This window comes from Citrobacter sp. MGH 55 (assembly GCF_016906145.1).
GTDB classification, from domain to species: domain Bacteria; phylum Pseudomonadota; class Gammaproteobacteria; order Enterobacterales; family Enterobacteriaceae; genus Citrobacter_A; species Citrobacter_A amalonaticus.
Genome location: NZ_CP070239.1, coordinates 1,563,217 through 1,606,176 on the forward strand (window position 1 = coordinate 1,563,217; position 42,960 = coordinate 1,606,176).

General features: G+C 53.8%; 33 protein-coding genes, 5 tRNA genes, 3 rRNA genes and 1 riboswitch. Of the genes, 27 read left to right on the forward strand and 14 right to left on the reverse strand.

Features of this window, described 5'->3' with window-relative positions; translation table 11 throughout:
- The first annotated feature begins 11 nt into the window (after nucleotides 1-11).
- The 3 genes from rrf to birA all read left to right on the forward strand — a co-directional run bounded on the left by rrf (nucleotide 12) and on the right by birA (nucleotide 2,269).
- Nucleotides 12-127: ribosomal RNA gene (gene rrf / locus JTI98_RS06360) — 5S ribosomal RNA — on the forward strand.
- 154 nt (nucleotides 128-281) lie between these two features.
- The gene (gene murB, locus JTI98_RS06365) at nucleotides 282-1,310 is read left to right on the forward strand and encodes a UDP-N-acetylmuramate dehydrogenase (RefSeq protein ID WP_216082051.1); all 1,029 of its coding nucleotides are present in this window, start codon (nucleotides 282-284) and stop codon (nucleotides 1,308-1,310) included.
- Nucleotides 1,307-2,269, forward strand: coding sequence for a bifunctional biotin--[acetyl-CoA-carboxylase] ligase/biotin operon repressor BirA (birA, locus tag JTI98_RS06370; protein ID WP_042998966.1), 963 nt, complete (start codon nucleotides 1,307-1,309; stop codon nucleotides 2,267-2,269). Before murB ends, birA begins: the two co-directional genes overlap by 4 nt.
- Nucleotides 2,270-2,299: 30 nt before the next feature.
- Here the strand turns inward: birA and coaA are convergent, their stop codons facing one another.
- The gene (gene coaA / locus JTI98_RS06375; RefSeq protein WP_061069505.1) at nucleotides 2,300-3,250 is read right to left on the reverse strand and encodes a type I pantothenate kinase; all 951 of its coding nucleotides are present in this window, start codon (nucleotides 3,248-3,250) and stop codon (nucleotides 2,300-2,302) included.
- A 401-nt stretch (nucleotides 3,251-3,651) separates the two neighbouring features.
- Here coaA and JTI98_RS06380 point away from each other — a divergent pair.
- The 13 genes from JTI98_RS06380 to rpoC all read left to right on the forward strand — a co-directional run bounded on the left by JTI98_RS06380 (nucleotide 3,652) and on the right by rpoC (nucleotide 17,770).
- Nucleotides 3,652-3,727, forward strand: a tRNA-Thr gene (locus tag JTI98_RS06380).
- An 8-nt stretch (nucleotides 3,728-3,735) separates the two neighbouring features.
- Nucleotides 3,736-3,820 (forward strand) — tRNA-Tyr (locus tag JTI98_RS06385).
- A gap of 114 nt (nucleotides 3,821-3,934) precedes the next feature.
- Nucleotides 3,935-4,009, forward strand: a tRNA-Gly gene (locus JTI98_RS06390).
- Nucleotides 4,010-4,014: 5 nt separating this feature from the next.
- Nucleotides 4,015-4,090: transfer RNA gene (locus tag JTI98_RS06395), tRNA-Thr, on the forward strand.
- A 117-nt stretch (nucleotides 4,091-4,207) separates the two neighbouring features.
- On the forward strand, nucleotides 4,208-5,392 hold the full coding sequence (tuf, locus tag JTI98_RS06400; protein WP_042998968.1) for an elongation factor Tu: 1,185 nt from the start codon (nucleotides 4,208-4,210) through the stop codon (nucleotides 5,390-5,392).
- 239 nt (nucleotides 5,393-5,631) lie between these two features.
- A complete protein-coding gene (gene secE / locus JTI98_RS06405; protein WP_012907759.1) occupies nucleotides 5,632-6,015 on the forward strand; it encodes a preprotein translocase subunit SecE in 384 nt (127 codons plus the stop codon).
- Nucleotide 6,016: 1 nt separating this feature from the next.
- Entirely contained in the window at nucleotides 6,017-6,562 is a 546-nt protein-coding gene (gene nusG / locus JTI98_RS06410; protein WP_003862341.1) for a transcription termination/antitermination protein NusG, read from the forward strand.
- A gap of 157 nt (nucleotides 6,563-6,719) precedes the next feature.
- Nucleotides 6,720-7,148, forward strand: coding sequence for a 50S ribosomal protein L11 (gene rplK / locus JTI98_RS06415; protein ID WP_012133815.1), 429 nt, complete (start codon nucleotides 6,720-6,722; stop codon nucleotides 7,146-7,148).
- 3 nt (nucleotides 7,149-7,151) lie between these two features.
- The gene (rplA, locus tag JTI98_RS06420) at nucleotides 7,152-7,856 is read left to right on the forward strand and encodes a 50S ribosomal protein L1 (RefSeq protein ID WP_042998969.1); all 705 of its coding nucleotides are present in this window, start codon (nucleotides 7,152-7,154) and stop codon (nucleotides 7,854-7,856) included.
- Nucleotides 7,857-8,192: 336 nt separating this feature from the next.
- A complete protein-coding gene (rplJ, locus tag JTI98_RS06425) occupies nucleotides 8,193-8,690 on the forward strand; it encodes a 50S ribosomal protein L10 (protein WP_042293041.1) in 498 nt (165 codons plus the stop codon).
- A 66-nt stretch (nucleotides 8,691-8,756) separates the two neighbouring features.
- Complete coding sequence (gene rplL / locus JTI98_RS06430) at nucleotides 8,757-9,122, forward strand: 50S ribosomal protein L7/L12 (RefSeq protein WP_012133812.1); 366 nt, start codon at nucleotides 8,757-8,759, stop codon at nucleotides 9,120-9,122.
- A 319-nt stretch (nucleotides 9,123-9,441) separates the two neighbouring features.
- On the forward strand, nucleotides 9,442-13,470 hold the full coding sequence (gene rpoB, locus JTI98_RS06435; RefSeq protein WP_042998970.1) for a DNA-directed RNA polymerase subunit beta: 4,029 nt from the start codon (nucleotides 9,442-9,444) through the stop codon (nucleotides 13,468-13,470).
- A 76-nt stretch (nucleotides 13,471-13,546) separates the two neighbouring features.
- Nucleotides 13,547-17,770 carry a DNA-directed RNA polymerase subunit beta' gene (gene rpoC, locus JTI98_RS06440; RefSeq protein WP_042998971.1) on the forward strand — a complete coding sequence of 1,408 codons (4,224 nt, stop codon included), beginning with the start codon at nucleotides 13,547-13,549 and terminating at the stop codon, nucleotides 17,768-17,770.
- Nucleotides 17,771-17,864: 94 nt separating this feature from the next.
- Here rpoC and JTI98_RS06445 read toward each other — a convergent pair whose 3' ends face one another.
- The 10 genes from JTI98_RS06445 to JTI98_RS06490 form a co-directional block, all read right to left on the reverse strand.
- Nucleotides 17,865-18,182 carry a PTS lactose/cellobiose transporter subunit IIA gene (locus tag JTI98_RS06445; RefSeq protein WP_042998972.1) on the reverse strand — a complete coding sequence of 106 codons (318 nt, stop codon included), beginning with the start codon at nucleotides 18,180-18,182 and terminating at the stop codon, nucleotides 17,865-17,867.
- A gap of 1 nt (nucleotide 18,183) precedes the next feature.
- Complete coding sequence (locus JTI98_RS06450; RefSeq protein ID WP_058587268.1) at nucleotides 18,184-18,492, reverse strand: PTS sugar transporter subunit IIB; 309 nt, start codon at nucleotides 18,490-18,492, stop codon at nucleotides 18,184-18,186.
- 181 nt (nucleotides 18,493-18,673) lie between these two features.
- A complete protein-coding gene (locus JTI98_RS06455; protein WP_058587267.1) occupies nucleotides 18,674-20,212 on the reverse strand; it encodes a sensor domain-containing diguanylate cyclase in 1,539 nt (512 codons plus the stop codon).
- Between the two features lie 343 nt (nucleotides 20,213-20,555).
- Nucleotides 20,556-21,689, reverse strand: a complete 1,134-nt coding sequence (gene thiH, locus JTI98_RS06460; protein ID WP_044256803.1) for a 2-iminoacetate synthase ThiH — start codon at nucleotides 21,687-21,689, stop codon at nucleotides 20,556-20,558.
- A complete protein-coding gene (gene thiG, locus JTI98_RS06465) occupies nucleotides 21,686-22,456 on the reverse strand; it encodes a thiazole synthase (RefSeq protein WP_216082052.1) in 771 nt (256 codons plus the stop codon). Before thiG ends, thiH begins: the two co-directional genes overlap by 4 nt.
- A gap of 1 nt (nucleotide 22,457) precedes the next feature.
- A complete protein-coding gene (gene thiS, locus JTI98_RS06470) occupies nucleotides 22,458-22,658 on the reverse strand; it encodes a sulfur carrier protein ThiS (protein WP_042998977.1) in 201 nt (66 codons plus the stop codon).
- A complete protein-coding gene (locus JTI98_RS06475; protein ID WP_216082053.1) occupies nucleotides 22,639-23,397 on the reverse strand; it encodes a HesA/MoeB/ThiF family protein in 759 nt (252 codons plus the stop codon). The genes thiS and JTI98_RS06475 overlap by 20 nt, the downstream gene beginning before the upstream one ends.
- Complete coding sequence (gene thiE, locus JTI98_RS06480) at nucleotides 23,390-24,025, reverse strand: thiamine phosphate synthase (RefSeq protein WP_216082054.1); 636 nt, start codon at nucleotides 24,023-24,025, stop codon at nucleotides 23,390-23,392. The genes JTI98_RS06475 and thiE overlap by 8 nt, the downstream gene beginning before the upstream one ends.
- A complete protein-coding gene (gene thiC / locus JTI98_RS06485; protein ID WP_042998980.1) occupies nucleotides 24,025-25,926 on the reverse strand; it encodes a phosphomethylpyrimidine synthase ThiC in 1,902 nt (633 codons plus the stop codon). The genes thiE and thiC overlap by 1 nt, the downstream gene beginning before the upstream one ends.
- 85 nt (nucleotides 25,927-26,011) lie before the next feature.
- Nucleotides 26,012-26,121: riboswitch (TPP riboswitch) on the reverse strand.
- A gap of 50 nt (nucleotides 26,122-26,171) precedes the next feature.
- Complete coding sequence (locus tag JTI98_RS06490) at nucleotides 26,172-26,660, reverse strand: Rsd/AlgQ family anti-sigma factor (RefSeq protein ID WP_042998981.1); 489 nt, start codon at nucleotides 26,658-26,660, stop codon at nucleotides 26,172-26,174.
- Between the two features lie 97 nt (nucleotides 26,661-26,757).
- On the opposite strand from JTI98_RS06490, the gene nudC reads away from it, so the two are divergent.
- The 6 genes from nudC (at nucleotide 26,758) to JTI98_RS06520 (ending at nucleotide 31,117) form a co-directional block, all read left to right on the forward strand.
- Nucleotides 26,758-27,531: an NAD(+) diphosphatase gene (gene nudC / locus JTI98_RS06495; protein ID WP_058587263.1), complete on the forward strand. Its 774-nt coding sequence runs from the start codon at nucleotides 26,758-26,760 to the stop codon at nucleotides 27,529-27,531.
- Between the two features lie 41 nt (nucleotides 27,532-27,572).
- Nucleotides 27,573-28,637 carry a uroporphyrinogen decarboxylase gene (gene hemE, locus JTI98_RS06500; RefSeq protein ID WP_216082055.1) on the forward strand — a complete coding sequence of 355 codons (1,065 nt, stop codon included), beginning with the start codon at nucleotides 27,573-27,575 and terminating at the stop codon, nucleotides 28,635-28,637.
- Between the two features lie 9 nt (nucleotides 28,638-28,646).
- Complete coding sequence (gene nfi, locus JTI98_RS06505; RefSeq protein WP_216082056.1) at nucleotides 28,647-29,318, forward strand: deoxyribonuclease V; 672 nt, start codon at nucleotides 28,647-28,649, stop codon at nucleotides 29,316-29,318.
- Nucleotides 29,319-29,359: 41 nt separating this feature from the next.
- Nucleotides 29,360-29,950, forward strand: a complete 591-nt coding sequence (locus JTI98_RS06510) for a YjaG family protein (protein ID WP_042998985.1) — start codon at nucleotides 29,360-29,362, stop codon at nucleotides 29,948-29,950.
- A gap of 186 nt (nucleotides 29,951-30,136) precedes the next feature.
- Nucleotides 30,137-30,409, forward strand: a complete 273-nt coding sequence (gene hupA, locus JTI98_RS06515; protein WP_001044509.1) for a nucleoid-associated protein HU-alpha — start codon at nucleotides 30,137-30,139, stop codon at nucleotides 30,407-30,409.
- A 12-nt stretch (nucleotides 30,410-30,421) separates the two neighbouring features.
- Entirely contained in the window at nucleotides 30,422-31,117 is a 696-nt protein-coding gene (locus tag JTI98_RS06520; protein ID WP_043001799.1) for a DUF1481 domain-containing protein, read from the forward strand.
- Between the two features lie 70 nt (nucleotides 31,118-31,187).
- On the opposite strand, the gene zraP is transcribed toward JTI98_RS06520, so the two are convergent.
- The gene (zraP, locus tag JTI98_RS06525) at nucleotides 31,188-31,622 is read right to left on the reverse strand and encodes a zinc resistance sensor/chaperone ZraP (RefSeq protein WP_044268712.1); all 435 of its coding nucleotides are present in this window, start codon (nucleotides 31,620-31,622) and stop codon (nucleotides 31,188-31,190) included.
- Between the two features lie 247 nt (nucleotides 31,623-31,869).
- Here zraP and zraS point away from each other — a divergent pair, with 247 nt between their 5' ends.
- Together zraS and zraR are read left to right on the forward strand one after the other, a co-directional pair.
- On the forward strand, nucleotides 31,870-33,276 hold the full coding sequence (gene zraS / locus JTI98_RS06530) for a two-component system sensor histidine kinase ZraS (protein WP_216082228.1): 1,407 nt from the start codon (nucleotides 31,870-31,872) through the stop codon (nucleotides 33,274-33,276).
- Entirely contained in the window at nucleotides 33,273-34,598 is a 1,326-nt protein-coding gene (zraR, locus tag JTI98_RS06535) for a sigma-54-dependent response regulator transcription factor ZraR (protein WP_058587261.1), read from the forward strand. The genes zraS and zraR overlap by 4 nt, the downstream gene beginning before the upstream one ends.
- Here zraR and purD read toward each other — a convergent pair.
- Both purD and purH read right to left on the reverse strand, forming a co-directional pair.
- Complete coding sequence (gene purD, locus JTI98_RS06540; RefSeq protein ID WP_044256815.1) at nucleotides 34,595-35,884, reverse strand: phosphoribosylamine--glycine ligase; 1,290 nt, start codon at nucleotides 35,882-35,884, stop codon at nucleotides 34,595-34,597. The genes zraR and purD overlap by 4 nt on opposite strands.
- 11 nt (nucleotides 35,885-35,895) lie before the next feature.
- The gene (purH, locus tag JTI98_RS06545) at nucleotides 35,896-37,485 is read right to left on the reverse strand and encodes a bifunctional phosphoribosylaminoimidazolecarboxamide formyltransferase/IMP cyclohydrolase (RefSeq protein WP_044326878.1); all 1,590 of its coding nucleotides are present in this window, start codon (nucleotides 37,483-37,485) and stop codon (nucleotides 35,896-35,898) included.
- A gap of 625 nt (nucleotides 37,486-38,110) precedes the next feature.
- Here purH and JTI98_RS06550 point away from each other — a divergent pair.
- The 3 genes from JTI98_RS06550 (at nucleotide 38,111) to JTI98_RS06560 (ending at nucleotide 42,916) form a co-directional block, all read left to right on the forward strand.
- A 16S ribosomal RNA gene (locus tag JTI98_RS06550) occupies nucleotides 38,111-39,652 on the forward strand.
- Between the two features lie 86 nt (nucleotides 39,653-39,738).
- Nucleotides 39,739-39,814, forward strand: a tRNA-Glu gene (locus JTI98_RS06555).
- Nucleotides 39,815-40,010: 196 nt separating this feature from the next.
- Nucleotides 40,011-42,916, forward strand: a 23S ribosomal RNA gene (locus JTI98_RS06560).
- Together the 16S and 23S rRNA genes with 1 tRNA gene alongside form the textbook arrangement of a ribosomal RNA operon.
- The last annotated feature ends 44 nt before the right edge of the window (nucleotides 42,917-42,960 follow it).

Here is a 42,960-nt window from a genome sequence, read left to right on the forward strand (position 1 = left end):
AACAGAATTTGCCTGGCGGCTGTAGCGCGGTGGTCCCACCTGACCCCATGCCGAACTCAGAAGTGAAACGCCGTAGCGCCGATGGTAGTGTGGGGTCTCCCCATGCGAGAGTAGGGAACTGCCAGGCATCAATTAAGTGAAGAGCCCATCCTGACGGATGGGCTTTTTTGCATCCGTCATCGGTCGGATCATTTTATCGAATAACGTCATCCCGCCATAATACAAGCCATACTGCGGCATATGCGGTAAACTAACCGCGATTTTGCATCAGGAAAGCCTCTATGAATCACTCCCTTAAATCCTGGAATACTTTTGGCATCGATCAAAATGCCAATGAGATTGTTTGCGCCGAAAATGAACAACAACTACTTAGCGCCTGGCAATCGGCCAATGCGTTGCATCAGCCGGTACTGATACTGGGTGAAGGGAGTAACGTCCTGTTCCTTGACGCCTTCCGCGGGACAGTGATCGTCAATCGTATCAAAGGCATTGAAGTAACAGAGCAACCAGACGCGTGGTTGTTGCATGTCGGTGCGGGTGAAAACTGGCATCATCTGGTTCAGCATACACTACAGCTTGGTATGCCGGGGCTGGAAAACCTGGCGCTGATCCCCGGCTGCGTAGGCTCTTCACCGATCCAGAATATTGGTGCTTACGGCGTGGAGCTCCAGCGAGTGTGTGATTATGTTGACTGTGTTGAGCTGGCAACAGGAAAATCGCGGCGCGTGAGTGCGGCGGAATGTCGCTTTGGCTATCGTGACAGTATCTTTAAACATGAATACCAGGATCGCTACGCGATCGTTGCGGTGGGGTTACGTCTGACTAAGCAATGGCAACCAGTGTTGACCTATGGCGACCTGACGCGTCTGGATCCGGCCACGGTAACGCCCCTGCAGGTGTTTGATTCGGTTTGCCATATGCGTATGACAAAACTGCCCGATCCAAAAGTGAACGGTAATGCGGGCAGCTTTTTTAAAAACCCCGTTGTGGCAAAGGACGTGGCTGAGGCACTGCTGTCTCAGTTTCCGAATGCCCCTCATTACCCTCAACCTGATGGTTCAGTAAAACTGGCGGCTGGCTGGCTCATTGACCAATGTGAGTTGAAAGGCGTGGGTATCGGAGGGGCAGCCGTACATCGTCAACAGGCGCTTGTACTTATTAACGCGGCTAACGCGACAAGCGAAGATGTGGTCAATCTCGCGCACCTGGTACGTGCGAAAGTCGGTGAGAAATTTAACGTCTGGCTGGAGCCTGAAGTACGCTTCATCGGGCAGAGTGGCGAAGTCAATGCTGTGGAGATCATTGCATGAAGGATAATACCGTTCCTCTGATGCTTATCTCCTTACTGGCCGATGGCGAGTTTCATTCCGGTGAGCAACTGGGTGAACAGTTGGGGATGAGCCGGGCGGCCATCAATAAACATATCCAGACTCTACGTGACTGGGGAGTTGATGTTTTTACCGTGCCAGGCAAAGGATACAGTTTACCGGAGCCGATTCAGTTGCTGGATTCTGACCGCATCTACAGTCAGTTGGATCGCGGCACAGTGGCTGTGCTGCCGGTTATTGATTCCACCAATCAGTACCTGCTGGACCGCATCGATCTATTGCAGTCTGGCGATGCCTGCGTGGCGGAATACCAACAGGCAGGTCGTGGACGTCGTGGACGTAAGTGGTTTTCCCCCTTTGGCGCAAACCTTTATCTTTCAATGTTCTGGCGTCTGGAGCAGGGGCCGGCCGCCGCGATCGGCTTAAGCCTGGTGATCGGTATCGTAATGGCTGAAGTTCTACGCGATTTGGGGGCGGACAAGGTACGGGTGAAGTGGCCTAACGATCTCTACCTGTTGGATCGCAAACTGGCTGGGATCCTGGTTGAGTTAACGGGTAAGACGGGCGATGCTGCGCAGATCGTCATCGGCGCCGGCATTAACATGGCAATGCGCCGTGTGGAAGAAGGCGTGGTGAATCAGGGATGGATTACGTTGCAGGAAGCTGGGATTACGCTCGATCGCAATACGCTGGCGGCAAGGCTCATTCGTGAATTACGTACCGCGCTGGAGTTATTTGAGCAAGAAGGACTGGCTCCTTATCTTTCCCGTTGGGAAAAGCTGGATAACTTTATCAATCGCCAGGTTAAACTGATTATCGGTGACAAAGAAATATACGGTATTTCACGAGGTATCGATGCGCAGGGCGCATTACTTCTGGAACAGGATGGCATTATAAAACCGTGGGTTGGGGGAGAAATCTCCCTGAGAAGCGCTGAATAATTAAAAAGGGAGCTTTCGCTCCCTTTTTAATTATTTTCGCAGGCGAACCTGCTCGACGGCATGATTGGCGCTCTTGGTCATAATCAGACTCGCGCGCTCACGCGTGGGTAGAATATTTTGTTTTAAATTCAGCCAGTTAATTTCTTTCCATAATGAGGTAGCCGTATTGATCGCCTCCTCTTTCGTCAGTTTCGCGTAGTTATGGAAATAAGAGTCAGGGTCGGTAAACGCCCCCTCGCGGAATTTAAGAAAACGATTGATATACCATGTCTGCAGTAACTCTTCCGGTGCATCAACATAAATAGAGAAGTCGACGAAGTCCGAAACAAATACATGATGAGGGTCGTGTGGATAGTCCATCCCGCTCTGCAGAACATTGAGTCCTTCGAGAATTAATATATCGGGTTGGGCGACGGTTTTATCCCCATCAGGGATCACATCATAAATCAGATGCGAATAAACCGGAGCGGTTACGTTTGGCACGCCGGATTTGAGATCGGAGACAAACTTGACCAGACGATGCATGTCATACGATTCCGGAAAACCTTTCTTCTTCATTAACCCACGGTCTTTTAATACCTGGTTTGGATGAAGAAAACCATCCGTGGTGATCAGTTCAACGCGACGATGTTCTGGCCAACGGCTCAGTAACGCCTGTAATACACGCGCAGTGGTACTTTTCCCCACCGCTACGCTGCCAGCAATACTGATGATATAAGGGATACGCTCACCGTTCGTGCCCAGAAACTGTTCGAGAACAGCCTGACGACGCAGGTTCGAGCTGATATAGAAGTTAAGCAAACGCGACAAGGGCAAATAGATCTCTGCAACTTCTTCCAGCGATAAATCTTCATTAATCCCTTTTAACCGTGCGATCTCTTCTTCAGTGAGGGTCATCGGCACGGAATCACGAAGCGCAGCCCACTGGTTGCGGTCAAACTGTAGGTAAGGCGTCATTAACGTTTGCTCTTTTATACTCATAAGCATGTTTCTGGCTGTCATTACACCATCAGGGCAGTGATAAAAAGCGCGTCATCCCCGGCATGCAATGGCACGTCGCATTTCAGTTAATTTGGACAATGGGCAGGAGGGTAACACCAGATGGGGGGGAATAATAAGAAAAAATCTCTTCTGAACGTCATTCCCTGAAACGCAATGTGACGGATATTCCAGATGTACAGGCGATGATTTGGTGCGTTGAAGTACCACCCGATGCAGGTGGGAGGAAATGGACTGCCAGATAATGTCGAAATTTTATGCTAAGCTGACTGAAAATACGCCATTTTTTGGTCGTATAGTGCAAAATGTGAGCGATAGAACATTTTATGCAATTTTTTAGTTGCATGAGCACGCAGGTCTCCATAGAATGCGCGCTACTTGATGCCGACTTAGCTCAGTAGGTAGAGCAACTGACTTGTAATCAGTAGGTCACCAGTTCGATTCCGGTAGTCGGCACCATCAAGTCCGGTGGGGTTCCCGAGCGGCCAAAGGGAGCAGACTGTAAATCTGCCGTCACAGACTTCGAAGGTTCGAATCCTTCCCCCACCACCACTTTCTGGCAGCAATTGCTGTCTGAGCTGGTTACGAAAATAATCGGCTCAAATGAGAAAAGAGACTTGTCTCTTTTTTTGTTACAGAAAGAACTGGGTAGCCGAGTTTCAGGATGCGGGCATCGTATAATGGCTATTACCTCAGCCTTCCAAGCTGATGATGCGGGTTCGATTCCCGCTGCCCGCTCCAGACGTGCTGATATGGCTCAGTTGGTAGAGCGCACCCTTGGTAAGGGTGAGGTCCCCAGTTCGACTCTGGGTATCAGCACCACTTCACTTCTCCTCCCCGTGTTTTCTCTGTAACGACTCAATGATTCAACAGTTCAGGCATATCGCCTGGTTGATGTGGTGATATCACCGATTTATCCGTGTCTTAGAGGGACAATCGATGTCTAAAGAAAAGTTTGAACGTACAAAACCGCACGTTAACGTCGGTACTATCGGCCACGTTGACCATGGTAAAACAACGCTGACCGCTGCCATCACTACCGTACTGGCTAAAACCTACGGCGGTGCTGCTCGCGCATTCGATCAGATCGATAACGCGCCGGAAGAAAAAGCTCGTGGTATCACCATCAACACTTCTCACGTTGAATATGACACCCCGACTCGCCACTACGCACACGTAGACTGCCCGGGCCACGCCGACTATGTTAAAAACATGATCACCGGTGCTGCGCAGATGGACGGCGCGATCCTGGTTGTTGCTGCGACTGACGGCCCGATGCCGCAGACTCGTGAGCACATCCTGCTGGGTCGTCAGGTAGGCGTTCCGTACATCATCGTGTTCCTGAACAAATGCGACATGGTTGATGACGAAGAGCTGCTGGAACTGGTAGAAATGGAAGTTCGTGAACTTCTGTCTCAGTACGATTTCCCGGGCGACGACACCCCGATCGTTCGTGGTTCTGCTCTGAAAGCGCTGGAAGGCGACGCAGAGTGGGAAGCGAAAATCATCGAACTGGCTGGCTTCCTGGATTCTTACATCCCGGAACCAGAGCGTGCGATTGACAAGCCGTTCCTGCTGCCGATCGAAGACGTATTCTCCATCTCCGGTCGTGGTACCGTTGTTACCGGTCGTGTAGAACGCGGTATCATCAAAGTGGGCGAAGAAGTTGAAATCGTTGGTATCAAAGAGACTGCGAAGTCTACCTGTACTGGCGTTGAAATGTTCCGCAAACTGCTGGACGAAGGCCGTGCGGGTGAGAACGTTGGTGTTCTGCTGCGTGGTATCAAACGTGAAGAAATCGAACGTGGTCAGGTACTGGCTAAGCCGGGCACCATCAAGCCGCACACGATGTTCGAATCCGAAGTGTACATCCTGTCCAAAGACGAAGGCGGCCGTCATACTCCGTTCTTCAAAGGCTACCGTCCGCAGTTCTACTTCCGTACAACTGACGTGACTGGCACCATCGAACTGCCGGAAGGCGTTGAGATGGTAATGCCGGGCGACAACATCAAAATGGTTGTTACCCTGATCCACCCGATCGCGATGGACGACGGTCTGCGTTTCGCAATCCGTGAAGGCGGCCGTACGGTAGGCGCAGGCGTTGTTGCTAAAGTTCTCAGCTAATCGCTGATAACATTTGACGCAATGCGCATTAAAAGGGCATCATTTGATGCCCTTTTTGCACGCTTTCGAACCAGAACCTGGCTCATCAGTGATTTTATTTGTCATAATCATTGCTGAGACAGGCTCTGAAGAGGGCGTTGAGCCCGGAATGCCCCAATGCATTTCGGCACAAGGTTGACTGGTTAGCCTCGCATTCGCGGGGTGAAATTATTTGTAGAATACTTCTGACAGGTTGGTTTATGAGTGCGAATACCGAAGCTCAAGGGAGCGGGCGTGGCCTGGAAGCGATAAAGTGGATCGTGGTTGTGGCATTGCTGCTCGTGGCAATTGTTGGCAACTATCTTTATCGTGACATGATGCTGCCGCTGCGTGCGCTGGCCGTAGTAATTCTGATTGCTGCAGCGGGTGGTGTCGCGCTGTTGACGACAAAAGGTAAAGCTACCGTTGCTTTTGCCCGCGAAGCGCGTACTGAAGTACGTAAGGTCATTTGGCCGACTCGCCAGGAAACATTGCACACCACGTTGATTGTGGCTGCGGTTACCGCAGTAATGTCACTGATCCTGTGGGGACTGGATGGTATTCTGGTTCGCCTGGTTTCCTTTATCACTGGCCTGAGGTTCTGAGATGTCTGAAGCTCCTAAAAAGCGCTGGTACGTCGTTCAGGCGTTTTCCGGTTTTGAAGGCCGCGTAGCAACATCGCTGCGTGAGCATATCAAATTACACAATATGGAAGAGTTGTTTGGCGAAGTCATGGTGCCGACCGAAGAAGTGGTCGAAATCCGTGGTGGTCAGCGCCGTAAGAGCGAGCGTAAATTCTTCCCGGGTTATGTGCTGGTCCAGATGGTCATGAATGACGCGAGCTGGCACCTGGTGCGTAGCGTACCGCGTGTGATGGGCTTTATCGGCGGTACATCTGACCGTCCGGCGCCGATCAGCGACAAAGAAGTTGATGCGATTATGAATCGCCTGCAGCAGGTGGGTGATAAGCCGCGGCCGAAAACGTTGTTTGAACCGGGTGAGATGGTGCGTGTCAACGATGGTCCGTTTGCTGACTTTAATGGCGTCGTTGAAGAAGTGGACTATGAGAAGTCCCGCCTGAAAGTATCCGTTTCTATCTTCGGTCGTGCGACCCCGGTAGAGCTGGACTTTGCACAGGTTGAAAAAGCCTAAGTAACGATCAAAAAAGCGGCGATTTAATCGTTGCACAAGGCGTGAGATTGGAATACAATTTCGCGCCTTTTGTTTTTATGGGCCTGGCCCGTAGAACGAATTTTTATATCACGGGGAGCCTCTCTGAGGCGCTATCACCCAACAGAGGAAATTGAGAATGGCTAAGAAAGTCCAAGCCTACGTCAAGCTGCAGGTTGCAGCTGGTATGGCAAACCCGAGTCCGCCGGTTGGTCCTGCTCTGGGTCAACAGGGTGTTAACATCATGGAATTCTGCAAAGCGTTCAACGCTAAGACTGATTCCATCGAAAAAGGTCTGCCAATTCCGGTTGTTATCACCGTTTACGCTGACCGTTCTTTCACCTTCATTACCAAAACGCCTCCGGCAGCCGTTCTGCTGAAGAAAGCGGCTGGTATTAAGTCTGGTTCCGGTAAGCCGAACAAAGACAAAGTAGGTAAAATTTCCCGCGCTCAGCTGCAGGAAATCGCGCAGACCAAAGCTGCCGACATGACTGGTGCCGACATTGAAGCGATGACTCGCTCCATTGAAGGTACTGCACGTTCCATGGGCCTGGTAGTGGAGGACTAAGAAATGGCTAAACTGACCAAGCGCATGCGTGTGATCCGTGAGAAAGTTGATGCGACCAAACAGTACGACATCAACGAAGCTATCTCTCTGCTGAAAGAACTGGCTACCGCTAAGTTCGTTGAAAGCGTAGACGTTGCCGTTAACCTCGGCATCGATGCGCGTAAATCTGACCAGAACGTACGTGGTGCAACGGTACTGCCGCACGGTACTGGCCGTTCCGTTCGCGTAGCTGTATTTACCCAGGGTGCAAACGCTGAAGCTGCTAAAGCTGCTGGCGCTGAACTGGTAGGTATGGAAGATCTGGCTGAGCAGATCAAGAAAGGCGAAATGAACTTTGACGTGGTTATTGCTTCTCCGGATGCAATGCGCGTTGTTGGCCAACTGGGCCAGGTTCTGGGTCCGCGTGGCCTGATGCCAAACCCGAAAGTGGGTACCGTAACGCCGAACGTTGCTGAAGCAGTTAAGAACGCTAAAGCGGGTCAGGTTCGTTACCGTAACGACAAAAACGGCATCATCCACACTACCATCGGTAAAGTGGATTTTGACGCTGACAAACTGAAAGAAAACCTGGAAGCTCTGCTGGTTGCGCTGAAGAAAGCAAAACCGACTCAGGCGAAAGGCGTGTACATCAAGAAAATCAGCATCTCCACCACCATGGGTGCTGGTGTTGCCGTTGATCAGGCTGGTCTGAGCGCTTCTGCGAACTAAGATTAGCTTTACGTGGGCGGTGGATTTGTCTACAATTCTACCCCCACGTTTCTGTTGAAAGAGACAGACACTCTGCAAGTCATTTGAATTGCGGTTCGAAAGACGAAGCATAGAACAGATTTGTTCGTTGGAGCCTGGCCTAATCCAGGCCTCCGTCGAAGACCGCAGGTGTTTCGTAAGAAACTTAATCCCCTGCGTAGACGGTGACAGAACGCTAAGATTATTTTTGGATACTCTGGCTTGTTTCTGCTCACCGTATTAAGACGCTCTTTTCGTTGGAAAGAGTGAAGTGAGTTCCGGAACATGAGTTCCGGCAAACATCCAGGAGCAAAGCTAATGGCTTTAAATCTTCAAGACAAACAAGCGATTGTTGCTGAAGTCAGCGAAGTAGCCAAAGGCGCGCTGTCTGCAGTAGTTGCGGATTCCCGTGGCGTGACTGTAGATAAAATGACTGAACTGCGTAAAGCAGGTCGTGAAGCTGGCGTTTACATGCGTGTTGTTCGTAACACCCTGCTGCGTCGTGCTGTTGAAGGTTCTCCGTTCGAGTGCCTGAAAGACACGTTTGTTGGTCCGACCCTGATTGCATACTCTATGGAACACCCGGGCGCTGCTGCTCGTCTGTTCAAAGAGTTCGCGAAAGCGAATGCAAAATTTGAGGTCAAAGCCGCTGCCTTTGAAGGTGAGCTGATCCCGGCGTCTCAGATCGACCGCCTGGCAACTCTGCCGACCTACGAAGAAGCAATTGCACGCCTGATGGCAACCATGAAAGAAGCTTCGGCTGGCAAACTGGTTCGTACTCTGGCTGCTGTACGCGATGCGAAAGAAGCTGCTTAATCGCAGTTATCTTTTTAAAGCATCTGCTTACGTATAAACTTATTCTGATATTCAGGAACAATTTAAATGTCTATCACTAAAGATCAAATCATTGAAGCAGTATCCGCTATGTCCGTAATGGACGTTGTAGAACTGATCTCTGCAATGGAAGAAAAATTCGGTGTTTCCGCTGCTGCTGCTGTTGCTGTAGCTGCTGGCCCGGTTGAAGCTGCTGAAGAAAAAACTGAATTCGACGTAATTCTGAAAGCTGCTGGCGCTAACAAAGTTGCTGTAATCAAAGCAGTACGTGGCGCAACTGGCCTGGGTCTGAAAGAAGCTAAAGACCTGGTAGAATCTGCTCCGGCCGCTCTGAAAGAAGGCGTGAGCAAAGATGACGCAGAAGCACTGAAAAAATCTCTGGAAGAAGCTGGCGCTGAAGTTGAAGTTAAATAAGCCAACCCTTCCGGTTGCAGCCTGAGAAATTAGGCTGATGGCTGGTGACTTTTTGGTCACCAGCCTTTTTGCGCTGTAAGGCGCCAGTAGCGTTTCACACTGTTTGACTACTGCTGTGCCTTTCAATGCTTGTTTCTATCGACGACTTAATATACTGCGACAGAGCGTCCGTTCTGTGTAAATCGCAATGAAATGGTTTAAGCGTGATAGCAACAGGCATTGCGGAAAGTATTCGATTTTCCGGTCAACAAAATAGTGTTGCACAAACTGTCCGCTCAATGGACAGATGGGTCGACTTGTCAGCGAGCTGAGGAACCCTATGGTTTACTCCTATACCGAGAAAAAACGTATTCGTAAGGATTTTGGTAAACGTCCACAAGTTCTGGATGTGCCTTATCTCCTTTCTATCCAGCTTGACTCGTTTCAGAAGTTTATCGAGCAAGATCCTGAGGGGCAGTATGGTCTGGAAGCCGCCTTCCGTTCCGTATTCCCGATTCAGAGCTATAGCGGTAATTCCGAGCTGCAATACGTCAGCTACCGTCTTGGCGAACCGGTGTTTGACGTTCAGGAATGTCAGATCCGTGGCGTGACCTATTCCGCACCGCTGCGCGTAAAACTGCGTCTGGTGATCTACGAGCGCGAAGCGCCGGAAGGCACCGTTAAAGACATTAAAGAACAAGAAGTCTACATGGGCGAAATTCCGCTCATGACCGACAACGGTACCTTTGTTATCAACGGTACTGAGCGTGTTATCGTTTCTCAGCTGCACCGTAGTCCGGGCGTCTTCTTTGACTCCGACAAAGGTAAAACCCACTCTTCGGGTAAAGTGCTGTATAACGCGCGCATCATTCCTTACCGTGGTTCCTGGCTGGACTTCGAATTCGATCCGAAGGACAACCTGTTCGTACGTATCGACCGTCGCCGTAAACTGCCTGCGACCATTATTCTGCGTGCGCTGAACTACACCACGGAGCAGATCCTGGATCTGTTCTTCGAAAAAGTGATTTTCGAGATTCGCGACAACAAGCTGCAGATGGAGCTGGTGCCTGAACGTCTGCGTGGTGAAACCGCCTCCTTCGATATCGAAGCGAACGGTAAAATCTACGTTGAAAAAGGCCGCCGCATCACTGCGCGTCACATCCGCCAACTGGAAAAAGACGATATCAAACATATCGAAGTTCCGGTTGAGTACATTGCGGGCAAAGTGGCTGCGAAAGATTACGTTGACGAATCCACTGGCGAGCTGATCTGCCCGGCGAACATGGAGCTGAGCCTGGATCTGCTGGCTAAGCTGAGCCAGTCTGGCCACAAACGTATCGAAACCCTGTTCACCAACGATCTGGATCACGGCCCGTACATTTCTGAAACCGTACGCGTCGACCCAACTAACGATCGTCTGAGCGCGCTGGTAGAAATCTACCGCATGATGCGCCCGGGTGAGCCGCCGACACGTGAAGCGGCTGAAAGCCTGTTTGAGAACCTGTTCTTCTCTGAAGACCGTTATGACCTGTCTGCGGTCGGTCGTATGAAGTTCAACCGTTCTCTGCTGCGCGACGAAATCGAAGGTTCCGGTATCCTGAGCAAAGACGACATCATCGAAGTGATGAAGAAGCTCATCGATATCCGTAACGGTAAAGGCGAAGTCGATGATATCGACCACCTCGGCAACCGTCGTATCCGTTCCGTAGGCGAAATGGCGGAAAACCAGTTCCGCGTTGGCCTGGTACGTGTTGAGCGTGCGGTGAAAGAGCGTCTGTCTCTGGGCGATCTGGATACCCTGATGCCTCAGGACATGATCAACGCCAAACCGATTTCTGCAGCAGTGAAAGAGTTCTTCGGTTCCAGCCAGCTGTCTCAGTTTATGGACCAGAACAACCCGCTGTCTGAGATTACGCACAAACGTCGTATCTCTGCACTCGGCCCAGGCGGTCTGACGCGTGAGCGCGCTGGCTTTGAAGTTCGAGACGTACACCCGACGCACTATGGTCGCGTATGTCCAATCGAAACGCCTGAAGGTCCGAACATCGGTCTGATCAACTCCCTGTCCGTGTACGCACAGACTAACGAATATGGCTTCCTCGAGACGCCGTATCGTCGCGTGGTTGATGGCGTTGTGACAGATGAGATTCATTACCTGTCTGCTATTGAAGAAGGTAACTTCGTTATCGCTCAGGCGAACTCCAACCTGGATGACGATGGCCACTTCGTAGAAGATCTGGTGACCTGCCGTAGCAAAGGTGAATCCAGCCTGTTCAGCCGTGACCAGGTTGACTACATGGACGTTTCCACTCAGCAGGTGGTTTCCGTCGGTGCGTCCCTGATCCCGTTCCTGGAACACGATGACGCCAACCGTGCATTGATGGGTGCGAACATGCAACGTCAGGCGGTTCCGACTCTGCGCGCTGATAAGCCGCTGGTAGGTACCGGTATGGAACGTGCTGTTGCCGTTGACTCCGGTGTTACTGCGGTGGCTAAACGTGGCGGTACCGTTCAGTACGTGGATGCTTCCCGTATCGTTATCAAAGTTAACGAAGACGAGATGTACCCGGGCGAAGCGGGTATCGACATCTACAACCTGACCAAATACACCCGTTCTAACCAGAACACCTGTATCAACCAGATGCCGTGTGTCTCTCTGGGCGAGCCGGTTGAACGTGGTGATGTACTGGCAGACGGTCCGTCCACTGACCTCGGTGAACTGGCGCTCGGTCAGAACATGCGCGTCGCGTTCATGCCGTGGAACGGTTACAACTTCGAAGACTCCATCCTCGTTTCCGAGCGTGTTGTCCAGGAAGACCGTTTCACCACCATCCACATTCAGGAACTGGCGTGCGTGTCCCGTGACACCAAGCTGGGGCCGGAAGAGATCACCGCTGACATCCCGAACGTGGGTGAAGCTGCGCTCTCTAAACTGGATGAATCCGGTATCGTTTACATCGGTGCGGAAGTGACCGGCGGCGACATTCTGGTGGGTAAGGTAACGCCGAAAGGTGAAACTCAGCTGACGCCAGAAGAAAAACTGCTGCGTGCGATCTTCGGTGAGAAAGCGTCTGACGTTAAAGACTCTTCTCTGCGCGTACCAAACGGTGTTTCCGGTACGGTTATCGACGTTCAGGTCTTTACTCGCGATGGCGTAGAAAAAGACAAACGTGCGCTGGAAATCGAAGAGATGCAGCTGAAGCAGGCGAAGAAAGACCTGTCTGAAGAACTGCAGATCCTCGAAGCGGGTCTGTTCAGCCGTATCTATGCTGTGCTGGTTGCCGGTGGTGTTGAAGCTGAGAAGCTCGACAAACTGCCTCGCGATCGCTGGCTGGAACTCGGCCTGACCGATGAAGAGAAACAAAATCAGCTGGAACAGCTGGCTGAGCAGTACGACGAACTGAAACACGAGTTCGAGAAAAAACTCGAAGCGAAACGCCGCAAAATCACCCAAGGCGACGATCTGGCACCGGGCGTGCTGAAGATTGTTAAGGTCTATCTGGCCGTTAAACGCCGTATCCAGCCTGGTGACAAGATGGCAGGTCGTCACGGTAACAAGGGTGTCATTTCTAAGATCAACCCGATCGAAGATATGCCGCACGATGCTAACGGTACGCCGGTAGATATCGTACTGAACCCGCTGGGCGTACCGTCTCGTATGAACATCGGTCAGATTCTGGAAACCCACCTGGGTATGGCTGCGAAAGGTATCGGCGATAAGATCAACGCCATGCTGAAACAGCAGCAGGAAGTCGCGAAACTGCGCGAGTTCATCCAGCGTGCGTACGATCTGGGTGCTGACGTTCGTCAGAAAGTTGACCTGAATACCTTCAGCGATGAAGAAGTTCTGCGTCTGGCTGAAAACCTGCGCAAAGGTATGCCAATCGCAACGCCGGTGTTCGACGGTGCGAAAGAAGCGGAAATTAAAGAGCTGCTGAAACTGGGTGACCTGCCGACTTCCGGTCAGATCACGCTGTTCGACGGCCGTACGGGTGAGCAGTTCGAGCGTCCGGTAACCGTAGGTTACATGTACATGCTGAAACTGAACCACCTGGTCGACGATAAGATGCACGCTCGTTCCACCGGTTCCTACAGCCTGGTTACTCAGCAGCCGCTGGGTGGTAAGGCGCAGTTCGGTGGTCAGCGCTTCGGGGAGATGGAAGTGTGGGCGCTGGAAGCATACGGCGCGGCATACACCCTGCAGGAAATGCTCACCGTTAAGTCTGATGACGTGAACGGCCGTACTAAGATGTATAAGAACATCGTAGATGGCAACCATCAGATGGAACCGGGCATGCCGGAATCCTTCAACGTACTGTTGAAAGAGATTCGTTCGCTGGGTATCAACATCGAACTGGAAGACGAGTAATTCTCGCTCAAACAGGTCACTGCTGCCGGGATAACACCCGGCAGCGGAATGTGCTAACTCCGACGGGAGCAAATCCGTGAAAGACTTATTAAAGTTTCTGAAAGCGCAAACTAAAACCGAAGAGTTTGATGCGATCAAAATTGCTCTGGCTTCGCCAGACATGATCCGTTCATGGTCTTTCGGTGAAGTTAAGAAGCCGGAAACCATTAACTACCGTACGTTCAAACCTGAGCGTGACGGCCTTTTCTGCGCCCGTATCTTTGGGCCGGTAAAAGACTACGAGTGCCTGTGCGGTAAGTACAAGCGCCTGAAACACCGCGGTGTGATCTGTGAGAAGTGCGGCGTTGAAGTGACCCAGACCAAAGTACGCCGTGAGCGTATGGGCCACATCGAGCTGGCGTCCCCGACTGCTCACATCTGGTTCCTGAAATCTCTGCCGTCCCGTATCGGCCTGCTGCTCGATATGCCGCTGCGCGATATCGAACGCGTACTGTACTTCGAATCCTATGTGGTTATCGAAGGCGGTATGACCAATCTGGAACGCCAGCAGATCCTGACTGAAGAACAGTATCTGGATGCGCTGGAAGAGTTCGGTGACGAATTTGACGCGAAGATGGGTGCGGAAGCGATCCAGGCCTTGCTGAAGAGCATGGATCTGGAGCAAGAGTGTGAAACTCTGCGTGAAGAGCTGAACGAAACCAACTCCGAAACCAAACGTAAGAAGCTGACCAAGCGTATCAAGCTGCTGGAAGCGTTCGTTCAGTCTGGCAATAAGCCGGAGTGGATGATCCTGACCGTTCTGCCGGTTCTGCCGCCAGATCTGCGTCCGCTGGTTCCGCTGGATGGTGGTCGTTTCGCAACGTCGGATCTGAACGATCTGTATCGTCGTGTGATCAACCGTAACAACCGTCTGAAACGTCTGCTGGATCTGGCTGCGCCGGATATCATCGTACGCAACGAAAAACGTATGCTGCAGGAAGCGGTTGACGCCCTGCTGGATAACGGTCGTCGCGGTCGTGCGATCACTGGTTCTAACAAACGTCCTCTGAAATCTTTGGCCGACATGATCAAAGGTAAGCAGGGTCGTTTCCGTCAGAACCTGCTCGGTAAGCGTGTTGACTACTCCGGTCGTTCTGTTATCACCGTAGGTCCATACCTGCGTCTGCATCAGTGCGGTCTGCCGAAGAAAATGGCACTGGAGCTGTTCAAACCGTTCATCTACGGCAAGCTGGAATTGCGTGGCCTCGCCACCACCATCAAAGCCGCGAAGAAAATGGTTGAGCGTGAAGAAGCTGTCGTTTGGGATATCCTGGACGAAGTTATCCGCGAACACCCGGTACTGCTGAACCGTGCACCAACACTGCACCGTCTGGGTATCCAGGCGTTTGAACCTGTTCTTATCGAAGGTAAAGCTATCCAGCTGCACCCGCTGGTTTGTGCGGCATACAACGCCGACTTCGATGGTGACCAGATGGCTGTTCACGTACCGCTGACGCTGGAAGCCCAGCTCGAAGCGCGTGCGCTGATGATGTCTACCAACAACATCCTGTCCCCGGCGAACGGCGAACCTATCATCGTTCCGTCTCAGGACGTTGTACTGGGTCTGTATTACATGACCCGTGACTGTGTTAACGCCAAAGGCGAAGGCATGGTGCTGACTGGCCCGAAAGAAGCTGAGCGTATTTATCGCGCTGGCCTGGCCTCTCTGCATGCGCGCGTTAAAGTGCGTATCACCGAATACGAAAAAGATGCTAACGGCGAGTTCGTTGCGAAAACCAGCCTGATTGATACGACGGTAGGTCGTGCAATCCTGTGGATGATCGTACCGAAAGGTCTGCCTTTCTCCATCGTCAACCAGGCGCTGGGTAAGAAAGCCATCTCCAAGATGCTGAACACTTGCTACCGTATTCTGGGCCTGAAACCGACCGTTATTTTTGCGGACCAGACGATGTACACCGGCTTTGCTTATGCAGCGCGTTCAGGTGCATCCGTTGGTATCGATGACATGGTCATCCCGGAGAAAAAACACGAGATCATCTCTGAAGCGGAAGCGGAAGTGGCTGAGATCCAGGAACAGTTCCAGTCTGGTCTGGTCACCGCCGGCGAACGCTATAACAAAGTTATCGATATCTGGGCTGCGGCGAACGATCGTGTATCCAAAGCGATGATGGATAACCTGCAAACCGAAACCGTGATTAACCGTGACGGTCAGGAAGAGCAGCAGGTTTCCTTCAACAGCATCTACATGATGGCCGATTCCGGTGCGCGTGGTTCTGCTGCACAGATTCGTCAGCTGGCGGGTATGCGTGGTCTGATGGCGAAGCCGGATGGCTCCATCATCGAAACGCCGATCACCGCGAACTTCCGTGAAGGTCTGAACGTACTCCAGTACTTCATCTCCACGCACGGTGCGCGTAAAGGTCTGGCGGATACCGCACTGAAAACAGCGAACTCCGGTTACCTGACGCGTCGTCTGGTTGACGTTGCACAGGATCTGGTTGTTACCGAAGACGACTGCGGCACGCTGGAAGGTATCACCATGACCCCGGTTATCGAGGGTGGTGATGTTAAAGAGCCATTGCGCGATCGCGTTCTGGGTCGTGTAACCGCAGAAGACATTCTGAAGCCTGGTACGGCGGATATTCTGGTTCCGCGCAACACGCTGCTGCACGAACAGTGGTGTGATCTGCTGGAAGCGAACTCCGTTGACTCTGTGAAAGTTCGCTCTGTTGTATCCTGTGACACCGACTTTGGTGTATGTGCGCACTGCTATGGTCGTGACCTAGCGCGTGGCCACATCATCAACAAAGGTGAAGCTATCGGCGTTATCGCGGCACAGTCCATCGGTGAGCCGGGTACACAGCTGACGATGCGTACGTTCCACATCGGTGGTGCGGCATCTCGTGCGGCTGCTGAATCCAGCATCCAGGTGAAAAACAAAGGTAGCATCCGCCTGAGCAATGCGAAGTCGGTTGTGAACTCCAGCGGTAAACTGGTGATCACCTCCCGTAACACTGAGCTGAAACTGATCGACGAATTCGGTCGTACCAAAGAAAGCTATAAAGTGCCTTACGGCTCTGTGATGGCGAAAGGTGATGGTGAGCAGGTTGCCGGCGGTGAAACCGTAGCAAACTGGGATCCGCACACCATGCCGGTTATCACGGAAGTGAGTGGTTTTGTCCGCTTCACTGACATGATCGACGGCCAGACCATTACGCGTCAGACCGACGAGTTAACCGGTCTGTCTTCTCTGGTGGTTCTGGATTCCGCAGAACGTACTACCGGTGGTAAAGATCTGCGTCCTGCACTGAAAATCGTTGATGCTCAGGGTAACGACGTACTGATCCCGGGTACCGATATGCCTGCGCAGTACTTCCTGCCGGGTAAAGCGATTGTTCAGCTGGAAGATGGCGTACAGATCAGTTCTGGTGACACCCTGGCGCGTGTTCCACAGGAATCCGGCGGTACCAAGGATATCACCGGTGGTCTGCCGCGCGTTGCGGACCTGTTCGAAGCACGTCGTCCGAAAGAGCCGGCAATCCTGGCTGAAATCAGCGGTATTATTTCCTTCGGTAAAGAAACCAAAGGGAAACGTCGTCTGGTTATCACCCCGGTAGACGGTAGCGATCCGTACGAAGAGATGATTCCGAAATGGCGTCAGCTCAACGTGTTCGAAGGTGAACGTGTAGAACGTGGTGACGTGGTTTCCGACGGTCCGGAAGCGCCGCACGACATTCTGCGTCTGCGTGGTGTTCATGCTGTAACTCGTTACATCGTTAACGAAGTTCAGGACGTATACCGTCTGCAGGGCGTTAAGATTAACGATAAACACATCGAAGTTATCGTTCGTCAGATGCTGCGTAAAGCCACCATCGAAAGCGCTGGTAGCTCCGACTTCCTGGAAGGCGAACAGGTTGAATACTCCCGCGTCAAGATCGCTAACCGCGAACTGGAAGCGAACGGCAAAGTGGGCGCCACGTTCTCCCGCGATCTGCTGGGTATCACCAAAGCGTCTCTGGCAACCGAGTCGTTCATCTCTGCCGCATCGTTCCAGGAGACCACGCGTGTCCTGACCGAAGCAGCCGTTGCGGGTAAACGCGACGAACTGCGTGGCCTGAAAGAGAACGTTATCGTAGGTCGTCTGATCCCGGCGGGTACCGGTTATGCGTACCACCAGGATCGTATGCGTCGCCGTGCTGCGGGTGAACTTCCGGCTGCACCGCAGGTGACTGCAGAAGATGCCTCTGCCAGCCTGGCAGAACTGCTGAACGCAGGTCTGGGTGGTTCTGACAACGAGTAATCGTTGACTACCTGACAGTAAAAAACCCGCTTCGGCGGGTTTTTTTATGGCGTTTTTGTAGGCCCGGTAAGCGTAGCGCCACCAGGCTTTTTTATCAGTTTGCCAGCGGGATTCGGCGATACAGTTCAATCATGTCACCTGCCAGATCCTGAATCACCATCGCGTTCATCAGATGGTCCTGCGAGTGGACGGTGATCAGATTCACCGGCAGCTTACCGGTCCCTTCATCGATCCCGATCAGTTGCGTCTGGATTTTATGCGCCAGTTTGACGTAATCGCGTGACTCTTCCATCGCCTGTTCGGCACCGGCAAAGTCACCTTTGCGGGCCAGTTGCAGGGCGGTCAATGCCTGGCTTCGTGCGGCTCCGGCATTAACCAGCAGTTCCATAATGATGGTTTCTAACTCTTCCATGTTAGTGCTCCATCAGCTTCAGGGCTTTTTCCAGCACGACATCGCCTTTCATCATGCCGTAATCCATCATGTCGATCACGGCGACTTTCTTACCGAGCGGATCGGCCAGCGCCTGCAATTTTGCCTGCTCATACTTGACCTGCGGGCCGAGCAGAACGATGTCCGCCGTGGCAATATTCTCTTTAAACTCTGCGACAGGCACAGCCTTGATCGTCACTTCGATCCCTTTCTTCTGAGCGGCATCTTTCATTCGTTGTACCAGCATGCTGGTGGACATACCGGCGGCACAGCATAAAACGATATTCTTCATAGTTCGCTCTCACGGTTCCATTGATACTTCATCTTTAGTCCGAGCGAGTGATGAGAACAACCGCCTTACCGCGAATGTGTGTAAAGCATCACAAAGAAATCGCACAAATAATGAAACCGGTTGCGGTTTTTCTCAAAATGAAAAAAAGCCCGTCGTAACGGGCGTTACAGAGAAGGGATGATCAGCGATTCGCGGCAATAATCCGGTTTTTTCCATCCTGTTTGGCTTTGTATAGCGCTTCATCTACACGCATGATCAGCTGTTCCTGCGCTTCCAGATTCCATTCCCCGAGTCCGGCGCTAAAGGTGACGTGCAGTCCCTCTTCACGCCATGAGCGCTGCGCGACCTCAATGCGCCAGCGTTCCAGTAGGGTATGCGCGTTGTTCAATTGCTCACCCGAGAACAGCACGGCAAACTCCTCACCGCCATAGCGATAGACAGAAACGGCGGCGGGTTGCATGATCTGAATCCCTTCGCGCGCGACGTTACGCAGGACGATGTCGCCATTCAAATGTCCCCAGGTATCATTGATGGATTTAAAGTTATCAATATCCACCAGTGCCAGGACGAACGGTTGGTGATCGTTCATCAGCGCGGCGATATCGCTGTCAAAAGCGCGGCGGTTTTTACAACCGGTCAGGGCATCAATGGTCGCCTGTCGAACGTAAGCCAGTTCGCGCTCCTTATTGGACTCGATAGCTTTGCTCAGCATTGCTTCAAGGCGCGGCGCGCGTTTCACATCGCCGGTCTTGATTGCGTTGATGATATTCATCAGCACCGTGCGTGAAGCGTGGCGTAGATAGAGACCAAACAGCGCAATGATGATCGCCGCAAGGGCAAATCCCCAGACGACAATGTTGGTCTCATGACGTGTCAGATCGACGAGGGTTGTATCTGAAACCCGATAAATCACAAACCAGTCCGGGTTGGTGAACGAATAGTAGTAGTACCAGTCCTGAGTGTCCGGGTCGTACAGATTTCCTTCACCGCTGGTCATCCGGCTCATGGTTTTTTTACTGACATACTGTTTAAACAGCGCGCCTGTATCTGGATGCAGTACCACTTTTCCATCACGGTCGACCACATAGAACTCGCCCTGCACAGGAGCCACCATCTGGCGCAATGCGTAACCCATTGACGTCAGATCAAGATGAAACGCAATCGTACCTTTCATTTTCCCTTCGGGAGAGATGACCGGTTTGTAGATCGTCACCGTAGGGTGGTGCGTAAAATAGTCAATGTAGGGGGCGGTATAGTTGCTAAACGTACTAGCTTCAGCCTGATCCATAAACCAGGGACGCGATTTCACGTCGAATGTTTTGCTGCGTTCGGTATTTAGCACCTGGGGCGCGCGCAGGTAATGGCCTTCTATATCTACCAATGAGATCGAGGAGACTGACGGCATCAGCGTCTGCAATTGCATGATGGTTTTCAGACCCTGTTCCGGGTCAAGGTTAACCGTGTCGTTCAGGTGGTCATTACGAGAAAAGTAGGTCGCCGCCCGACCAAGGATATAATCATTTTCGCGTAGCAAAGACTCGGTATAGTTCACCGCCAGGTTATGGGTGAAATTCCGATTAATGCCATGATAATCTTCAAGAAAATCATTCTTCTGCGTAAAAGTAATGAATAAGGCGATCAACAAAAAGCTGAGTATGATCCCCGTAAAGCTCACCAATATTGGCGTCGTGAATGAAAGTTTTCTGTTATGACGTGCCATTACTGTACTTATCCAGAAAGTGTAAATCCCGAAGAGAAGTGCGAAGTGAAGCCAACAATGTGGCTCTGCATATCAGGAAGAATGTAGGCAATTATAATCTCGCTGATATAAGTCGAGGTGATTTATCTTAAGAAGTGTACACCCCAGTGGCCATTTTTGGCTGAAATTGGTGTTTTATCTCGCTGATTTCTGTGAAGGCAGGGCGAAACGAGGAAGAAGCTCTTCGCCCTGGACAGCGTTAAGGCTGACGGTGATACGTTAAAAAAGTGAGAGGCTAACAACAACCTCACGTTTTCTCTCTTTCGTCGCGGCTCGTAAAATGGTTACCCGTTTGCAAGACGGTTCATCGCCTTTGCGAAGCGCGCCCCAGATACGCATCCCAGTCTTTCCATACCGGCTGAAGCCCCTGCGCGGAAAGTGCATCGGCGACAGTTTCGGGACGGCGGTTGTCATGTGGCGCGAACTGTTCCAGTTCAGGATGATTGTCCGCATACCCGCCAGGCTGGGTTTTCGAGAACGCGCTGACGTTGTTAATCGCCAGCGGGATCACGTGGTCTCGAAACCAGGGCGACTCCCGCGTCGACAACGACAGCTCAATTTCCGGTGCCAGCAGACGGAACGCGCAAATGGTTTGTACCAGTTGGCGCTCATCCATGATTGAGGCGGGCTCAATACCGCCAGCGCACGGACGCAGGCGCGGGAACGAAATCGAGTAACGGCTTTGCCAGTAGTGCTGCTGAAGCCACAGCAAATGCTCTGCAACCATATAGCAGTCCACCCGCCAGTTGTCGGAAAGACCAATCAGCGCCCCGAGGCCGATTTTGTCGATACCGGCGCGCCCCAGTCGGTCCGGGGTTTCCAGCCGCCAGAAGAAATCCTGTTTTTTCCCCTTCAGATGGTGCTGCGCGTACATCGCGTCGTGATACGTTTCCTGATAGACCATCACGCCGTCGAGTCCCAGCGTTTTCAGTTCGGCATATTCCGCCTCGGCTAACGGTTGAACTTCCATCTGTAATGACGAAAACTGCTGGCGAATGGTGGGCAAGTGGCGACGGAAATAGTCCATTCCGACCTTTGCCTGATGCTCGCCGGTGACCAGCAGGAGATGTTCGAAACCCAGCTCGCGGATCGCCGCACACTCCCGGATAATGTCCGTTTCATTCAGCGTCTTGCGCTTGATGCGGTTACTCATCGAAAAACCGCAGTAGGTACAGTCGTTAGCGCACAGATTGGAGAGATACAGCGGGACGTAAAAACTCACCGTATTGCCGAAGCGCTGGCGGGTCAGCGTCTGCGCCCGCTGTGCCAGCGGTTCAAGGTATGCGCTCGCGGCAGGTGACAGCAGTGCCATCATATCGTCGCGGCTGGGGTGGGGGGCATTTAGCGCCCGCTCAACGTCAGCGGACGTTTTGCTGTTGATGCGCAGGCGGATGTCGTCCCAGTCGAGTTGCTGCCAGCGGTCGGTGAACGTTTTCATACCGGGATCTCCAGAAAACCGGTCAGTGGGCTGGTGGCCTGCGCCTGACGGCTGCGACTACCCGGTCCTGCCTGACGCGCCAGAAGGCCGGCTTCTACCGCCAGACGGAAAGCGCGGGCCATCATCACCGGATCGTCCGCCACGGCAATCGCCGTATTCACCAGCACGGCGTCCGCGCCCATTTCCAGCGCCTGCGTGGCGTGGCTGGGTACGCCGATTCCGGCATCCACCACGACCGGAACGGTGGACTGCTGGTTAATAATCTCCAGCATGGCCCGGGTTTCCAGCCCCTGATTAGAGCCAATCGGCGCGCCGAGCGGCATCACTGCCGCACAGCCCACCTCTTCCAGTCGTTTACACAGCACCGGATCCGCACCGCAGTAAGGCAGCACCACAAATCCTTGTTTTACCAGTGCCTCGGCGGCTTTCAGCGTTTCAATGGGGTCCGGCAGCAACCAGCGCGCATCGGGATGAATTTCCAGCTTCAGCCAATGGGTACCGAGCGCCTCGCGCGCAAGCTGTGCGGCAAAGATTGCCTCTTCTGCCGTTTTCGCCCCGGAGGTGTTGGGCAACAGCGTGACGCCCGCGTCGATAAGAGGAGCCAGGATGGCGTCATTTTGCTGGCGCAAATCCACACGCTTCATGGCCAGCGTCACCAGTTGGCTACCGGAGGCGCGGATCGCGTCAATCATTAATGCTGGTGATGCAAACTTACCCGTGCCCGTGAACAGATGCGAATCAAACGTTTTATCTGCAATTCGTAACATTTCAACCCCCTGCGATAACCTGAAAAAGCAGGATCTGGTCGCCTTCCTGCACGATGTGCTGCTCCCACTGCTCGCGGGGCAGGATCTGTTGATTCAGCGCCAGTGCGGCGCCGGGTTTTAACTGATTCAATTGCGTCAGCAGTGTATGCACGGAGAGTCCTTCTGCACACTGCATTGGCTCATCATTGAACTGTATTCGCATGTCGCCCTCCACACACTGGGCACCCGCTGGCGCGGCGTAATGCCAGGCTGCGCCACTGGCTGGTTTTGCCGTCAAACAGGCGCAATTCGCCGCCGGGTATCTCCATACCGCTTAGGAGCTTGATTGCCTCGAGTGCCTGCAGGGTCCCCATCATCCCGACGACGGGGCCGACAACGCCTGCGGTACGGCAATTGCGTTCGGGTTCCGCGTCATCCGGCCATAAGCAGCGATAGCAGCCTTGTGACCAGGGCGGCGTCAACACCATCAACTGGCCGCCAAAACCGACCGCGCTGGCGGTGATCAGCGGGGTATCGAGCGCCACGCAGGCGGCGTTAATTTCCTGACGCGTCGCCATGTTGTCGGTGCAGTCGAGCACGACATCCGCTTGCGCCACTGCATGCCTGAGCGCCTCTCCACTCAGACGCTGCGTCAGCGAGAGCAGTTCGATATCCGGATTGAGTCGTGCCAGCCGCTGCTGTGCAACCTGCGATTTAGCGCGGGCAATGTCATCCGTGGTGAACAGGATCTGCCGCTGCAGGTTGCTGAGATGAACCTCATCGTCGTCAGCCAGCACCAGCGTGCCGACACCGGCTCCTGCCAGATACAGCGCGGTCGGTGAGCCTAATCCGCCCAGCCCGACGATCAGCACACGGCTGGCAAGCAGCTTTTGCTGACCGTCAATGGCGATATCGCCCAGCAGGATCTGACGGCTATAGCGCATAAAGTCACGGTCATTCATCGCCTGCTCCTGCTATCGCCAGCAATTGCGCGGTGGCCGCCCGCCAGTCTTCGGCCTGGGTAATGGCGCTGACCACCGCAATACTCCCTACACCAGTCGCCAGCACGGCGGGTGCGCGCTCCAGGCTGATACCGCCAATGGCGACGGTAGGGTAATCATTCAGACGATTGATATGCCGTGCGAGTTGTTCCAGCCCCTGCGGCGCGGACGGCATCTGCTTAGTCTGCGTCGGGAAAACGTGGCCCAGCGCGATGTAGGAGGGACGTGCCGCCAGCGCTACGTCGATCTCCATATCGTCGTGTGTCGAGACGCCCAGGCGTAATCCCGCCGCCTGAATCGCCTTCAGTTCGGTGGTTTCCAGATCTTCCTGACCCAGATGCACGCCATAGGCGCGATGTCTGATCGCCAGCCGCCAGTAATCGTTAATAAACAGACGGGCGTTGTATTTCCGCCCCAGTTCGATGGCGGCCACCACATCGGCTTCCACCTCTTCATCACGCTTGTCTTTTATGCGCAACTGGAGCGTACGCACGCCCGCATCCAGTAGGCGTTCAATCCACGTTACGCTGTCGACTACCGGATAGAGGCCCAGGCGAAAAGGAACCGTTGGGAAATCGGGTTGAATCATCAGACTTCCTCCCGTTTGAGGTAGATTTCTCCGCCTTTGGCGCGGAAGGTGTCTGACATATCCGCCATCCCCACTTCGATGGTCTGCGCGGCGGCGTAGTCACGGACTTCCTGACTGATTTTCATTGAGCAGAATTTCGGGCCGCACATGGAGCAGAAGTGCGCGACTTTGCCGGATTCCTGCGGCAGGGTTTCATCGTGGTAAGCGCGGGCGGTAAACGGATCGAGCGCCAGATTAAACTGGTCTTCCCAGCGGAATTCAAAGCGCGCTTTGGACATCGCGTTATCACGGATTTGCGCCCCCGGATGCCCTTTCGCCAGATCGGCGGCATGGGCGGCAATCTTGTAGGTAATCAGCCCCTGTTTCACATCTTCTTTGTTTGGCAGGCCAAGGTGTTCTTTCGGGGTGACATAGCAGAGCATCGCGCAGCCAAACCAGCCGATCATCGCTGCGCCAATTCCCGAGGTGAAATGGTCGTAACCCGGTGCGATATCAGTGGTCAGCGGGCCTAAGGTGTAGAATGGCGCTTCATGACAGTGATCCAGCTCTTCGGTCATATTGCGACGGATCATCTGCATCGGCACGTGGCCCGGGCCTTCAATCATCACCTGCACATCGTATTCCCAGGCGATCTTCGTCAGTTCCCCCAGCGTATGCAGCTCCGAGAATTGCGCCTCGTCATTGGCATCCTGAAGGGAACCCGGACGCAGGCCATCGCCGAGCGACAACGACACGTCATAGGCAGCGCAGATTTCACAAATCTCGCGGAAGTGCTGGAAGAGGAAGTTCTCTTTGTGATGAGAGAGACACCATTTTGCCATAATGGACCCTCCGCGCGAGACAATCCCTGTCAGGCGTTTCGCGGTCATCGGCACATAGCGCAGCAGCACTCCGGCATGAATGGTGAAGTAGTCCACCCCCTGTTCGGCCTGCTCCAGCAGCGTATCGCGGAAGGCTTCCCACGTCAGATCTTCGGCGATCCCGTTGACCTTCTCCAGCGCCTGGTAGATCGGAACGGTACCGATCGGCACCGGGCTGTTGCGCAGGATCCATTCGCGGGTTTCATGGATATAGCGACCGGTGGAGAGGTCCATTACGGTGTCCGCTCCCCAGCGCGTTGACCACACCAGTTTCTCCACTTCTTCTTCGATGGAGGAGGTGACGGCAGAGTTGCCGATATTGGCGTTCACCTTCACCAGGAAATTACGCCCGATAATCATCGGTTCCGATTCCGGGTGATTGATGTTGGCGGGGATGATAGCTCGTCCAGCGGCCACTTCATCACGCACAAATTCCGGCGTGATGTTCTCCGGCAGGCGTGCGCCAAATCCTTCACCCGGATGCTGCTGGCGTAACACTTCACTGCGGATGCGTTCACGGCCCATGTTTTCACGAATGGCGATAAACTCCATTTCCGGGGTGACGATACCCTGGCGCGCGTAGTGCAGTTGCGTCACGCATTTGCCTGCTTTCGCGCGTTTTGGCGTCAGCAAACCGGTGAAACGCAGTTCATCCAGACCGTCGTCGGCCAGACGTTCTTTGGTATAGACAGAGCTGCGGTCAGTTAAGGCTTCGCTGTCGTTACGCGCATCAATCCACGGCTGGCGCAGCTTTGTCAGCCCCTGCTGGACGTTAATTGCCACATCCGGATCACCATACGGACCGGAGGTGTCGTACACCGGAATCGCTTCGTTCTCTTCAAACTGCGGTTCCGCTTTGCTGCCGCCGATGAGCGTCGGGCTAAGCTGAATTTCCCGCATCGGGACGCGAAGATCGTGTTGTGAACCGGTGATGTAGATCCGTTTTGAGTTCGGGAAGGCTGTGCCTTCCAGCGTATCGATAAAGTGTTGTGCTTGCGCGCGCTGTTCGCGGCGGGACAATTTAGGGGTAGTTGCAGACATAGCTCATTCCAAAAAAGTAAGGAGATGGCTTGTCAGACGACGGATGAGTAATAGGTGTGCGACGCCCGTTAAGGCTTACGCATAAAGCAGAATTACTCTTGTTCCCTTCGCAGGTTTTAACCTGATCAGGTTCCGCGGATCCCGAATTAACGGTCTCAGCCGGTGTTTTCACACCAGGCACTCCGACAAGATGTAACCTCTGATAAGAGGCAATAGGGGTAAACTACGCGTTCTGTGCGCCGAACTCAAGCAGGACGTTTGATGACCGCATTGTCATGCATGGCGTCAAAGACCAGCATGATCAGCTTATCTTCCAGCGCAAATCGGGCTTCCAGCGCTTCGCCGAGATCGGATAAAACCTGTTGAAACTCCAGGCAGTTATCGTGATCAATCGCCGTTTCCAGACTGGAGTCATAGTAGTCCATGATGCGTTGTGTGTTAGCTTCCAGTAGCGGCCAAATTTTTGTCGCTTTTAAAAGCTGCCCGTTACCTTCCAATTTATGCAGAATACGTTCATAAATACTGAAGTGTCCGGTGGAGAGGTAGTCGACCAGGCTCTGACAAAAATCATCCAGCGCTTTTTCATTCAGTTGCATGTACGATTCTTTGCCAGGCTTAATGCCAACCAGATTGTAGTAAGCCACGAGCAGATGCTTACGTACATGTAGCCAGCGATCAACCAGTTTGTTACTTCCTCTGACGCGCTCTGTCAGGTCTTCCAGCTGGTTTAGCATGATTGACTCCGCAAGTGTAGATTTAAAAACTGCTCACGCAGGAATTGTAAAAATAATGTTATCAACATGCCAGTGAAGCAAAGGTAGTGCAAGAGCTATGGATCGTATAATTGAAAAATTAGATCACGGCTGGTGGATCGTCAGCCATGAGCAAAAATTATGGTTGCCTCATGGCGAATTGCCACACGGCGATGCGGCAACTTTCGATCTTGTCGGGCAGCCAGCGCTGCAAATCGGAGAGTGGGAAGGGGAGCCTGTCTGGCTGGTGCAACAGCATCGACGTCACGAGATGGGATCGGTTCGTCAGGTGATCGATCAGGATGTAGGGCTATTTCAACTGGCGGGGCGCGGAGTACAGCTAGCGGAATTCTACCGCTCACATAAATTCTGTGGCTACTGCGGGCACCCGATGCATCCGAGTAAAACCGAGTGGGCGATGCTCTGTACCCACTGCCGTGAACGTTACTATCCGCAAATCGCCCCCTGCATTATCGTCGCCATTCGCCGTGAGGATTCGATCCTGCTTGCCCAACACGTTCGTCATCGTAACGGCGTACATACCGTACTTGCCGGATTTGTTGAGGTGGGCGAAACCCTGGAACAGGCGGTGGCACGTGAGGTGATGGAAGAGAGTGGCATTAAAATTAAAAACCTGCGCTATATCACCTCGCAGCCGTGGCCTTTCCCGATGTCGCTGATGACTGCGTTTATGGCGGAGTATGACAGCGGCGAGATTGTCATCGACCCGAAAGAGCTGCTGGAGGCTAACTGGTATCGCTACGATGATTTACCGCTCCTGCCGCCGCCAGGCACCGTCGCACGGCGTCTGATCGAAGATACCGTGGCAATGTGTCGGGCTGAGTATGAATGACATGATACACTGACGGCCTGACGCAATAAGGAACTGCAAAAATGACCGAACTGAAGAACGATCGTTATCTGCGTGCGCTGCTGCGCCAGCCCGTTGATGTCACCCCGGTATGGATGATGCGCCAGGCGGGCCGCTATTTACCGGAATATAAAGCCACCCGCGCAGAGGCGGGCGATTTTATGTCGCTGTGCAAAAATGCCGAGCTGGCCTGCGAAGTGACGCTCCAGCCGCTGCGCCGTTATCCGCTTGATGCGGCGATCCTCTTCTCGGATATCCTGACCATTCCGGATGCGATGGGGCTGGGGCTCTGGTTTGAGGCGGGTGAAGGTCCGCGTTTTACTGCACCGGTCGCCTGCAAAGCCGATGTCGACAAACTGCCGGTTCCCGATCCGGAAGATGAACTGGGCTACGTGATGAACGCGGTACGCACGATTCGTCGCGAGCTAAAAGGTGATGTGCCGCTGATTGGCTTCTCCGGCAGTCCGTGGACGCTGGCGACCTACATGGTGGAAGGCGGAAGCAGCAAAGCCTTTACCGTGATTAAAAAGATGATGTATGCCGACCCGAAAACGCTGCATGCGCTACTTGATAAGCTGGCGAAGAGCGTCACGCTGTATCTGAATGCTCAAATCAAGGCGGGCGCGCAGTCGGTGATGATTTTCGACACCTGGGGTGGCGTGCTGACCGGACGCGATTATCAGCAGTTCTCGCTGTATTACATGCACAAAATCGTTGATGGCCTGCTGCGTGAAAACGACGGTCGCCGCGTGCCGGTGACGCTGTTTACTAAAGGTGGCGGACAGTGGCTGGAAGCGATGGCGGAAACCGGCTGCGATGCGCTCGGGCTCGACTGGACCACCGATATTGCCGATGCACGTCGTCGCGTGGGACACAAGGTCGCTTTACAGGGCAACATGGATCCTTCCATGCTCTATGCGCCTGCGGCGCGGATCGAAGAAGAAGTGGCGTCTATACTTTCTGGTTTCGGCCAGGGGGAAGGCCACGTCTTTAACCTCGGTCACGGCATCCACCAGGACGTGCCGCCAGAACATGCTGGCGCCTTTGTGGAGGCGGTGCACCGGCTGTCCGCGCAATACCACCGCTAAGGAGACCTTATGGACCTCGCGTCGCTACGCGCTCAACAACTTGAACTGGCCTCATCTGTAATCCGCGTGGATCAACTTGATAACGATCCGCCGGCTCTGATCGGCGGGGCCGACGTGGGGTTTGAACAGGGCGGAGAGGTGACGCGGGCGGCGATGGTTGTGCTGAAATATCCCTCGCTGGAACTGGTGGAATACAAAGTGGCGCGCATCGCCACCACCATGCCTTATATCCCCGGCTTTCTCTCCTTCCGTGAATATCCCGCGTTGCTGGCAGCGTGGGAGCAACTCTCGCAAAAACCCGATTTGCTCTTTGTGGATGGTCACGGTATTTCCCATCCGCGCCGTCTCGGCGTGGCCAGCCATTTCGGACTGTTGGTGGATGTGCCGACCATTGGTGTGGCGAAAAAACGATTGTGCGGCAAGTTCGAACCACTCTCTGCTGAACCTGGCGCACTGGCGCCGCTGATGGACAAAGGTGAGCAACTGGCATGGGTCTGGCGCAGCAAAGCGCGCTGTAATCCGCTGTTTATCGCTACGGGCCATCGTGTCGGGTTGGACAGCGCCCTGGCGTGGGTGCAGCGCTGTATGAAAGGCTACCGCCTGCCGGAGCCAACCCGCTGGGCGGATGCGGTGGCATCGGAACGTCCGGCGTTTATGCGATGGCAGGAAATTCAGCCCTGATTGCGGTACACTGCCGCTAATTTCTGATTCGAGAATTCATCATGTTACAAAACCCGATTCATCTGCGTCTGGAACGTCTGGAAAGCTGGCAGCACGTCACGTTTATGGCCTGCCTGTGTGAGCGCATGTACCCGAACTATGCCATGTTCTGCCAACAGACCGGGTTTGGCGACGGACAGGTGTACCGCCGTATTCTGGACCTGATCTGGGAAACGCTGACGGTCAAAGACGCGAAAGTGAATTTCGACAGCCAACTGGAGAAGTTTGAAGAAGCGATCCCGGCGGCAGACGATTATGACTTGTATGGGGTTTATCCGGCCATTGATGCCTGCGTGGCGTTAAGCGAGCTGGTTCATTCCCGTTTGAGCGGTGAGACGCTGGAACACGCCATTGAAGTCAGCAAGACGTCCATCACTACGGTTGCGATGCTGGAAATGACCCAGGCAGGTCGAGAAATGAGCGATGAAGAGCTCAAAGATAACCCGGCGGTGGAGCAAGAGTGGGATATTCAGTGGGAAATATTCCGACTTTTAGCTGACTGTGAAGAACGCGACATTGAGCTGATAAAAGGGCTTAGAGCAGACCTGCGTGAGGCTGGCGAGAGCAATATCGGTATAAATTTGCAGCAGTAAGACACGAAAACGTGATTTAACTTCTGAATTGTCGTACCTGAAGGCTTCCCTTCCGCCCCCCGTCTGGTCTACATTTGGAGGGCGAAAAAAAGTGGCTATCGGTGCGTGTATGCAGGAGAGTGCTTTTCTGGCATTTCCGTCGCACTCGATGCTTAGCAAGCGATAAACACATTGTAAGGATAACTTATGAACAAGACTCAACTGATTGATGTAATTGCAGACAAAGCAGAACTGTCCAAAACCCAGGCTAAAGCTGCTCTGGAATCCACTCTGGCTGCTATTACTGAGTCTCTGAAAGAAGGCGATGCTGTACAACTGGTTGGTTTCGGTACCTTCAAAGTGAACCACCGTGCTGAGCGCACTGGCCGCAACCCGCAGACCGGTAAAGAAATCAAAATCGCCGCAGCTAACGTACCGGCGTTTGTTTCTGGTAAAGCACTGAAAGACGCAGTTAAGTAAGACCGCGTGGCTGTGAACAGTTTTAATGAAGGGGCGGCTTCGCCCCTTTCGTCTGTCTGGCGTCGCACGTTGACGTTAGCAGGCGTGCTGTTGCTAACGGCCTGTAGCCATAACGCCTCTCTTCCGCCGTTTACCGCCAGTGGGTTTGCTGACAACCAGGGTGCGGTGCGTATCTGGCGTAAAGACGCATCAGACGGCGTCCATATGCTTTCGGTGTTCAGTCCGTGGCGTAATGGCAGTACCACAACCAGCGAGTACCGCTGGCAGGGTGATTCCCTTTCACTGATAGAACTCAATATTTATGGCGAACCGCCGGAGCATATCCGCGTGCGTTTTGACGATCGCGGCGAGTTGAGCTTTATGCAGCGCGAAGTCGATGGTCATAAACAGCAGTTGTCGAACGACCAAATCGAATTGTACCGTTACCGTGCCGAGCAGATCCGCCAGACCAGCGATGCATTGCGACAGGGGCGGGTGGTCTTGCGTCAGGGACGCTGGCATGCCGCTGAACGTACGGTTACCACCTGCGAAGGCGAGACGATTAAACCGGATTTAGATGCCTGGGCGATGAGTCACATTGAGCGCCGCCAGAGCCATTCATCTGTTGACGTCAGCGTGGCATGGCTGGAGGCGCCCGAAGGGTCACAGCTTCTGCTGGTGGCGAATTCCGACTTCTGCCACTGGCAGCCAAAAGAAAAAACGTTTTGATGGGGGCCGGATGGCGGCCTACATCAGACATTCTGTAGGCCTGATAAGCGACGCGCCATCAGGCAAAACATTACCAGTGTCCCATTCCCATGTGGCCGCCACGACCACCGCATCCGCCGTAACCCATCCCCATACCGCCAGGGACACCGGCCTGAGCCATGGCAACATCCCGTTTTACCCGTTGTTCATCCAGTGACTGTCTTAAGGATTCCATCTCTTTCGCCACCGCATTGATTTTGGCGGTATCCGGCGGATTCGTCGCTAACAGCGCGTTGTATTCATAGCGTTTGGACATCAGTTGTTGGCGTAGGGCGTTAGTCTGGTTGTAAAAGTCATTATGGATTTTTTGCGCGGCAGCCTGCTGCTCTGCGCTCAGTCCACTGCCATTTTGTTGCCACATGCCGCCGCCGTTCCCCCAGTGATGCCGCGCCAGGGCGGGGCTGGAGCCCAGCACCATCAAAGAGAGGGCGATCAGCGCCAGGCCTGCTTTCGTGTTCCGTTTCATCATTTATCCTCCTGTGGGTGGTCTTATCTTCTGTATTGCATCTTCCGTGCCAGACTGATTCTTCCCGCCCGGCGCGGGTTCTGGCGATGCACAGGCCAGCAAAGCGAGTAAAAATGACTCGCCGGAAGGACGCAGTGGGTCATTTTTACCCGGCGTTGTCGGCAGTTTGTGTGGCAAGACCGGGATACGAGCCGCGAAAAGTGGCATGATTTCTGCTGAAAAGAAGGGATTGAGTCACTCAGAGCTGATGAGAATGATGCGAGAACATAAGGATACGGTAGCCCGATGGTTGAGCGGGGTGCTACCCGCCATCATCCTGATTCTGGTTGGGCTATTTGCCGTGATGGTGATCCGTGATTACGGGCGTGAAAGTGACGCAGCGCGGCAGACGCTGCTGGAAAAAGGTAGTGTGCTAATCCGTGCACTGGAGTCGGGGACGCGCGTCGGGATGGGCATGCGGATGCATCATGCTCAGCAGCAAACGCTGCTCGAAGAGATGGCGGGGCAGCCAGGCGTGCTGTGGTTTGCCGTGACCGATGCGCAGGGCAACGTTGTCATGCACAGCGATCCTGCCCTGGTCGGGAAAACGCTCTACTCGCCAGCAGAGATGCACACATTACACCCAGGAGAAGAGGCGCGCTGGCGTGCGCTTGACGCGACGGATGCGCAGGGGCAGACCGTTCCGGCGCTGGAGATCTATCGTCAGTTCCAGCCGCTGTTTTTCCCTGGACGACACGGGATGCGTGGGTTGTCGCGTGGTAATGGCGCAATGCCGGGTTCTGCTCATCAGTTCATTTTTATCGCCTTTGATGCCAGTGAGTTGGCCGTGACGCAGGCGCGTGAGTGGCGTAATACGCTGATTATGCTTTTCGCGCTGACCACCGTGCTGCTGGCGACCCTCCTGACGTTTTTCTGGTACCGGCGATACCTGCGTTCTCGCCAGCTGTTGCAGGATGAGATGAACCGTAAAGAGAAGCTGGTGGCGATCGGGCATCTGGCCGCAGGCGTCGCGCATGAGATTCGAAATCCGCTCTCTTCCATCAAAGGACTGGCAAAGTACTTTGCTGAACGCGCGCCAGCGGGCGGTGAAGCGCATGAACTGGCGCAGGTGATGGCGAAAGAGGCCGATCGTTTAAACCGGGTGGTCAGTGAACTGCTGGAACTGGTGAAGCCCGCGCACTTGTCCTTGCAGTCGGTGGATCTCAATGCGGTAATTGACCACTCTCTGCAACTGGTCAGCCAGGACGCGCAGAGTCGGGCGATTGAGCTGCAATTTGTGTCTGACCCTGCACTGCCGCCCATTCAGGCTGACCCGGACCGGCTGACGCAGGTGTTGCTGAATCTTTATCTGAACGCGATTCATGCCATCGATCGGCAGGGAAGCATCCGCGTTGAGGCAAGCACAAGCGGAGCCGATCGCGTTAAAATCACCGTTGCAGACAGCGGGAAAGGGATTGCGGCGGAACAGCTGGCCGCCATTTTCACCCCTTATTTCACGACGAAAGCGGACGGTACGGGACTGGGGCTGGCGGTGGTACAGAACATCATTGAACAGCATGGCGGGACGATCCAGGCGGATAGCCTGCCAGGTAAAGGCGCAACGTTCACCCTCTGGCTCCCGGTGACGTTAACACGTAAGGATTCACAAGGATGATTCGCGCAAAGATCGATATTCTGGTGGTGGATGACGACGTCAGCCACTGCACTATTTTACAGGCATTACTGCGAGGATGGGGCTATGACGTCGCGCTGGCCTACAGCGGGCGAGCCGCACTCGAGCAGGTGCGTGAACACGTCTTTGACCTCGTGTTGTGCGATGTACGCATGGCGGAGATGGACGGCATCGAAACGCTGAAAGAGATCAAGACGCTGAACCCGGCAATTCCGGTGCTGATCATGACGGCGTTTTCCAGCGTGGAGACGGCGGTAGAGGCGCTAAAAACCGGCGCGCAGGATTACTTAATCAAACCGTTGGATTTTGACAATCTGCAAACGACGCTGGAAAACGCGCTGGCGCATACGCGAGCATCCGCTAGCGAGCTGCCGTCAGTTTCCGCCTCGCAGTTTGGGATGGTCGGCGAAAGCCCGGCGATGCAGCAACTGCTGAGTGAAATTGCGATGGTTGCGCCTTCCGATGCAACGGTATTGATTCATGGAGATTCTGGCACCGGGAAAGAGCTGGTGGCGCGCGCGCTGCATGCCTGCAGTGAGCGGAGCGACAAACCGCTGATAACGTTGAACTGCGCGGCGCTCAACGAGTCGCTACTGGAATCTGAGCTGTTCGGTCATGAAAAAGGCGCATTTACCGGTGCCGACAAGCGCCGGGAAGGGCGTTTTGTCGAAGCCGATGGCGGCACGCTGTTTCTTGATGAGATTGGTGATATCTCGCCGATGATGCAGGTGCGGTTACTGCGGGCGATTCAGGAACGCGAAGTTCAGCGTGTGGGCAGCAACCAGACGATCTCGGTCGATGTCCGCCTGATTGCCGCGACTCATCGCGATCTGGCACAAGAGGTGCAAGCCGGACGTTTTCGTCAGGATCTCTACTATCGCCTGAACGTAGTGACCATTGAAACGCCGTCGCTGCGTCAGCGGCGGGAAGATATCCCCCTGTTGGCTGACCACTTTCGCCAGCGGTTTGCTGAACGTAACCGTAAGGCGGTGAAAGGGTTTACCCCACGGGCGATGGATCTGCTGATTCACTACGACTGGCCGGGGAATATCCGTGAGCTGGAAAATGCAATTGAGCGTTCAGTGGTCCTGCTGACCGGAGAGTATATTTCTGAGCGCGAGCTGCCGCTGGCGATCGCGAGTCAGCCCCTGCCGCTCATGACGGAGCAGGCCATTCAGCCGCTGGTGGAAGTCGAAAAAGAGGTGATTCTGGCGGCGCTGGAAAAAACGGGCGGCAACAAAACGGAAGCCGCCCGTCAGCTAGGGATTACGCGAAAGACGCTGCTGGCGAAACTGTCGCGTTAGTTCTGTTCACGCTCAATGGCGCGCCAGCCGATGTCTTTACGGCAAAAACAGTCGTCCCAGTGGATATCGGTCATTAAGGCATAGGCGCGTTTCTGCGCCTCTGCCACCGTATCCCCCAGCGCAGTGACGCACAGCACGCGACCACCGCTGGTGATAACCTGCTCGTTATCGTCCAGTCGGGTGCCGGCGTGGAACACTTTGCCATCTGCCACTTCTTCCAATGGCAAACCGTGGATCACGTCGCCGGTGCGATAATCGCCAGGATAACCGCCCGCTGCCATCACCACGCCAAGCGAGGCGCGATCATCCCACTCTGATTTTTGCTCGTCCAGTTTGCCTTCGCAGGCAGCAAGGCAAAGCTCAACCAGATCGGATTTCATACGCAGCATGATGGGCTGGGTTTCCGGATCGCCAAAGCGGCAGTTAAATTCGATCACCTTCGGATTGCCCTGTTTGTCGATCATCAGACCGGCATACAGGAAACCGGTATAGGTGTTACCTTCTGCCGCCATGCCTTTGACGGTTGGCCAGATGATGCGTTCCATCGTGCGCTGGTGGACGTCATCCGTCACCACCGGCGCCGGAGAATAGGCACCCATCCCGCCGGTGTTCAGGCCGGTATCACCATCGCCTACGCGCTTATGATCCTGACTGGTCGCCATTGGCAAGACGTGCTCGCCGTCGACCATCACGATAAAGCTGGCTTCTTCGCCGTCGAGGAACTCTTCAATCACGATGCGATGACCCGCGTCGCCAAACGCGTTGCCAGCCAGCATATCATGTACGGCGGCTTCGGCTTCTTCCAGCGTCATTGCGACAATCACACCCTTACCGGCAGCCAGACCGTCAGCCTTAATGACGATCGGCGCGCCTTTCTCACGCAGATAAGCGAGAGCTGGTTCGATCTCCGTAAAGTTCTGATATTCGGCCGTCGGGATCTGGTGACGTGCAAGGAAATCTTTGGTGAACGCTTTGGAACCTTCCAGTTGTGCCGCGCCTGCGGTTGGACCGAAGATTTTCAGGCCCGCCGCACGGAAGGTATCGACCACGCCTTTCACCAGCGGCGCTTCCGGGCCGACGATCGTCAGGTCAATCTTTTCACTCTGGGCAAAGTTCAGCAGTGCCGGAATATCGGTTGCGCCGATCGCGACGTTTTGCAGCGTCGGTTCCAGCGCGGTGCCGGCGTTACCCGGTGCAACAAATACGGTTGCCACTGTTGGTGACTGAGCGGCTTTCCACGCCAGAGCGTGCTCGCGCCCGCCGTTTCCGATAACTAATACTTTCATGTTTCGCTCCATTAATGGCGGAAGTGGCGCATGTCGGTGAAGATCATCGCAATGCCGTGTTCGTCAGCGGCGGCAATGACTTCATCATCACGGATGGAACCGCCTGGCTGGATCACGCAGCTCACGCCAACAGCGGCAGCAGCATCAATACCATCGCGGAACGGGAAGAAGGCGTCGGACGCCATCGCGGAACCTTTCACTTCCAGACCTTCATCCGCGGCTTTGATCCCGGCAATTTTAGCGGAGTAGACGCGGCTCATCTGGCCTGCGCCAATACCGATAGTCATGTTCTCTTTGGCGTAAACAATGGCGTTGGATTTAACGAACTTCGCGACTTTCCAGCAGAACAGCGCGTCGCGCAGTTCCTGTTCGGTCGGCTGGCGCTTCGTCACCACGCGCAGCTCACCGGCAGTGACCATACCCAGATCGCGATCCTGTACCAGCAGACCGCCGTTAACACGTTTGAAGTCCAGGCCCGGCACGCGCTCAGCCCACTGACCGCAGGTCAGAACGCGCACGTTTTGCTTGGCAGCGGTGATTTTCAGCGCCTCATCGGTCGCTGATGGAGCGATGATCACTTCGACAAACTGACGGGAGATGATGGCCTGCGCCGTTTCAGCATCCAGTTCGCGGTTAAAGGCGATGATGCCGCCGAAGGCAGATGTTGGGTCGGTTTTGTAGGCGCGATCGTAGGCATCCAGAATAGAGGTGCTTACGGCAACGCCGCATGGGTTCGCGTGCTTGACGATAACGCAGGCTGGCTCGCTGAACTCTTTCACACATTCCAGCGCGGCGTCGGTATCGGCGATGTTGTTATAGGAGAGCGCTTTGCCCTGAACCTGCTGAGCGGTTGCAACGGAGGCTTCTTGTACGTTCTCTTCTATATAGAAGGCAGCCTGCTGGTGGCTGTTTTCACCGTAGCGCATATCCTGCTTCTTAATGAAGTTCAGGTTCAGCGTCCGCGGGAAGCGACCCGCGGCGTCTTTGCTTTCGCCGTGATAGGCCGGAACCATGCTGCCAAAATAGTTGGCAATCATACTGTCGTAAGCGGCGGTGTGTTCGAAGGCTTTAATCGCGAGGTCGAAACGGGTATCGAGGGTCAAAGAACCGTCGTTGGCATCCATCTCTTCAATAATGGCGTCGTAGTCGCTGCTCTTTACAACGATTGCGACATCTTTATGGTTCTTTGCGGCAGAGCGCACCATTGTCGGCCCGCCGATGTCAATGTTCTCTACAGCATCTTCCAGTGAGCAGCCTTCGCGGGCAACGGTCTGGGCGAACGGATAAAGGTTAACAACCACCATGTCGATGGGGGCGATGCCGTGCTGTTCCATAATCCCGTCATCCTGACCGCGACGACCGAGAATGCCGCCGTGTACTTTAGGATGCAGGGTTTTGACGCGTCCATCCATCATTTCCGGGAAACCGGTGTAATCGGAAACTTCGGTCACCGGCAGACCTTTCTCTGCTAACAGACGGGCAGTGCCCCCTGTCGACAGCAGATCCACACCACGTGCGGAAAGTGCCTGGGCGAATTCGACGATACCAGCTTTGTCAGAAACACTGAGCAGAGCGCGGCGGACTGGACGACGTTGTTGCATGGTAAATCCCCTGGATTTGACGATAACAGAGAGCGTTAGCTGAATTTTTCGTGAAAAACTTAGCTAACGCCCCTAACGGGGCATCCTTGTTTTGCGGGGGCATTGTAACGAAAACGTTTGCGCAACGCTCGCGAATTTTTCTTTTTCGATTCTGGTTCTGATTTTCTCTCTATATAGATCGTTAACGGCAGGGAAGATCCGCTCAAAGATCCCGACGATTGTGGATAAGTCTGTGTGTAAAAGGGTATAAGGTGGGGGTTTGCTGGGGAATGCAGCAGTCAGTCATTTTTCTGCAACTTTTCTATTGCGGATGCTCGGGAACTCCCTATAATGCGCCTCCATCGACACGGCGGATGTGAATCACTTCACACAAACAGCCGGTTCGGTTGAAGAGAAAAATCCTGAAAATCAGGGTTGACTCTGAAAGAGGAAAGCGTAATATACGCCACCTCGCGACAGAGCGCTAAAGCGCGTCGCAACTGCTCTTTAACAATTTATCAGACAATCTGTGTGGGCACTCAGAGTGACATGGATTCTTAACGTCGCAAGACGAAAAATGAATACCAAGTCTCAAAGAGTGAACACGTAATTCATTACGACGTTTAATTCTAGGAGCATCAAACTTAAATTGAAGAGTTTGATCATGGCTCAGATTGAACGCTGGCGGCAGGCCTAACACATGCAAGTCGAACGGTAACAGGAAGCAGCTTGCTGCTTTGCTGACGAGTGGCGGACGGGTGAGTAATGTCTGGGAAACTGCCCGATGGAGGGGGATAACTACTGGAAACGGTAGCTAATACCGCATAATGTCGCAAGACCAAAGAGGGGGACCTTCGGGCCTCTTGCCATCGGATGTGCCCAGATGGGATTAGCTAGTTGGTGAGGTAACGGCTCACCAAGGCGACGATCCCTAGCTGGTCTGAGAGGATGACCAGCCACACTGGAACTGAGACACGGTCCAGACTCCTACGGGAGGCAGCAGTGGGGAATATTGCACAATGGGCGCAAGCCTGATGCAGCCATGCCGCGTGTATGAAGAAGGCCTTCGGGTTGTAAAGTACTTTCAGCGGGGAGGAAGGTGNNNNGGTTAATAACCTTAGCCATTGACGTTACCCGCAGAAGAAGCACCGGCTAACTCCGTGCCAGCAGCCGCGGTAATACGGAGGGTGCAAGCGTTAATCGGAATTACTGGGCGTAAAGCGCACGCAGGCGGTCTGTCAAGTCGGATGTGAAATCCCCGGGCTCAACCTGGGAACTGCATTCGAAACTGGCAGGCTTGAGTCTCGTAGAGGGGGGTAGAATTCCAGGTGTAGCGGTGAAATGCGTAGAGATCTGGAGGAATACCGGTGGCGAAGGCGGCCCCCTGGACGAAGACTGACGCTCAGGTGCGAAAGCGTGGGGAGCAAACAGGATTAGATACCCTGGTAGTCCACGCCGTAAACGATGTCTATTTGGAGGTTGTGCCCTTGAGGCGTGGCTTCCGGAGCTAACGCGTTAAATAGACCGCCTGGGGAGTACGGCCGCAAGGTTAAAACTCAAATGAATTGACGGGGGCCCGCACAAGCGGTGGAGCATGTGGTTTAATTCGATGCAACGCGAAGAACCTTACCTGGTCTTGACATCCACAGAACTTGGCAGAGATGCCTTGGTGCCTTCGGGAACTGTGAGACAGGTGCTGCATGGCTGTCGTCAGCTCGTGTTGTGAAATGTTGGGTTAAGTCCCGCAACGAGCGCAACCCTTATCCTTTGTTGCCAGCGGTCCGGCCGGGAACTCAAAGGAGACTGCCAGTGATAAACTGGAGGAAGGTGGGGATGACGTCAAGTCATCATGGCCCTTACGACCAGGGCTACACACGTGCTACAATGGCATATACAAAGAGAAGCGACCTCGCGAGAGCAAGCGGACCTCATAAAGTATGTCGTAGTCCGGATTGGAGTCTGCAACTCGACTCCATGAAGTCGGAATCGCTAGTAATCGTGGATCAGAATGCCACGGTGAATACGTTCCCGGGCCTTGTACACACCGCCCGTCACACCATGGGAGTGGGTTGCAAAAGAAGTAGGTAGCTTAACCTTCGGGAGGGCGCTTACCACTTTGTGATTCATGACTGGGGTGAAGTCGTAACAAGGTAACCGTAGGGGAACCTGCGGTTGGATCACCTCCTTACCTTAAAGAACCTGCCTTTGTAGTGCCCACACAGATTGTCTGATGAAAAGTAAAAAGCAAGGCGTCTTGCCGAAGCAGACTTCAGTGTCCCCTTCGTCTAGAGGCCCAGGACACCGCCCTTTCACGGCGGTAACAGGGGTTCGAATCCCCTAGGGGACGCCACTTGCTGGTTTGTGTGAGTGAAAGTCGCCGGCCTTTGTATCTCAAAACTGACTCAGCGAGTCATGTTTGAGATATTTGCTCTTTAAAAATCTGGATCAAGCTGAAAATTGAAACGACACACTGTTAATGGTGTGTTCGAGTCTCTCAAATTTTCGCAACATGATGATGAATCGAAAGAAACATCTTCGGGTTGTGAGGTTAAGCGACTAAGCGTACACGGTGGATGCCCTGGCAGTCAGAGGCGATGAAGGACGTGCTAATCTGCGAAAAGCGTCGGTAAGGTGATATGAACCGTTATAACCGGCGATGTCCGAATGGGGAAACCCAGTGCAATTCGTTGCACTATCGTTAACTGAATCCATAGGTTAACGAGGCGAACCGGGGGAACTGAAACATCTAAGTACCCCGAGGAAAAGAAATCAACCGAGATTCCCCCAGTAGCGGCGAGCGAACGGGGAGCAGCCCAGAGCCTGAATCAGCATGTGTGGTAGTGGAACGGTCTGGAAAGGCCGGCGATACAGGGTGACAGCCCCGTACACAAAATTGCATGTNNTGTGAGCTCGATGAGTAGGGCGGGACACGTGGTATCCTGTCTGAATATGGGGGGACCATCCTCCAAGGCTAAATACTCCTGACTGACCGATAGTGAACCAGTACCGTGAGGGAAAGGCGAAAAGAACCCCGGCGAGGGGAGTGAAAAAGAACCTGAAACCGTGTACGTACAAGCAGTGGGAGCCTCTTTATGGGGTGACTGCGTACCTTTTGTATAATGGGTCAGCGACTTATATTCTGTAGCAAGGTTAACCGAATAGGGGAGCCGAAGGGAAACCGAGTCTTAACTGGGCGTTAAGTTGCAGGGTATAGACCCGAAACCCGGTGATCTAGCCATGGGCAGGTTGAAGGTTGGGTAACACTAACTGGAGGACCGAACCGACTAATGTTGAAAAATTAGCGGATGACTTGTGGCTGGGGGTGAAAGGCCAATCAAACCGGGAGATAGCTGGTTCTCCCCGAAAGCTATTTAGGTAGCGCCTCGTGAATTCATCTCCGGGGGTAGAGCACTGTTTCGGCTAGGGGGCCATCCCGGCTTACCAACCCGATGCAAACTGCGAATACCGGAGAATGTTACCACGGGAGACACACGGCGGGTGCTAACGTCCGTCGTGAAGAGGGAAACAACCCAGACCGCCAGCTAAGGTCCCAAAGTCATGGTTAAGTGGGAAACGATGTGGGAAGGCTCAGACAGCCAGGATGTTGGCTTAGAAGCAGCCATCATTTAAAGAAAGCGTAATAGCTCACTGGTCGAGTCGGCCTGCGCGGAAGATGTAACGGGGCTAAACCATGCACCGAAGCTGCGGCAGCGACACGAAGTGTTGTTGGGTAGGGGAGCGTTCTGTAAGCCTGTGAAGGTGTGCTGTGAGGCATGCTGGAGGTATCAGAAGTGCGAATGCTGACATAAGTAACGATAAAGCGGGTGAAAAGCCCGCTCGCCGGAAGACCAAGGGTTCCTGTCCAACGTTAATCGGGGCAGGGTGAGTCGACCCCTAAGGCGAGGCCGAAAGGCGTAGTCGATGGGAAACAGGTTAATATTCCTGTACCAGGTGTTACTGCGAAGGGGGGACGGAGAAGGCTATGTTGGCCGGGCGACGGTTGTCCCGGTTTAAGCGTGTAGGTGTGTGTTCCAGGTAAATCCGGTTCACTTTAACACTGAGGCGTGATGACGAGGCACTACGGTGCTGAAGCAACAAATGCCCTGCTTCCAGGAAAAGCCTCTAAGCATCAGGTAACATCAGATCGTACCCCAAACCGACACAGGTGGTCAGGTAGAGAATACCAAGGCGCTTGAGAGAACTCGGGTGAAGGAACTAGGCAAAATGGTGCCGTAACTTCGGGAGAAGGCACGCTGATATGTAGGTGAAGCGATTTACTCGTGGAGCTGAAATCAGTCGAAGATACCAGCTGGCTGCAACTGTTTATTAAAAACACAGCACTGTGCAAACACGAAAGTGGACGTATACGGTGTGACGCCTGCCCGGTGCCGGAAGGTTAATTGATGGGGTTATCCGTAAGGAGAAGCTCTTGATCGAAGCCCCGGTAAACGGCGGCCGTAACTATAACGGTCCTAAGGTAGCGAAATTCCTTGTCGGGTAAGTTCCGACCTGCACGAATGGCGTAATGATGGCCAGGCTGTCTCCACCCGAGACTCAGTGAAATTGAACTCGCTGTGAAGATGCAGTGTACCCGCGGCAAGACGGAAAGACCCCGTGAACCTTTACTATAGCTTGACACTGAACACTGGTCCTTGATGTGTAGGATAGGTGGGAGGCTTTGAAGCGCGGACGCCAGTTCGTGTGGAGCCGCCCTTGAAATACCACCCTTTAATGGCTGGTGTTCTAACGTGGGCCCGTAATCCGGGTTGCGGACAGTGTCTGGTGGGTAGTTTGACTGGGGCGGTCTCCTCCTAAAGAGTAACGGAGGAGCACGAAGGTTAGCTAATCCTGGTCGGACATCAGGAGGTTAGTGCAAAGGCATAAGCTAGCTTGACTGCGAGCGTGACGGCGCGAGCAGGTGCGAAAGCAGGTCTTAGTGATCCGGTGGTTCTGAATGGAAGGGCCATCGCTCAACGGATAAAAGGTACTCCGGGGATAACAGGCTGATACCGCCCAAGAGTTCATATCGACGGCGGTGTTTGGCACCTCGATGTCGGCTCATCACATCCTGGGGCTGAAGTAGGTCCCAAGGGTATGGCTGTTCGCCATTTAAAGTGGTACGCGAGCTGGGTTTAGAACGTCGTGAGACAGTTCGGTCCCTATCTGCCGTGGGCGCTGGAGAATTGAGGGGGGCTGCTCCTAGTACGAGAGGACCGGAGTGGACGCATCACTGGTGTTCGGGTTGTCATGCCAATGGCACTGCCCGGTAGCTAAATGCGGAAGAGATAAGTGCTGAAAGCATCTAAGCACGAAACTTGCCCCGAGATGAGTTCTCCCTGACCCTTTAAGGGTCCTGAAGGAACGTTGAAGACGACGACGTTGATAGGCCGGGTGTGTAAGCGCAGCGATGCGTTGAGCTAACCGGTACTAATGAACCGTGAGGCTTAACCTTACAACGCCGAAGCTGTTTTGGCGGATTGAGAGAAAATTTTCAGC

Coding starts and splice junctions, on each gene's coding strand:
- JTI98_RS06450 (WP_058587268.1), bottom strand. CDS start 18,492: ATGAAGAATATCGTTTTATGCTGTGCCGCCGGTATGTCCACCAGCATG.
- secE (WP_012907759.1), top strand. CDS start 5,632: ATGAGTGCGAATACCGAAGCTCAAGGGAGCGGGCGTGGCCTGGAAGCG.
- zraS (WP_216082228.1), top strand. CDS start 31,870: ATGAGAATGATGCGAGAACATAAGGATACGGTAGCCCGATGGTTGAGC.
- JTI98_RS06510 (WP_042998985.1), top strand. CDS start 29,360: ATGTTACAAAACCCGATTCATCTGCGTCTGGAACGTCTGGAAAGCTGG.
- rplJ (WP_042293041.1), top strand. CDS start 8,193: ATGGCTTTAAATCTTCAAGACAAACAAGCGATTGTTGCTGAAGTCAGC.
- JTI98_RS06490 (WP_042998981.1), bottom strand. CDS start 26,660: ATGCTAAACCAGCTGGAAGACCTGACAGAGCGCGTCAGAGGAAGTAAC.
- rplK (WP_012133815.1), top strand. CDS start 6,720: ATGGCTAAGAAAGTCCAAGCCTACGTCAAGCTGCAGGTTGCAGCTGGT.
- nudC (WP_058587263.1), top strand. CDS start 26,758: ATGGATCGTATAATTGAAAAATTAGATCACGGCTGGTGGATCGTCAGC.
- rplA (WP_042998969.1), top strand. CDS start 7,152: ATGGCTAAACTGACCAAGCGCATGCGTGTGATCCGTGAGAAAGTTGAT.
- thiH (WP_044256803.1), bottom strand. CDS start 21,689: ATGAAAACGTTCACCGACCGCTGGCAGCAACTCGACTGGGACGACATC.
- hemE (WP_216082055.1), top strand. CDS start 27,573: ATGACCGAACTGAAGAACGATCGTTATCTGCGTGCGCTGCTGCGCCAG.
- coaA (WP_061069505.1), bottom strand. CDS start 3,250: ATGAGTATAAAAGAGCAAACGTTAATGACGCCTTACCTACAGTTTGAC.
- zraP (WP_044268712.1), bottom strand. CDS start 31,622: ATGAAACGGAACACGAAAGCAGGCCTGGCGCTGATCGCCCTCTCTTTG.
- thiS (WP_042998977.1), bottom strand. CDS start 22,658: ATGCGAATACAGTTCAATGATGAGCCAATGCAGTGTGCAGAAGGACTC.
- rpoB (WP_042998970.1), top strand. CDS start 9,442: ATGGTTTACTCCTATACCGAGAAAAAACGTATTCGTAAGGATTTTGGT.
- JTI98_RS06445 (WP_042998972.1), bottom strand. CDS start 18,182: ATGGAAGAGTTAGAAACCATCATTATGGAACTGCTGGTTAATGCCGGA.
- thiE (WP_216082054.1), bottom strand. CDS start 24,025: ATGATTCAACCCGATTTCCCAACGGTTCCTTTTCGCCTGGGCCTCTAT.
- JTI98_RS06475 (WP_216082053.1), bottom strand. CDS start 23,397: ATGAATGACCGTGACTTTATGCGCTATAGCCGTCAGATCCTGCTGGGC.
- JTI98_RS06455 (WP_058587267.1), bottom strand. CDS start 20,212: ATGGCACGTCATAACAGAAAACTTTCATTCACGACGCCAATATTGGTG.
- zraR (WP_058587261.1), top strand. CDS start 33,273: ATGATTCGCGCAAAGATCGATATTCTGGTGGTGGATGACGACGTCAGC.
- birA (WP_042998966.1), top strand. CDS start 1,307: ATGAAGGATAATACCGTTCCTCTGATGCTTATCTCCTTACTGGCCGAT.
- nusG (WP_003862341.1), top strand. CDS start 6,017: ATGTCTGAAGCTCCTAAAAAGCGCTGGTACGTCGTTCAGGCGTTTTCC.
- purD (WP_044256815.1), bottom strand. CDS start 35,884: ATGAAAGTATTAGTTATCGGAAACGGCGGGCGCGAGCACGCTCTGGCG.
- thiC (WP_042998980.1), bottom strand. CDS start 25,926: ATGTCTGCAACTACCCCTAAATTGTCCCGCCGCGAACAGCGCGCGCAA.
- thiG (WP_216082052.1), bottom strand. CDS start 22,456: ATGTTACGAATTGCAGATAAAACGTTTGATTCGCATCTGTTCACGGGC.
- rplL (WP_012133812.1), top strand. CDS start 8,757: ATGTCTATCACTAAAGATCAAATCATTGAAGCAGTATCCGCTATGTCC.
- murB (WP_216082051.1), top strand. CDS start 282: ATGAATCACTCCCTTAAATCCTGGAATACTTTTGGCATCGATCAAAAT.
- hupA (WP_001044509.1), top strand. CDS start 30,137: ATGAACAAGACTCAACTGATTGATGTAATTGCAGACAAAGCAGAACTG.
- nfi (WP_216082056.1), top strand. CDS start 28,647: ATGGACCTCGCGTCGCTACGCGCTCAACAACTTGAACTGGCCTCATCT.
- tuf (WP_042998968.1), top strand. CDS start 4,208: ATGTCTAAAGAAAAGTTTGAACGTACAAAACCGCACGTTAACGTCGGT.
- purH (WP_044326878.1), bottom strand. CDS start 37,485: ATGCAACAACGTCGTCCAGTCCGCCGCGCTCTGCTCAGTGTTTCTGAC.